Below are 56,469 nucleotides of genomic sequence, written 5' to 3'. Positions count from 1 at the left end.
CTCCTCCACCCGCTTCATCAGAAGCCGCAATTGACCCGATTCGCCCGGCGGCTCACGGTACATCTGGATGATTTCGTGGATCTCTGCGATCGAGAAGCCCAGGCGCTTTCCGCGCAGGATTTGCTTCAAAAGGTGCCGGTCGGATGGACGGAAAAGCCGCGTACGCCCGCGCCGCACGGGATGGATCAGGCCCTCGTCTTCATAAAAGCGCAAGGTCCTCGTCGATATCCCGAACTCACGGGTGAGCTCGGTGATCGTATAGTACTCGCGCATCCAACCGCATCCTGCTTCTTAAAATCAGTTCAACGGCTTGTTCTGTCCATGGTTTACGTAAAAGTCAATTGCGGCGGCATTTAATCGGTTAACAACCTCATGCTCTAAAACAATAGCAAAAGTGGCAAGGTGACAATCCAGCCCCAGCAGCAAAGGCAGCGGGCCAAACAGCGCACATCACCGGGCCCCATGCCTAGCCAGCCGCAGCAACGCTTCTAATCGTGTTCAGACCGTATCTGACTGATTTTCTGGAATTTGGCGCACCCGACAGGATTCGAACCTGTGACCTCTGCCTTCGGAGGGCAGCACTCTATCCAGCTGAGCTACGGGTGCCAAGCATCCGGCAAATCGGATGCGTGTCGCGTTTCTAGCCGAAGGCGCTTGCGGCTTCAATGGTCTATTTCATCTTTTCGGAACAAACCGCCATGCCAGGCGTTCCGCTGCTCAGGTCACCAAGGGAGGGTTGCGCCTTGGCCATCACACGAGACGAAATCATTTCGGTGCTCGGTCCCGTCGACGATACCCTGATCGCTGAAATCATGGCATCGGGGGCTACGCTTGACGAACTGATCCTGGCGTGGGGCTGGATTACCAATGAAGAGGCGCTGGTGCTCGAAGGCATCCCCCGCGCCAGTGGCCGCACCGCGGAACTGATCGATCTTCTGTCGGATGACGAAGAAGACGAGCCCCTGTAACCATCACGACAAACAGAAAAGCCGCTGCGCAGATCCTGAGCAGCGGCTGTCGATGGTCAAAGCGGGTTTGGCTTATTCAGCCGCGACGATCTTCCCGCCTTCCCACTTGTAGAGCGAGAAGCTCGGCGAGGAGAGGTCACCGCTTTCGCCATAGGTCAGCTTGCCGATGACAGTGTCAATGGCTTCGCCTGATTTCAGCGCCTTGGCGACGGCCTGGGCGTCATCCGCCGAACCGGCCTTCTCGATGCCGGCCTTGAGGACCTGCACCGCGGCATAGGCGTTGAGCGTGAATGCTTCAGCCGGGATCTTCTTCTCTTCGAGCGCCTTGATAACCTCCGCCGCAGCGGGATTCTTCGTGGCGTCCACCGCGTTGGTGAAGATCGTGCCGGCAGCGGCGTCATTGCCGATCGCCCAATATTCCGTGTTCGAAAGGCCCTCGCCGCCGATGATCGTGGCCTTCACACCCTGATCCTTCAGCTGACGCGCAAGCAGGCCGCCCTCTGGATGGTAGCCGCCGAAATAGATCACATCGGCCTTGGCTTCCTTGAGCTTGGTGACGAGCGCGCCGAAATCCTTGTCGCCGACATTGAGCGATTCATCGAGCACTTCCTTGACGCCGCCCGCATTCAGCGTCGCCTTGAAGGCATCGGCCAGGCCCTTGCCATAGGGGCCCTTGTCGTTGACGATGGCGATCTTCTTGTCCTTCATGGTCTTGAGGACATACTCGGCGGCAACCTGCGCCTGCTGGTCGTCACGGCCGCAGGTGCGGAACACGTTCCACAAATCGCGGTTGGTCAGCGTCGGCGTCGTCGCGGTCGGCGTCACCATAAGGATGCCGTTCTCGGCGAGCACGTCCGAAACGGGAACCGAGGTGCCTGACAGCACCGGACCGACCACATAATGGATACCGTCGCCGACGATCTGGTTGGCGACCGAAACGGCCTGCTTGGGCTCGCCCGCATCATCCATGAGCTTGAGAACGACCTTCTCGCCCTTGATGCCGCCGGCCTTGTTGATGGCCTCGACGGCGCTCTCGGCGCCATTCTTCACCTGGATGCCGTAAGCCGCGACCGGCCCGGTCAGCGGCGCGATCAGGCCGATGGTGATATCGGCATGGGCGAGCGGCACAAACATGATGCTCGCCGCCAGCGTAACGCTGGAGAACAACGAAAAACGCATGAATTCCTCCTTCATGACAGCCCCCCTGGGGCCATGCTTTGGATATCGCACAATCCCTAAAAGTTGCAGGCTTTTTGGTTGGGACCACGCGACGAAACAATTTATGCAGGCAGCGCCCGGAGCGCCGGGTGAGCAGCCTGTATCCGGTGAGTTAATGCAGTTCTGCGAGCCGGTTGCAAGAGGCGAACCGGCCTAAGACAGCCGGAAACGCATGAATATTCTCATTTTTCGCGCTCGAAAGCAGCAATCTTCCGGTTGCAGCATATTCAAAGCATCAATCTTCCGATTCCAGCATCTCCTTGACCGCCGTGGCCAATTGCTTGAGCGAGAAGGGCTTGGGCAGGAAGCCGAATTTAGCGTCCGCCGGCAAATTCTTTGCGAAGGCGTCCTCCGCATAGCCGGAAACGAAGATGAACTTGATGTCGGGATGGTCCTTGCGCAGTTCGCGCAGCAGCGTCGGGCCGTCCATCTCGGGCATGACCACGTCGGAGACGACGATATCGACCTTGCCGTCGAGCCCCGCCAATACCTCCAGCGCTTCCACGCCGGACGAGGCTTCATGCACCGTATAGCCCCGCGATTGCAGCGCCCTCACCCCGCCCATGCGCACCGCATCCTCGTCCTCGACGAGAAGCACGGTCGCGGAGCCCGAGAGATCGCGCGGCTTTTCGGGTTCCTTCTTCTTTTCCTTCTTGCCGTTTTCGACAGCCGTACCGTCCGCGGCAATTGCCGTCTCGATATGCCTCGGCAGGAAAATCTTGAAGGTCGTGCCCTTCCCTACCTCTGAATCGCAGTAGATGAAGCCGCCCGTCTGCTTGATGATGCCATAGACCATGGAGAGACCGAGGCCCGTCCCCTTGCCCACCTCCTTGGTGGTGAAGAACGGCTCGAATATCTTTTCGATCACATCAGGCGCGATGCCCGTGCCGGTATCCTCCACTTCCACAAGCACATAGTCGGCAACGGGCAGGTCGCGATAGTTGAAGGCCGCCGCCTCCGCCTGGTCCACATTGCGGGTGCGGATGGTGATGGCCCCGCCCTCGGGCATGGCGTCGCGCGCATTGACGGCGAGATTGACCGCCACCTGCTCGAACTGCCCGAGATCGGCCCGCACGGGCCAGAGGTCGCGGCCATGGTCGATCTTGAGCTCGATATCCTTGCCGACGAGGCGTGCGAGCAGCATCCGGAGATCGGCAAGCACGTCCGTGAGATCGAGCACCTCGGGCCGTAGCGTCTGCCGCCGCGAGAAGGCCAGGAGCTGGCGCACCAGCGAGGCCGCGCGATTGGCGTTCTGCTTGATGTTCATGATATCGGGGAAGGACGGATCGGACGCGCGGTGATTGGTGAGCAACAGGTCCGACGACATGATGATCGCCGTCAGCACATTGTTGAAATCGTGCGCGATGCCGCCGGCGAGCTGGCCCACCGCCTGCATCTTCTGGCTTTGCGCCATCTGCCCTTCCAGCGCTTTCTGCTCCGTGGTCTCCACGGCGGAAACGATGGCCGCTTCCTCCGCCGCCTCACCGCCGACATCAGAGACGGGGCTGACATAGAAGCGGATATGCCGCTGCTCGTTGCTCGGCAGCACCGTGTCGATGGGGGATATCTCTGCCTGGCCGGCGAAGGCCGCGGCAAGCGCCTTGGAGAAAGCCTCGCGGTCGCGCTCATGCACCACGCTGGCAAGCTTTATGCCGCCATCGATGGCGTCGCTGTCCACGGCGGAAGAGAAGATATCGAGAAAGCGCGCATTGGTGCGCAGCGTCTTGCCCTTGGCGTCGACGGCGGCGATAGCCATGGGGGCGGAGTTGAAGAACCGCGTGAACCGCACTTCCGCCGCCCGGAGCGCCGCCGAAGCATCCTCACCCTCGGCGCGGTTGAGCACGATGGTGCGGCTCGTTCCGCGCTTACCGTCGCGCTGGGCTTGCACCCGGTGATAAAAGCGCACCGCAAGGCTCTGCCCGTTGAGCTTGGCAAGGTCGAGATCGATCACCGTGTTGCGGCTCGAGCCAGGATCGGCCTTGACCGAATTGATCAGCGCCATGCCATTGCCCGCGACGATATCGTTCAGCGTCAGGGAGCCCGGCACGAATTTCGTCAGGTCCACGCCCAGCCATTCCGCGAGCGTGGCGTTGAGATAGACGATCCGCCCTGCGGCGTCGGCGGAGAAGAACCCTGCCGGCGCATGGTCGAGATGGTCGATGGCTTCCTGCAGATCCTGGAAGAAGCGCTCCTGCTCCGCCCGCTCGTCCGATATGTCGGCGACCTGCCATGCAAAAAGCGGCCCCTTATGGTCTGGCGTCGAGGCGATGGGCCGCGCCTTGATGCGGTACCATGTCGGCCCGAGGGCGCGCGGCCCGTCGGATGCCGGCGCCATCGCATGGGAAAGCCGCACCTCTTCCTGCGCCGGCACACCGTCACGCACCGCGTTCGACAGCCGGTAGATGGCGTCGGATGCCGCGGGCTCGCCCGAAAGGATCGTGTCGAGCGCGCGCACATCGGTGGCGTCAGTCGCGCCCGTCAGCGCGGCATAGGCCTGGTTGGCGTAAACGACACGCCCCCGGCTATCCAGAATGACTGTGCCTTCGGGCAGGGAGTCGATGAAGGCGTGGGCGAGATCGTCCCCCAGGACGCGCGGTGTGAACTGGATGAGCCCGATGGCCGCGCCGAACAGATAGAAGACGCCTACCATGGAGAGCACGCCCAGGAGGCCGAGCAGGAAGGCGTCGCCGAGTTGGTCGCGGAAGACGAAATAGAGGAAAGCCGCGCCCGTCAGAACGATGCCGAGGACCAGAAGCCGGATCGCCGCTCCGGGCCCTTTGCGCCCAGAGACGATCGGTTTTGGATAAAGATCGGTCCTTGCGTCTTGAGACATATGGCCCTCAACCCTTTTTATTCTATTTCTATCGGCCTTTCAGCCGCCGCGAAATGCCGAATATCCGATTCGTAACGGCTTGGATCATACATTCCCGGATACGGGAACCCATACGAATGAAAATCCGGCGATTGAAGCACGTGGCGCGACCATTGAGTGTAATAAGGCCGCATTCTCGCCCGATTCGCCATGTTTTCTGTTGGTTACAAGGCGATAACAAGAATAGTTCGTTTTCTGATTGTTTCCTTCGACAGCGTTCGTCGGATATCCTGACCGAGAAAATTAAAAAGCATTCCGGCAAGGCAACGGGGATATGCAGCCACGGCTGCAGTTCTTAAGGAGAAGAGTGGATGTACGAGTGGCTGAGTGGAATTGTCGGCGAGAATGCCGCCCGCGTGACGGGCTTCATCCTCCTGTTCCTGCTGATCCTTGTGGCGATCGTCGCGGTGCTGACGGTCATTCGGCGCCTGACCGGCGGCACCTTCGTCGCTGGCGGACGCGGGCGAGCGCCTCGCCTTTCGGTCATGGACGCCGCAGCGGTCGATAGTCGCCGCAGGCTCGTCCTGGTTCGGCGTGACGATGTCGAGCACCTGATCCTCATCGGCGGCCCGACCGATATCGTCGTGGAACAGAATATCCAGGCGTCCCGCGCGAAAGATCGCCCATCCACTGCGAAGACGGCGCAAGCGGAGCCAGAACCCCGCGCCGAGCGCCCTGCTCCCGCCTCTCCGGTTGCCGAAGCGCGGGAGGCCGAGCCTTCTCTCGCGTCCGAGCCGGCCCCTGTAGCGCCCGCCGTCGCAGCCCCTGCAAGCAATCCGGCGCCCGCCACAAGACAGACGCCCCCCGCGTCGGTGACGCCCTTCCCCGAAAGGCATCCGGAGCGTCCGCGTCCCACCGTTGCAGCCGTCAGGCCGACGCCACAGCAGCCGGCCCAATCGGCCCAGCCCGCGCAGCCTGTGCCCGCCGCACCCCGGCCCGCGCCGCAATTCAACCAGACGCCGCGCCCAGCGCCGGTTCCGCCCCAACCCCAGCCTCGGGCGGCCACACCGCAACCGGCGGCTCCCCAGCCCGTGCGCGCTCATCCGGCCTATCCGCTGAGCCAGGTGGCCCAGGGCGTGATCAGCGCCACCTCAGGCCTTGCCGCCGCCTCGGGAAGCAGCAGCGCGGCGAGCCTCAACATCGCCCCTGCCCGCGAAACGCCGCAGCCGCGCGCGGAGGTAGCTCCGGCGCGGACCGCTCCGTCCTTCGCAAATTTCGATCAACCCGAAGTGCGCGCGCCCGCCCGTGCCGAGGAAGCGTCCGTCACGCCCTTTCCTTCGGCTCCAGCCGCGCGGGAGGATGTCTCCGGCAAGCTCGATACGTTCAGGGACGAATTGCCCGATTCCATGTTCGATGATTTGACCTTCGATGAGATCCAGCTCGATGACGAGCCCTCGAGCGAGCTCAACATTTCCCCTGCCGGACATGAGCCGCAAGACGAATCGGTCAATCAGCTCGAGGATGAAATGGAAAAGCTGCTCGGCGAATTGTCGAGAAGCAGAAGGAACTGACGGCGGGAGATAGGGGGCGGCGATACCATGTCACGACAGGAGAGCGCAGCATGAAGACCGCCTTTATCGGCCTCGATTATATCGTTGATATCGTGGACCCGAGCGGCAAGATTGCTGCCTCGGCTGGACAGGTAAAAGAGCGCGGTGTGATCGCCAAGGCCAATGAAGCCTTGAAGATCGCCCACGACAAGGGCTGGCTCAGCATTCTCGTCAAGGTCGGCTTTTCGCGCGGATACAAGGACCAGCCGAAAAATTCACCGCTCTTCGGCCGCGCCAATGAGCTGGACGCGCTGGCGCTCGACGGTCCGGGCACCGGTTTTCATGAGGACCTTCGTTCGGATTTCGCGGATCTCATCATGGTCAAGCCAAGGGTGAGTCCCTTCTACGGCACCGGCCTCGAGGCGGCGCTGCGCGCGAACCGCATAGAACGGCTCATCGTTGCGGGCGTAAGCAGCGCCTGGGCCGTGGAAGCCGCCACGCGCGACGCGCATGACCGGGACTACGAAGTCTATATAGCCGAGGACGCCTGCGCCGCCGCGAACACGGAAGAGCACGAAGCCGCCATGAAGCGGCTCGCCCGTATCGCGAAGATTATCCACGTTGGCGATATGCGCACTCTGTGATCCGCCCGCATGAGGATTGCCCTTCCCGGCATCACATGGCAACCGCTTCTGCGGGCACTGGTATCGGTCGCACCATTTGTCCTTCTGTCGTTGATCTTGAGCCAGCCTGTCTGGCTCCAGGCCGCCTTGGTGGCGATTTCAGCGCAGATTGCCTGGGAACGCACTGGATTGGCACCCCTCGGGGTAATCCTGCACGGGGTCGCAATCGCCGCCGGCTTTCTACTGCTGTTCTTTGCGCTTCTCGTCCCGGCGCTTTTTGTGGCAGCTTGTGCGTTGATGGCGGCTGGAACGATCCGCCTTGCAGCCGAGGGCAGCAAATTCCGTTCGCTCGGCAATTTCACTTTCATCCCCGCTCTCTATCTCGCCTGCGAGATGGGAGAAAACCTGCCGCATGATCTTTACTGGCCGACTGCGCTGGCCTTTTTTCCATACATCGCCCTTGCGATCATTCCCGTTATTATCCAGGCCGGGATAGAGCATATGCGCGCGGGAAGAGCTCATCCGGACGGCCTCCGCCATCTCATACGGTTGACCCGAGACAAATCGCACGGAAATCGCAGCCCTTACCTGGAAGATATGGCCGCGGTCATTCTCGCTGTCGGCACGGCTGCATGTCTCGTCGAGTGGCAAGGCCTCGATCATGGACAATGGGTGATCTGGTCGGCGGCCAGCGTCGTGACGGGCGATACGGCAAGCTCACGGCTGAAATTGCGCGACCGCACGACGGGAGCATTGATCGGCGTTCCGGTCGGAATTCTCCTCGGCTTCGCCATGCCGCACTCCGCGATTGCGTATGGCCTCGCCTCGCTGGGAGCAATCCTGACGCTGGTGGCGTTCGAGCGCTATGTCATCGGCTTCGGCACACGCTGCGCTTTGATCGCGCTCGCCTTGCTGCTCTCCGGCCAATCGGTCGTGATAGCCAGCGAGCGCGTGCTCAATGTCATTCTGGGAGGATTTATAGGCGTACTATTCGTCCTGGCCGCTCACTTGGCCGCGCGCCGCGTGAAGCTCCCAGCCACGAAATAGGGCAATTCCCGACAGAACAGGATGCCGAAACTGAAATCGGACATCCTGTTCAATATGATGTTTGCGCATGATTCTCGAAAGGTCTGCGACCTCTCGAGAATCAAACACTAATCGTCGCGATAGACCTTTTCCCGCCGCTCGTGCCGCTCCTGCGCCTCGATGGAGAGCGTCGCGATCGGCCGGGCATCCAGGCGCTTAAGGCTGATCGGCTCGCCGGTTTCCTCGCAGAAGCCATACGTGCCGTCCTCTATGCGCTGGAGAGCGGAATCGATCTTGGCGATCAGCTTGCGCTGTCGGTCACGGGCGCGCAGTTCGATGGCGCGGTCTGTTTCCGATGACGCTCTGTCGGCAAGGTCGGGATGATTGGCGTTTTCCTGTTGCAAGGCTTCGAGCGTTTCGCGGGCCTCGCGGAGTATGTCATTTTTCCAGGCTATCAGCTTTGCGCGGAAGTAAGACTTCTGCCGCTCATTCATGAACGGCTCGTCTTCAGTGGGCCTGTAGTCAAGGTCGATCAATTCACTCATGTCTGAATCACCCCACATCTAGGAGACGCGAGCGCCTATATAGGTCCAGATGCAACAACGCACAACAAGAAACGAACAAGCGGCACCACTTTTTAGTGCATTGATTTTGCTGAAAATTGCAACGTTCCTTTATTATCGCCAGCGAGAATGCGCTTTTGCACCGCCACCCCGGCGACAATGAGGCGGCGAGAGCTGTGTTGGAAATCGTGGCGATAAGGCTCGGTTCTCTTGAAGTATGGTGCACAGGCTGGCATTCATTTGATGAAAGCGAGGCGACGATGCTGACAACCAAGCGAAGGCCGGCGAGCGTCGGCGAAATCCTGACCGAAGAGTTCATGCAGCCGATGGGCCTGACCCAGGCCGCGCTGGCGGAAGCCATGGGCGTCCAGCGCAAGCACGTCAATGAATTATGCGGCAACCGCAGGAGCATTACGGCGGCGACGGCGCTGATCCTGGCGCGTGTGTTCGGCAACAGCCCGGACTTCTGGCTCAACGTACAGCGGCGCAACGACCTTTGGGAGGTGTTGAACACTCCCAAGGAGCGCGAGCGTGTCGAGCGGGCGCGCCCGCTTAAACACGCTGCCTGAGCCGCGCGCATGACTCGCCTCTATCTCCTCCGTCATGCCCGAGCCGTTCGCGCTGTGCCCCGAATGGACGATTTCGACCGTCCGCTTGCCGAAGAAGGCGAGCGCGAAGCCCGCAAGATCGGCAAGGCCATGGAATCAGCCGGATTTATCCCTGATATGGCGATATGCTCCGCGGCGAAGCGCACGCGCGAGACGCTCGAGCATCTGCGTCCCGCCCTCACCGCCCCCTTCCCCGCCATCGATAGTCGAGAACTCTATTCAGCCGACGCTGAGGAATATCTCGAAATCATCCGCGCCGTGGAGCCGCCAACTTCATCGCTGCTGGTGATAGGTCATAATCCTTCCATCGCAGAATTGGCGCTCATGCTGTCAACGCGGGGCGACCCGCTCGCGATCGAACGGCTTTCCCAAGGATACCCCACCGCCGCCCTGGCGGTTATCGATTTTCATGCCCCCCTGGCGCAGGCAGAAGAGGGGGAAGGTACGCTCCGCGCCTTCATCACCCCGGAGGATATCGCCGATATTTAACGGTTTCCCCGGCTTTCTTATCTATATTTCGAACCGAACTGGATTTCGATGAGGGCAATTTGGCGACTCTGACCACCCTGACGGACGAGGCGAAGATTGCCTTGGACACGCTGATCGACCGCACGGGCGGCCTCGTTTCCCCATCGCTGCGCCTCGGCGTAACCGGCCTCTCCCGCGCCGGCAAGACGGTGTTCATCACCGCGCTGGTGCATAATCTCATCGCCGGCGGACGGCTGCCGCTATTCGAGTCGCAGAAGCAAGGCCGCATTGCTCGCGCGTTTCTGGAGCACCAGCCGGACGACGCGGTGCCGCGCTTCCAGTATGAGGAGCATTTGAAGGCGCTGATCGATCTCAGGGAATGGCCGGAATCGACCCGCGCCGTCTCCGAACTGCGCCTGACCATCGAATATGAGTCCGCCTCCGCCTGGAACAGGATGTTCTCCAAGGGGCGGCTTTCGGTTGATATCGTCGATTACCCCGGCGAATGGCTGCTCGATCTCCCGCTTTTAAGCAAGACCTATGCGGATTTCTCTCGCGATTCCTTTGATCTGGCCCGCCTCCCCGCCCATGCCGAACCGGCGGCGCAATGGCTTGCGGAGGCGCGCACCGCCGATCCCGAGCACCAAGCCGACGAACTGACGGCGCAGCGGCTGGCCAAAAGCTTCACCGCTTACCTTCGCGCCGGCAAGGCCGATGAGAAAGCGCTTTCCACCTTGCCGCCCGGCCGCTTCCTCATGCCTGGGGACCTCGACGGTTCGCCCGCCCTCACCTTCGCGCCCCTCCCCGACCTCCCAGGCAAATACGCCCCCGGCTCGCTGGCCGCCATGATGGAGCGGCGCTACGAGGCCTACAAGACCCATGTGGTGAAACCCTTTTTCCGGGAGCATATCGCCCGGCTCGACCGCCAGATCGTGCTGATCGACGCCATGCAGGCGATGAATGCCGGCGCGCCTGCTGTCGCCGATCTGGAACGGGCGCTGACCGAAATCCTTTCCTGCTTCCGTCCCGGCCGCACCAATTTCCTGACCGGCCTCGTCCAGCGGCGCATCGGGCGCATCCTCGTCGCCGCCACCAAGGCGGACCATCTGCACCACGAAAGCCACGACCGGCTGGAGGCCATCGTCCGCCGTCTGGTCGACCGGGCGATCAAGCGCGCCGATTTTTCCGGCGCGGAGGTGGATGTGCTCGCCATGGCCGCCGTGCGCGCCACCCGCGAGGCGACTGTAACGCAGGGCCGCGACACCCTCCCCGTCATCATCGGCACGCCGCTCAAGGGCGAGATGATCGACGGAGAAATCTTCGACGGTAAAACGGAAACCGCCATATTTCCCGGGGACTTACCGAAAAATCCGGAATCGATTTTTGAAGAAGCCGCCCACCCCGCCCATGACATTATCCGCTTCGTCCGCTTCCGCCCGCCAAGGCTGGAGCGAACCGCCGAGGGGCTGACACTGTCGCTGCCGCACATCCGGCTCGACCGTGCGCTGCAATTCCTGATCGGAGACCGCCTCGCATGACCGGGACACCGCCTCGCAGGCCCACCGCCTTCCGCCTCGACAGCCCGACCGTCTCCGTCGAAGGCGGCAAGAAGCCTGATGAAGCCGCGCCGGAGAAAAAGCCCGCGCGCAAGCCGACCGCTATCCGTGACATGGCGGTGGTGACACCCGCGTCCGTCGATGTGTTCGAAGCCGAGGGCCTCGACCCCGACGAGTTGGACGCCCTCACCCCGCCGCCGGCCTTGCCACCACGCAGGAAATTCCCCTTCGGGGGCATTCTCGCGGGCGCGCTGGGCATTCTCCTGTCGCTGGCCATCGGCGTCTGGACGGATGATCTGATCCGCGCCCTCTTCGACCGCTCCACCTGGCTCGGCTGGGTGGGCCTTGGCGTCGCCAGTGTTGCGCTATTAGCATTTCTGATCGTCATAACCCGCGAGGCGCTGGCGCTACGGCGGCTCGCCTCCGTCCAGTCGCTGCGCGACGAAGCGGCGGATGCGGCGGCGCGCAACGATGGCCGCCTCGCCCGCGATTCGGTAGCGCGGCTCACCGCCATCGCCTCCACCCTCCCCGCCACGGCGCGCGGGCGCGAAATGCTGAACACGCTCGAAGGCGACATCATCGACGGGCGCGACCTGATCCGCCTCGCCGAAACGGAAATCCTGCGCCCGCTCGACCGCGAGGCGCGCGGCCTCATCCTCGCCGCCGCCAAGCGCGTTTCCGTGGTGACGGCGGTCAGCCCCCGCGCGCTTGTGGATATCGGCTATGTGATTTTCGAAGCGGCGCGGCTCATCCGCCGCCTGTCGGACCTCTATGGCAGCCGCCCCGGCACGCTAGGCTTCCTTCGGCTCACGCGGCGCGTCATCGCCCATCTCGCGGTCACCGGCACAATCGCAGTTGGGGATAGTTTCGTGCAGCAGATCATCGGCCACGGCCTCGCTTCGCGGCTTTCCGCCAAGCTCGGCGAAGGCGTCATCAACGGCCTGATGACCGCGCGCATCGGCATTTCCGCCATGGATATCGTGCGCCCCTTCCCCTTCATCGCAGAGAAGCGGCCAGGCATTGGCGACTTCATTGGCGACCTCGCCAGGCTCACCGGCGAGCAGACGGCTAAGAAGAAGGATTGACATTCGGCCCGGCGCAAACCAAGCATTAACCAATCGCGCCGATTATTCGGCATTGAATCGCCCTTGTGCAAAAGCCCCCGAGTCCGCCCCATGAAAAATTGCGTTGCCGCTTGTCTTTTTCTGTTGCCGCTGGCAGCCGCGGTTTCTCCGGCTGCAGCCGCCGATAAGGATGAGCGTTTCTTCCGCAATGTCGAGGGCCAGTGGACCGGCCCCGGCGAAATCGTTGCGGGCAAATACAAGGGCACGAAATTCACCTGCACGCTCGCCGGCACGACGCCGGAGAACGATATCGGCATGACGCTCGACGGCTCCTGCCGCGTCGGCGTCTTCTCTCAGCCCATGAAGGCCACCGTCACCCGCAAGGGCGGCACTTACACAGGCGCGTTCAACGATGGCGCGGCGGGCAAGGGTCTTGACGTCGTTTCCGGCACAGTCAGCGGCGACCGCGTGGTCTTCGGCCTCAACCGGAAACAATTGAACGGCGCCATGCTCGCCCGTATCGCTGATGAGAACACCATGAACGTCACCGTCTCCGTGCGCGTGGAGCAGGAGCTCGTCCCCGTCATCGGCATGAGCCTGAAGCGCGTCGACGGCGCGGCGGTGAGCAGCATCGCGAAGAATTAAGATTTCAGAGCCAAGTAGAGGCTGACCCCTCTCTCGCCGTCATTCTCGGGCTTGTCCCGAGAATCTGCAACGAGAAAAAGTAAAGCAATACCATCCTGACAGGTTAGGCCACGGTAGATTCTCGGGACAAGCCAGAGAATGACGGTCAGAGGCAATTCTCATTTATTTTAATATTTTAACCACCACTCCCCCTCTATCCTTTCCACTCCCTTATCATCGCACCCGGCCCGCCATTCCGCCACCGTCCGGCCATTAGCCACCAGCCCCGGTGCGATTTCCGCCAGCGGAACCAGCACGAAAGCGCGTTCGGTCATGCGGGGATGCGGAAGGGTTAGGGTCGGCTCGTCCAGATTCTCCACGCCCTCGAATGCCAGCACGTCGATATCAATTGTGCGCGGTCCCCAGCGCTCCAAGCGCAACCGCTTCAAGCCTTTCTCGATATCGAGGCAAGCATCGAGCAGCCCGATTGGGGAAAGCGTCGTTTCGATTTCCGCACAAGCATTGTGGAACCAGTCCTGATCCGTCTTGCCCCAGGGCGGCGTGCGGTAGACGGATGAGACGGCCACCACGCGCGTATCGTTACGTTCGTCGAGCAGGCGCAGCGCCTGCCCCATCGCCGCGACGGGATCACCTATATTGCCGCCGAGGCCGAGCCATGCCCGTTTCATAGCACCCTGCCCTCACGCGCCTTCAGGACGGCGTCGGCGATCTTGAGCGCATCGCAGTTGATCGCAACATCATGCACCCGGAAAATATCCGCACCCTCGAGCCGCAAGATGGCGGAGGTCGCCGCCGTGCCCGCGTCCCGCTCCGCCATGTCGCGCCCCGTCAACGCCCCGATGAGCCGCTTGCGCGAGGTGCCGACGAGCAGCGGAAAGCCGAACCCGCGCAATTCCCCGAACCGCGCCATCAGCGCCACGCCCTCATGGGTTTCCTTGGCAAAGCCGAAACCCGGATCGAGCACGATCTGGTCGTCGCGGACCTTGGCCGCGCGGGCGATTTCGAGCGAACGGTTGAGGAAGGCGAACTGGTCGGCGATCACGTCGGGATCTCGCTCCCGCTCCCGGCCCGTATGCATGATGACGAGCCCTGCCCCGGTCTCCGCTGCCAGATTGGCGATACCCGGCTCGCGCTGCAGGCCCCAGACATCGTTGACGATATGCGCCCCCGCGGCCACCGCCAGCCGCGCGGTTTCCTCGCGATAGGTATCGACGGAGATGATGCTGTCTGTTTCGCGCGTCAGCGCCTCGATCACCGGCAGGATGCGCGCCTGTTCGATCGCCGCATCGACAGGCTCCGCTCCGGGGCGGGTCGACTCGCCGCCTATGTCGATGATGACAGCACCTTCCTCACGCATGCGGCGGGCCGTTTCCACCGCGCGCGGCAGGTCGTCATGCCTGCCACCGTCGGAGAAGGAATCCGGCGTCACATTGAGGATGCCCATGATGACGGCCTCCTCCCCCAAGATAAGACTGCGCCCATGGGCGAGCCGCCATTCCCTTCGCATGCGTCTGCTTCCTCTACCGATTCCCGCGACAATTATATTTGTCTTGACGATTGTGCGTCATGGTGAACCTATCCGCCACCCAATTGTTATAGTGGGTGATTTCATTGCCTTAGCCGCAAAGGAACCGGGTTGAAAATGATGTTCATGCGTAAGGTTCTGGTCGCCACGGCCATTCTTGCCTGTGCGGCCACTGCGGCGGATGCGGCCACCGTTTTTCGCAGCTACAGCTATTATACCGTCCAGGGCAAGACGGCGGCAGACCTTGACAGGGGCCTCGCACGCGGCGGCCCGCTTCTGAAAAGCACCGGGCAGCACCATCCGGGCGCGGCGCAGATCCGCTTCGACGCCAAGGCGCGCTATCGCATGGACAAGGGAGCGTGCCGCGTTACCGGCGTTTATGTCAACGTCTACGCCAAGGTCATGCTGCCGCGCTGGAAGCAGCGCCGCAAGGCGGAGCCGGAACTGGCGCTCGTCTGGGACACGCTTTCGCAGGATATCAAACGCCACGAGGAGAGCCATATCAGCATCGCTCACAGCCATGCGAGCGAGATCGAACGGGCGGTCCGCTCCCTCCCCTCGCGTCCCGACTGCTCGCTGCTCCGCGACGATATCAATAAGGTGACCGAGCGGCTGATGAAGGCGCATGACCTCGCGCAAAAGCGATTCGATTATGTCGAGACGCTCAATTTCGAAAAGCGGTTTGAGCGATTGCTGACATATAGGCTCGAGCGGACGCTGAAGAAGGCCGTGGATTAGTCTGTCAAAATTAACCTGAAACAGCGCTCCCCACGCCGTCATTCTCGGGCTTGTCCCGAGAATCTACCGTGGCTTAATCTGTCAGAACGGTAATTGCTTATCTTTTTCTTTATGGCAGATCCCCGGGACAAGCCCGAGGATGACGGCAGGACTACGCACTTTTTTACAGCGGTTCAGTTGATCTCTGAAAGGCCCTTGCCGCTGCCCCTCCCGCTTAGGAGGGTGCCTTGCCTACTGCACCCCGAGCTTCTTCTGCAGGCTTGTAGACGAAGTCGTATACTGGAACACCACGCGCTCGCCGGGGTTGACGATGCGCTTGGCGGCCTGGGTCATCAGCGCCGCCTCGTGAAAGCCCGAGAGGATCAGCTTCAGCTTGCCCGGATACCAGTTGATGTCGCCGATGGCGAAGATGCCGGGTTCTGACGTCTCGAATTTCTCCGTATCGACGGGGATAAGGTTTTCGTGGAGGTTGAGCCGCCAATCCGCAATAGGGCCGAGCTTCATCGTCAGACCGAAGAAGGGCAGCATGCGGGTCGCCGCAAGTTCCTTCTCCCCATCCGGCCCCTTGATCGTCACTCCGGACAATTCGCCATTCTCGCCCTTAAGCCCGGTCACCTGCCCAAGCTCGAAGCTGATGCCGCCGCTGTCGACCAGTTCGAACATCTTCTTGACACTGTCGGGCGCGGCGCGGAAATCGGCACGGCGGTGCACCAGCGTCAGGCTCTTGGCGATGGGCTGAAGGTTCAGCGCCCAGTCGAGCGCGGAATCGCCGCCGCCCACGATCATCACATCCTGGTCGCGGAAGGCGTCCATGCGGCGCACGGAATAAAAAACGCTCCTGCCCTCATAGGCTTCGATGCCAGGCACGGGTGGACGCTTCGGCTGGAACGAACCGCCGCCGGCGGCGATCACCACCACCTTGGCCTCGAAGATCTCGCCCTCGTCGGTCTCCACATGGAAACCGCCATCCGCCTGGCGCTCGACCCGCGTGACCATGCGGTTGAAATGGAATTGCGGCGAGAACGGCTTGATCTGCTCCATCAGCCGGTCGACCAGCGCCTGCCCCGAAATCTCGGGCCACGCCGGAATGTCATAGATCGGCTTTTCCGGGTACAGCTCCGCACATTGGCCGCCCGGACGGTCGAGGATATCGATGAGGTGACATTTGAGATCGTAAAGTCCCAGCTCAAAAACGGCAAAGAGCCCGACCGGCCCCGCCCCGATGATCACCACGTCCGTGCGGATAATGTCACTCATTTGGCGTCCCAACCCCTTCGTTCTTAGCTCTGCCGTTCCGGAACATGCACCACCAACCCGTCCAGTTCGTCCTTGACCTTGATCTGGCAGGAGAGCCGCGAATTGGGGCGGACGTCATAGGCAAAGTCCAGCATGTCTTCTTCCATGGGGGACGGCTCGCCGACGGTGCCGGTCCAGTCCTCATCCACATAGACATGGCAGGTCGCGCAGGCGCAGGCACCGCCGCACTCCGCATCGATGCCGGGAATGGCGTTGCGAATGGCGTTTTCCATCACGGTGGAGCCATTTTCGGCTTCCACCTGCGTGCGCGTCGCGCCGTCGAACGAAACAAAGGTGATTTTTGTCATGCTGGCCCCAAGCGGTCTTCCAGCCACGCAAATACCGCTTTGCATAGCCGAGCGCAACCGCTTGGGCGGCCAAAGCTGATTACCGGCTGATCGCGGCGATGAACTCCTGCACATCCGTCAGCGCATCGCGCAGGGCGGCGGCGGACTTCTCGTCGGACGGGTTGGCTTCCACCTTCTCGGCAAGCTCAGCCACGCGGAACGCGCCGATGGAACGCGCCGAGCTCCGCAGCGAATGGGCGAGCAACCCCCGCTCCTTGCCCGTCACCTGGCCGATCCGATTGGCCACGCCGCTCGCCTGCCGGGAAAAACGTGACAGCACTTCGGCTTCCAGCCCGCGGTCGCCGAGTGTCTGGCGCGCCAGGTGAACAAGATCGATGGCCCGGGCGCGAGACCGGCCGGCAAGACCTTCGCCGCCCGGCTGGGTAAAGGCTATCGCATGGTTCTGAAAACGGGAAACCTGAGCTTGGCTTTGATGGGCAACCGCCATTGTTATTCTCCTTGGTTTTTTTGGACGGCGCACGAGTACGCCTGAAACAAATCTGAGAGCGGTCTAATTCTTTACAAATGAACAGCCCATGAACGCTTTGTTCATGCTGTAAATCCGCTGTGGACGCAGCCGCGCTGTGCATTTCCGTTTGGCTTGAAAAGTGGCATATTCACGGCTCGCGCCTGTGCCGGGGATCAAGATTTCCACACTCTGGTTAACAGTGCGTAATCGCAAGGGACTTGAAGTTTTACAGGTCTTGGCGCCCGGCTCGATGTTTGAAGTGCGCCCGCCGCCTTATGTCGAATGATGTGAATTGCAGAACGAGACCCTAGCGGCCAAGAGCGTTAACCCTGTATTTAAACTTTTAAGCAGTTGCGAATTCAGCTGTTTCATTCCGGTAAATCAGCCGGTACGATGCAGGGTGGCGTAGATAGAGTTTGATGCAGCATCCGCGCCGATGCGCATCAGCGTGAGTACGAGGTAAGTGACGGTGATGGCCCCAAAGACCAAGGCGGAGAAGATCGACCTCGACGTCGAGGAAGCGCTGGAAAAAGCTCTCGATTTCGATTTCGACGATGACCTGGGAATCGATATGAACCTCGGCTCGCTCGATGAAAATTTCTCGCTGTCCGATCTCGAGGAGCAGATCTCGCGCGCGGCTGCCGAGCTCGCGAATGAGAAGAAGGACGCGCCTGCCACCGCGCCCCGGGTAATCCGCGCCACTGAGGGCAACCCAGCCGCCGAGTCGGCGAAGCAGCCCGCGCGTACCGCGCCCGCCGATGTCGCGGCCCCTCCTCCGCCACCGGCCCCGCCCCGCGTTGCAGCAGCTCCCGCAGTTGAATTGCCTGCCGCCCGGGCGCCCAAGGCTGAGCCGATGGGCGAGCCGCCCGCTTTCCTGACCAAATCCGCCGAAAACCAGCCCAAGGCGCCGTCGCTCACGCCCGCCAATGACGATCTGCGGCGCGAAGGCGCATTGCCGCGCGGATTGGCGCAGCGTCCGTCGAACCGCATCTTCTGGACGACCACGGCCCTGAGCGCGCTCTGGACGGCTGGAGGTCTGGCAGTCGGCCATTCGTTAAGCCCGGCAGGTCTTACCTCGACAGGAGCACTGAGCAATTTCTTCACCTCCCCCGCCGGCCTCGCCGTCGCGACGGGCATCGCCGTTCCGGTGCTGATGTTCTGGGGCTTTGCCCACATGCTGCGCCGCGCGCAGGAGATGCAGTTCGCCGCGCGCACCATGACCGAAGCGGCCTTGCGCCTTGCTGAGCCGGAATCGGTGGCCGGAGAGCGCGTGGTGACGCTGGGACAGGCCGTGCGCCGTGAAGTGGCAGCGATGAGCGAAGGCATCGAGCGCACCCTCGCCCGCGCCGTCGAGCTGGAAACCCTCGTTCAGACTGAGGTCAACGAGCTCGAACGCGCCTATACCGACAATGAAATCCGCATCCGCACGCTGGTCAGCGAACTCGGCAATGAGCGCGAGGCCGTGCTGACCCATGCCGAGCGGGTCCGCTCCTCCATCTCCGGCGCCCATGAGCACCTGAAGGACGAACTGTCAGCCACTGCCAACGCCATACGCGACAGTGTGGCGGGCGCGACTTCGCAGCTGACGGAGCAATTGACGCGTTCCGGCGACAATCTGGTGGAGCGCCTCAACGACAGCGGCAATTCCATCACGGTCGCCATCGACACACGCGCCAATGACGTTTCGTCCCGCATCGCCGCCTCCGGTGAAGCGCTGACCAATGTGCTCGATACCCGCATCGCCACCCTTGGCGAGCAGACCGAGACTGTGGTGTCCACGCTCGCGGATGTGCTCGACCGGCGCACCAGCAGCATCGCCTCGCTGCTGGGCGACACCACGCAGAACATGGTGAGCGAGTTCGACGCCCGCCTCACGACTCTCGACAGCACGCTGTCCGAGCGCGGACGCTCCCTGCTCAACGAGTTCGAGACCCGCGCCCAGTCGCTCGACGCCAGCACCGAAAAGCTCAACGCGGCGCTGGAGGCACGCGCCCGCCAGATCAACGAGAACCTCATCGCCCGCACCCGCGAGATCGCCGAAACCTTCTCCGAAGGACGCACGACGATCAGCGAAGTCATGGACGAGACCAAGACGCGGATTTCGAGCGACCTCTCCGGCATCGCCGAATCGGTGTCGGGCCTGCTCAATGAGAAGGCCCTGAACTTCGCCGGTCAGCTCGCCGAGGGCCGCAACGCGCTCGCAGCCTCGCTTGCCGGCGAGACGGACCGCGTCTCCGCCATCATCCGCGATCATACCGACACGCTCGCCACCCACACCAACCGCATCCAGGATGCGGTGGTTGGAAGCGCGGCCATGCTCGACGGTGTTACCGAGCGCCATGCCTCTCTGCTCGAAGAGCGCACCGCCGCGGTCCGCGCCGCGATTGCCGAGAACAGCGCGCTGCTCGATCAGACCTTTGAAAAGCATGGCAGCCTGCTCGACAATCGCGTCGTGGGCCTGCGTGCCGCGCTGGCGGAAAACGACGCCGTTCTGCAGAACGCTTTCGAAACATATGCCCTCTCCATCGACCAGCGCACCCATGGCGTCCGCGACCTCCTTGGCGAGAGCCAGCAGGCGCTGGTTCAGGCGCTCGATGAACGTGCCCGCGGCATTCGCGAAATCCTCAGCGGCAGCCAGGATGAAATTGCCCGTACCATCGACGAGAAGACCCTCAACGTGCATGGTGTCCTCGTCTCCGGTCAGGACGGGCTCGCCCGCGCGCTGGAGGAACGCACCGCCGAAATCCATGCGACTCTGGGCCAGAGCCGCGAGATGCTGGATGCAAGCTTCGGCGAGCACGCCCGCGTCATCGACGAGCGCACGGCAAGCTTCGGCTCCGTGCTGGCACAGAACCAGGCCGTTATTGCCGACACGCTCGGCGGCCATGAACGCCTGCTTGAAGACCGCGCCGCGGAAATTCGCGCCACCCTGGCGCAGACCACCGAGACGCTCGGCGAAACGCTCATGGACCAGAATGCGATCCTCGAGCAGCGCACGGCCATGCTGCAGCAGACCATCGGCGAAAGTAGCGCGACCATCGGCCGGGTTTTCGACGAGCAGACCGGCGTCATCGACGAACGCACCTCGACCATGCAGAAGGCGCTTACCATCGGCGTCGACAATGTGCGCAAGTCGCTCGAGCAGAGCGCGCAGGTGGTTGCCGGCGCGCTGCGCGAGAAGATTGTCGAAGCTGCCGGCACGCTTTCCGCAGAAGCGGCGAAGGCCGGCGAGGCGCTCGACGGCTATGGCGAGTTCTTCAGCAGCCATCTCATCGAGAATCTGAGCGCGACCGAAGCGCGCCTCAACGAACGCGCCGACGCCATCGCCATGAATCTGGGCGAAATCGGCTCGCGCGTCGCCACCGAGCTCGGCTCCATCGAGGCCCGCATCAACCATGTGACGGAAAGCACCTCCGCCACGCTGGAGGAGCGCACCCGCGAACTCAACGCCGTGCTCGCCGCCCGCTCGCAGGAGATCACCCGCATTCTCGCCGATACGGCGGAACCGCTGGTCGAGCGCCTTGCCGATAGCGGTCGCGGCCTTGCCACCCAGCTCGAGGAAGCCACCCACGCGGCGACCGACCGGCTACGCACGGAAAACGCTGCGCTCGTCAGCGCGCTAGCCAGCCGCACGGCGGAAACCATCTCGGCCATCCAGGAGGCCAAGAGCGGCCTTGCGGACAATGTCGGCGAACTCATCGACCGTCTGGCCACTTCCAACGCCAAGCTGGGCGATCTCATCGACAGCGCCACGCGCAATCTGGGCGATATCGACACCCGCCTTATCGACACCACCTCGTCCTTCGCGGAAAACACCAACCGCGCGGCGCAGACCTTCGCCTCTGCGGGCCGCCTCATCGACGGCAATCTCAATACGCTGAACGGCCTCTCCAACGAGACGCTGAAGCAGATCAGCAGCATTGCCGAGCGCTTCGATGAGCATGGCCGTATGCTGGGCGCCGCCAACGCGATGATCGGCTCGGCGCAGGACAATCTGGCCGCCACACTGGAAGAACGCGCCCATGCGCTGCAGGAACTGGCCTCAGGCCTCACCGAGCGCTCGGAAGGCATCGAACATGTCATGCGCTCGTTCGAAAAGCTGGTCTCGAGCGCTTTCGAGCGTGCCGAGGGCCGCACCCGCATGTCGGCGGAACAGCTGCGCGCCACCATCTCCGACGTGGTGGAGCAGGCGTCGCAGAAATTCGCCAACGCCACCGACGAAATCCGCCGCACGGCCGCAGAAATCCGTGCCGAGCTCGACGAGACGCGCGGCGAGTTGAAGCGCGGCGTGCTGGACATGCCTGCTCAAGCCAAGGAATCCACCACGGCCATGCGCAAGGCAGTGTCCGAGCAGATCAATGCACTGCGTGAACTGGCCGAGATCGTCAACAAGTCCGGCCGCCTCATCGATGTCGGCGAAAGCAAGGCCGACCGGCCCGTCTCGCGCCCGGCTCCCCGCCCGGCACCAGCGCCCGCTCCGGCCCCTCGCGTGGCTGAACGGAGCTTCGGCCTGGAAGACCAGATCGTGCTCAGCACCAGCCGCGAGCGTGACCGCGAACGCGCAGCGCCCGCTCCGGCACCCTCCGCCTCACGTAGCGGCACGAGCAGCAGCGGCAGCTGGGTTTCCGACCTCCTGGCCCGCGCCTCGCGTGAGGAAGAGTCCGAGCAGGTCCGCGCCCCCGCCTCCAGCGCATCGCGCTCCCCGGCTCATGTGGTCGAATCGCTGAACTCGCTCTCGGTCGACATCGCCCGCGCCATCGATCATGAGGCGTCGGTCGAACTCTGGGACCGCTACCGCCGCGGCGAGCGCAACGTCTTCACCCGCCGCCTCTACACGATGAAGGGCCAGCAGACCTTCGATGAGATCAAGCGCAAGTACCAGTCGGATGGCGAGTTCCGCCGTGCAGTGGATCGCTACATGGACGACTTCCAGCGCCTGATCGAAGACGTCGCCCGCAACGACCGAGACAATATGGTGACGCAGACCTACCTGACCTCCGACACCGGCAAGGTCTACACCATGCTCGCCCACGCCAGCGGCCGCCTGCGGTGATGCGGTAATAGATAGCTGAAACGCAAAAACGCGGCTCACGGGCCGCGTTTTTGTTTGGGTTGGAGCGGTTCGTGTTTTGATGGAATCGGCTGAATACCGTTTGGGGCCGTTGTTGTATTGAGATGTCGAGGAATGGATCCCAGTGACAAGCACTGGGATGACGGATTTCATTGCTGTTAGAAGCTAAACCTCAACCTCGCCGCTTGGCTAAAGCATATCCGGTAGTGGAAAGAACATCTCCACCCGTCATCCCAGTGCTTGTCACTGGGATCCATTCCTCGACGGTGACATACCGCAACGATAGGAGAATAAGTCAACCGTTTCCATCTAAAGATGAAATGCTCTAGCCCGCAGAGATAAGCTCAAACTGCAACTGCAACCCCAACCGCCAAATCCTCGCCCACATCCTTGATGCCCAATCGTGAAATGGCGGAATTAACGGAGTTCTATTGGTCGTCACTGTTTGAAAGAGAATGGGCGTTTTGCCGGCACTACGGCATCGAAACGCCTTTTCCAGACAGTCCGCTATCGGTCATCACGTCCCTCGTCACGCGCTTACCATATTCGCGCACCGAGCTTTCAATCTAGCATGACCGCTTCCAGCGGCCCGGCAACCGTCAAATCACCGACAGCGTCCAGTTGACGATTTCGCCTGACACCTTGTCGAAGGCGGCATTGAGCGCTTGCACATAGGCGGCATTGCCGGTTCCGTTGACCGGCACGGAGGCGGTGAAGACGCGGGTGGCGCGGACTTCGCCATTTTTGTCGTTCATCACCTTGGCCCCGATCTCGACGATCGCCATCGGCGTTCCCTTGAAGGCATCGACGCCGAAGGTGCGGATATCGGTGATGATCTGGTAATCGATGGCGAGGCCGTCGCCGGGACGCCCGACGCCGCCCAGAAGGCCGGTATTGTCGAACGCCTGCACCAGGCGCGACTGCACGATGTTCGGCAGCCGGTCGCCCCATTGCGCGCCCTTCAGATATTCGATCTCGTCGGGCGAGGTGTTGACGACGATGTTCTGGCCGTCCAGCGCCTTGAGCGCCGCCGGGTTCTGGATCAGAATTTGCACATTCTTGCGGCTCTTCGCCGCCACCACGGGCCGGGAAGCGTTAAGATTGAACGTGTCGAGCGGGACCGTGCCGCAGGAAGCGACAGTCACGGCCAGCAACATCACGCCGGCGAAACGCCCGGTTTGTCGAAACATCCTCACGTGCAACCTGCCCCTTTCACGCTCACTTCATCTCACGGCATCGCAACGGGATCAACGCCGGTTACGCGCGTCATATTGAGGGACATTGCCCTGTCCACCGAAAATCAGCCGCTGCGGGTCGCGCTCGAGATCGGTGATTGCCTGTTCTATGCGCTGGACGGAGCGGCGGCTGTCGGTGACGAGCGCCTGCACATCGCGCAAGCCCTGCCCCGAAAACCGCTGCAGATTGTCGGCAATGGGACCGAGCCGCGTATTGAGCGTATCGGATGTGCGCTGGATGGACTGGAGCGTCGCCCTGGTCTGCGCCACGACGCTGTCCTTGCCATTGTCGGAAACAAGCGCATCGACTTTCTGCATGACGCTGTCAGCCCGCGCCGAAGCCTTGTTGAGCCGGGCCATCATCTCCCGGGCATCCTTGACGATCTGCTGCACGTCGCCGGTACTGTCTGCCAGATCGTCGAGCATCTTGGAATTCTTGGCGAGCGCGTCGGTAAAGGTCTTGGTGTTCTCCACCGTTTGCGTCAGAGGCTGGCGCACATCCTTGATGAAGCTTTCCAGTCCGTCGAGCACATTGTTGGTCTTGGCGGCAATATCCTGCGCCGTTTCCAGAAGATTGGTTACGGCGGAGGGATCGCCATTGATCAGCGCCACCTGGCCGCCCTTTTCCGCCTCTTCCAGGAGGTTTGGCTCGTTGCGGCTGCCACCCTTCAATTCCACATAAGCCTGCCCCGCGAGGCTCAATATGCCAAGCTGCGCCCTCGTCGAGCGGGTGACCGGCGTCGTGCGATTGACTTCCGTCGCCACGATCACATTGTTCGGGTTGGTGGGATCGAGCGTGAGCCTGCGCACGTCACCCACCTTGATGCCGTTGAACATGACCGGGCTGCCGATGGAAAGCCCGCTGACCGAGCCCGGAATGCGGATTTCGAGCGGAGCGGTATCGCGGTTCTCTCCATAGCGGGCCACCCAATAGACGAAGGCGAACGCTGCCAGGCACACCAGCAGCGTGAAAATCCCCACCAGAACGTAATTGGCCTTGGTTTCCATATCTTATCCAGTGGCTTTCATTTTATCTGCCGTGGGCTTCCGCCCGCCGCCGCGTCTGCGCGGACGGATCGATCTGGCGCGCGCGCTTGCCGCGAAAATACGCCTTCACCCATGCATCATCAACCTTCAGCATATCCTCTATGGTGCCATCGACCAGGACCCGCTTCTTGCCCAGCACCGCGATGCGGTCGCAGACGGAGAAGAGGCTGTCGAGGTCGTGTGTCACCATGAAGACCGTCAGCCCCATCGTATCACGCAAATTGGCGATCAGTTCGTCGAATTCCGCCGCGCCGATTGGGTCCAGCCCGGATGTCGGCTCATCGAGGAAGACGATATCCGGATCGAGCGCCAGCGCCCTCGCCAGCGCCGCGCGCTTGATCATGCCGCCTGACAGTTCGGACGGAAGCTTCTCCGCCGCATTCTGCGGCAAGCCGACCAGATCGATCTTCAGCCGCGCCAGCTCGTCCATCAGCCGCGGCGAAAGGTCGAGATATTCGCGCATCGGCACCTGGATATTCTCCAGCACGTTCAGGGCGGAGAACAATGCGCCGTGCTGGAACAGCACGCCCATGCGCATGTCGATCTCCATCTTTTCGATGTCGGTAACCGCGTCGATATCATAGCCGAAGATGCGTATTTCGCCCGAGGATTTCCGGTTGAGGCCCAGAATCGTGCGCATCAGCACCGATTTGCCCGCACCAGATGGCCCGATGAAGCCGAGGATTTCACCGGGATAGACATCGAGCGAAAGCTTGTCGAGCACGGTCTGGCTGCCGAACGAGACGGTAACGTCGCGCACGGAAATCACCGGCTCGGCGGCGTAATCCGCTTCCTCCCGCTCGGTTGTCATCGCTTGCGCCATCCGTCCCGCCTAAAAGTTGATTGCCGCATAGAACATCGCGAACAGCCCGTCCACGACGATGACGACAAAGATCGATTTCACGACGGAGGCGGTCACGCGCCGCCCGAGCGATTCAGCGCTGCCCTTCACTTTCATGCCCTCCACCGAGGCCATGATGCCGATGATCATCGCCATGAAGGGCGCCTTGATGAGGCCGGCCAGGATGGTGGAAAAATCGACAGCATCGCGCAGGCGCTCCAGAAAGGCGGCGGGCGGGATATGCGAATAGGTCGCCACCACGAAACCCGCGCCGACGAGCGCCGCCAGATCCGCGACAATGGTCAAAAGCGGCAAGGCTATGACCAGCGCCACCAGCCGGGGAAAGACGAGGACGCCGACGGGATTGAGCCCGATGACGGTGAGTGCGTCCGTCTCCTCGCGCATTTTCATCGACCCGATCTCGGCGGTGATGGCGCTGCCCGAGCGCCCCGCCACCATGATCGCGGTCAGGAGCACGCCGAGTTCGCGCAGCACCAGAATGCCGACCAGATCGATGACGAAGATTTCCGCGCCGAAATAGCGCAATTGAAACGCGCCCTGCTGGGCTATGATGCCGCCGACGATCGTCGACATCAGCACCACGACCGGCACCGCCCCAACGCCCATGCGGTCGAGCTGGGTGACGATAGGCGCGAAGCTGATGCCATTGCCGCGCCCCAGCTTCATCTGGGAGCCGCGAATGGTCGCGCCCAGAATATGCATCGCCATCAGGAAATCGTCCCAGGCGGACCAGGTGAGCTTGCCCAGCGCGGCGAGAATGCGGATGACGAAGAATGGCGGCTTCGGCGGTCTGTCCTGGCCTTCGCGGCCAACCGCCTCGCCGACCGCATCCAGCAACGGCCGCCATGCCTCGCGCCGTCCGTGCAGTTTCACTTGAATGTCGCGCGCCCGCAATGCGTGGCTCAGCCGCTCGATCAGCCATGCGCCTGCGGTGTCCAGACCGACGACGTGAGCCAAATCTATGGTTGCGCTCGAAACGTCCCGTTCGTCCTGCAGCTTTCGCATCGCGGCATCGACCAGATGGACGCTGTGCGACGTCCAGCGCCCGCTGAGCGCAATCGTCGCGCCGGCGGCGGAATGCGTCACCTCGATCCTGGGTGTCGTATCGGGAGCGGCGCTTGTTTCGTCCGCGGCATCGGTCAACATATTCTTGTTCTTATAGAGTCTTTCGATTCTGATCGAGACTTTTAGCACATCGCAGCCAAACGGATTTCGTTTGCACTCATAAATACGGCCAGGGTAATGCCATTTAAGCTCCTGCTCATCAAAATAATTTTACTTGGCGCCTGTTGTCATGTTTTATTGATCGTCGCGTTGCATGGATGGCGACGCTGATTCACTTTTTAAGGAAACACCCGTGAACCATCATACAGATAACCAGAGACTTTTCATTCCGGCCCTCGGCGGCATTTATTCGTCGCTGCACACCTTCGCCGAAACCTTGCTGCGCGTCATCGGCGGCGGCGCGTTGGTGACCCATGGCTATGGCAAGATCATGAATCCGTTCGGCGCAAGCGGCATGGTGGAGAGCCTCGGCTTCTACCCCGGCGCCTTCTGGTCGCCGCTGCTCTCCGCCACGGAGTTCTTCGGCGGCATCCTCATCGCCATCGGCCTTCTGACCCGCCCAGCCGCCTTCGCCGCGACGATCGTGCTCCTCGTCACCATCTGGTTCCATTGGGGCGTGCAGGGCCAGGGCTTTTCCGGCGCCGAGAAATCCATCCTCTGGACGGCCATCCTGTTCTTCTTCGTCATCCGCGGCGCAAACCGGCAGTCGGTGGACGGGCTGATCGGGAAGCAGTTTTAAAAGTGAAATAGGGAATAGTGAGGTAGTGAGTAGCGGGACAAAATCCCTACCTCACGACCTCACTACCCACTATCTCACTTGTTTCCGCCACCGGCGTCAGGACGCTCTCGAAAATATCGGCGCAGTGTTCCCAGGTGAAATCCTTGAGCGCGGTATCGGGATCGACCCGCCCCATTTCCAGCGCCGCGAGACAGGCTTCGCGCAAATCTTCCGACAGCACCCCTGCCCCGGTCGCGCCGATCACGTCCTTCGAGCCGGGCACCGGATAGGCCGCCACCGGCAGGCCGCTGGCTATCGCCTCCAGCAGCACCAGCCCGAAAGTGTCGGTGCGGCTGGGAAATACGAACACATCCGACCCCGCATAATAGCGGGCGAGTTCCTTGCCCTCCTTCTTGCCGACATAGACGGCATCAGGAAAGCGCTGCTTCAGTTCCTCAAGCACCGGCCCATCACCCACCACCAGCTTCGTGCCCGGCAAGTCGAGCGAGAGGAAGGCCGGCAGGTTCTTTTCCGGCGCGACACGCCCGACGCAGAGAAAGACTGGATGCGGCAAACCTAGATCGACCCGCGCGCGCGGCTTGAACAAGGTGCGATCCACACCCCGCGTCCAGATCTTGAGATGCGTGAAGCCCCGCGCGGCAAGCTCGTCCCGGATCGAAGGCGTCGGCACCAGCGTGCATGCAGCCGCATTATGGAAGCGGCGCAGGAAGCCATAAGTCAGCGACAGCGGCACCACCGGAAAACGCTCGGAAAGATATTCCGGAAAACGGGTGTGAAAGCTCGTGGTGAAATGCCAGCCATTCCTGAGGCAGGCGCGCCGGGCCATGATCCCAAGCGGCCCTTCGGTCGCAATATGCACATAGGCCGGCTGGAGCTTGGCGAGCGCGGCCCGCACAGCGGCAGGATGCGTCAGCGCCAGCCGGATTTCCGGATAAGTCGGGCAAGGAACCGAGCGGTAATCTGCTGGCGAGAGGATCGTCACCGCATAGCCGCGCGCCGTCATCAGGTCGCGCATATGGGTGAGCGTCCGGACGACGCCGTTCACCTGCGGATGCCAGGCGTCGGTGACGATGACGAGACGCTTCATCAAGCCACGTTTGCCGGCCTTGGCAGGGACCGCGCCGCCGGACGGCGATCCTGGAGATCGATGACCGGCGCGAACCCGGCCTTCTCGCCGATGAGATGCGTCCACGAAATGAGCTCCATCGTCCCGTCGAAATGTTCGGCCACCGCCGTGCAGCTTTCCACCCAATCGCCGGTGTTGATATATTCGACGCCGCCGATGGTCTCGATCGTCGCGTGGTGGATATGGCCGCAGATGACGCCATCCACACCCGTGCGCCGCGCCTCTTCCGAGACGATATCCTGAAACGCGCCGATGAAATTGACCGCCTTCTTGACGCGGAACTTCGCCCATTGCGAGAACGACCAATAGCGCAGGCCAAGGAGGCGACGTACCTTGTTCATGACGGTGTTGAAGGCGATGGCCGCATCATAGGCCCAGTCGCCGAGATAGGCGATGAAGCGCGCATTGCGCACCACCACATCGAACTGGTCGCCATGGATGACCAGGAATTTGCGTCCATCCGCGGTTTCGTGGATCGTGCGGTCCATCACCTCGATGCCACCGAAATGCGTGCCCTGAAAATCGCGCAGGAATTCGTCGTGATTGCCGGCGATATAGGTGATGCTGGCGCCCTTGCGGCTCTTGCGCAGCAGCTTCTGCACCACGTCATTATGCTCCTGCGGCCAATGCCAATTGCGCCGCAAGCGCCATCCATCGACAATGTCGCCGACGAGATAGATGGTCTCCGCGTCGTGAAAGCGCAGGAAATCAAGCAGAAATTCCGCCTTCGCGCCCTTCGACCCCAGATGCACATCCGAGATGAACAAGGTGCGGTATTTCTTCGCTTCGTCATCCGCCTGCTTGCCCATCTCCAACTCCGTCCGTCTTGTGATGGCTCAATATTTGGCATGACTAAAAGCCGATTCATGTCACAGGCGTATGACGGCGCGTTTTGGGCCCCTCGCCCGCCTTGCTTTCCAGCGCGATTGAAAGTACCGCAAACCTATCGAGGAGGGGCTCGAAATTCAATGCGCAGGAGTTATGCGTGATACTCTCAGGGTTCGTTGCTTTTTCCACCGCTCTTGCAATCGCCGCGATCATTCCGGGGCCGCAAATTGTCGCCATCGTCGCCCAGTCGGTTCGTTTTGGCTATAAACCGGCCGCCTGGCTGACCGCAGGCATGGTGATCGGCGACCTCCTTTATCTGGCGATGGCGCTGGCGGGGCTTGCCTACGTCGCAGAGGTCTTCACCGGTTTGCTCATCGTCATTAAATGGGCTGGCGTCGCCTATCTCTGTTTCCTCGCCGTGCAGTTCTGGCAGGCCAGGCCGGAAGTGGAAGAAGCCGGGCCGGCAATCGCGCAGCGCAATGGAAGCAGCCTGCTATCCGGAATTCTCATCACGGTCGGCAACCCAAAATCGGTTCTCTTCTACGTGTCGATCCTGCCCACGGTCATCGACATCGCCGCTCTGCAATGGTCCGATGCCTTCACGCTCATGGCGCTGAGCGCCGTGATTCTGACGGTTACGCAATATCCTTTTGCGCTGGTCGGCGCCCGCGCCCGGCGCAGCTTCCAGTCTCCGAAAGCGCTGAAAATCCTGAATCGCGGCGCAGCCCTGTGCATCGGCGGCGCGGCAGCTGCGATTGCTGCGCGGCAATAAGGCGAGATCAAGCCCCCCGGCTTCTCTTATCCAAGGCATAGGAAACGGCGAAAACACCCAGCCCCAGCACGGACAGGGCAGCGCCGACATAGCCGGTGGCGGCGTAACCATATCCATGCGCGATCACCAGGCCACCCAGCCAGGCGCCGAGCGCATTGGCGATGTTGAAGGCCGAATGCATGGAGGCGGCGGCGAGCGTCTGGCCATCCCGCGCCACATCCATGAGCCGGGTCTGGATGGCCGGGCCCGCCGCGAAGGTGCAGCCCACGAGGAAGACAGCGAGCGACAGCAGAATGGGGCTCGACGCGGTCAGGCCGAAGAAGGTCATCACGACGACATTGAACAGCAGCATGCCGAAGATCGTGCCCATCAGCGAGCGGTCGGCAAAGCGCGTGCCGACGAGATTGCCGGCATTCATGCCCAGACCGAACAGCGCCATGATGACAGGAACCATCGCCACCGGCATGGCCGCCACTTCCGTCGCCGTGGCCGCGATATAGCTGAAGATCGCAAACATCCCGCCAAAACCGCTCGCCGCAACCGCCAGGGTCAAAAGCACCTGCGGATGGGTAAAGGCGGCGAGCTCCCGCAGAACCCCGGCGCGCCCTTGGCTGGTGTCACGCGGCAGATAGAGGAACAGCAGTACGATGGTGACGATGCCGATCGCGCCCACCGTGAAGAACATGACGCGCCAGTCGAGGATCTGACCGAACAGCGCCATTGCCGGCGTGCCGACAAGGGTCGCGACGGTAAGGCCCAGCATCACATAGCCAACGGCCCTCGCGCGCCTGTCCATCGGCACCAGCGAAGCGGCCACCAGCGCGGCAACGCCGAAATAGGCCCCATGCGGCAAGCCGGTAACGAAGCGCAGGATGATGAAGGTGGAGAAGGACGGAGCGATGGCGCTGAGCAGGTTTCCGGCCGCAAACAGCCCCATCAGGACCAGCAACAATGTCCGGCGCGAGCGCCCCGCTCCGATCATGGCGATGATGGGCGCGCCAATCACAACGCCCAGCGCATAGGCGCTGATGGCATGGCCCGCTTCCGGCAGGGTGACGCCGAAACCGCGCGCCACATCGGGCAGAAGCCCCATGATCGCGAATTCACCGGTTCCGATTCCAAAACCGCCGCAAGCCAGCGCCAGAATGACGAGCGTGAGCTGGAAGGCGTTAAGCTGCGATGACGACTGAACCTCTTGGTTCACGGAGACTGAACTGCTCACGGATAATGCCTGATTCAAAGCGGCGCGGCCCGGTGGGACCGGACCGCGCGCGGATAAGGATGGAGCGGGAATCCCGCCTTTGGACGGCTCCATTTACACCTATTCGCCGCCTTGCGTAATGGGCTTCCCCATTGGCCCGCTCCTAAAACGCCCTAGAATAAAGCCAATTGCTTCGAGAGTGGCGCAAGATGAATGCTTCGGTTCGCTGGAAATTCACGCGCCTGATGGTGATTATCGCTGCCGCCCTCATGCTCTGGCCTTTTCCGGCCGTTGCCGCAAAGCGCTTCGAAGTACCGATATCTGCGCATGTCCTGCCGGACGGCAATGCACGGCGACCGGCGCTGGATCGTCATCCTGCCGAAGCCCGGACAGCGCGCTCCGGGACGCCTGATCATCAACCCGGACGAACGCGACATTGCCGGTTTTCATCCCGTGGCGCTGGAACGTGTCGGGCGTCCCGGCGGCAGGAATTCACGACTGGTCGACGGGCGTATTCCCAACTGCCCCGAGGAGCCGCTGGAGCGGCAGATGCATTGCCCGGCCATGCATATCGACACCGGAGCCAGCCGCGGCGTCCAGCCATTCTATGACTATGAAATCCTCTATAACGCCGCCCGGGAAGCCATCGCCGTCAAGCGGCGCAACGACTAGGCAAGTTGGACTGTATCCTGCCGGCAGCTTCGATTTCGTCCACCAAAAAACAGCCCCCAATACCAGACATGCGGCAAAACGAACGCATGGGTTTATTTGCAAAGCGCGCTCTTTGGCCTATGAAGCCTGTAACAAGGAGTGCATTGCCATGGATTTGGGACTCAAGGGCCGCAAGGCCATCGTCTGCGCATCGAGCAGAGGACTGGGCAAGGCTTGCGCCGAGGCGCTTGCGGAAGCCGGGTGCGATCTTGTCATCAATGGCCGCGATGTGTCTGTGCTCGAGGCCACGGCTCAGGAACTGCGCCGCTTTGGCGTATCGGTGACGGCGGTGGTGGCCGATGTCTCGACGCCCGAAGGCCAGAGGGCCTTGCTCGCCGCCTGCCCCGAGCCCGATATCCTCGTCAACAACAATGGCGGCCCGCCGCACCGCGATTTCCGCGAGCTCGACCGCCAGGCGATTCTTGACGGCGTGACGCAGAACATGGTCACCCCGCTGGAACTCATCAAGGCGGTGATCGATGGCATGGTCGCGCGCCGGTTCGGCCGCATCGTCAACATCACCTCCACTTCGGTCTACAAGCCCATCCCCGGCCTTGATCTTTCCTCCGGCGCCCGGGCGGGACTCACATCCTTCCTCGCCGGCGTCGCCCGCACGGTCGCCAAGGACAATGTGACGATCAACAATATCCTCCCCGGCGCCTTCGATACGGATCGCCTGCGCAGCGGCATCCGCTTCGGAGCCGAAAAGGCAGGCATAGCCCCGGACGAAGCCGCGCAAATGCGCATGAACGAGATTCCCGCCCACCGCTTCGGGCAGCCCGGGGAATTCGGGCAGGCCTGCGCCTTTCTCTGTTCCGCCCAGGCCGGTTATATAACCGGCCAGAATCTGATCATCGACGGCGGCGCCTATCCCAGCGCCTTTTGACCGGAAGCGAATAAAATGAGCAAACCCGTTAAACCCGCCCTTTCCGATTTCGATGAAGCGGCGCTGTTCTTCCACCGCTATCCCAAGCCCGGCAAGCTGGAAATCCAGCCGACCAAGCCGCTCGGCAACCAGCGCGACCTCGCGCTCGCCTATTCCCCCGGCGTCGCCGCGCCCTGCCTCGCCATCCATGCCGACCCTGCCACCGCCGCCGAATATACGGCGCGCAGCAATCTCGTCGCGGTTATTTCCAATGGCACCGCCGTGCTGGGCCTCGGCAATATCGGTCCCCTCGCCTCCAAGCCTGTGATGGAAGGCAAGGCGGTTCTGTTCAAGAAATTCGCCGATATCGACGTGTTCGACATCGAGATCGACGCAACGACCATCGACCAGATGGTCGCGGTGGTGGCCGCGCTGGAACCCACCTTCGGCGGCATCAATCTGGAGGACATCAAGGCTCCGGAATGTTTCGAGGTGGAAGAGCAGTTGCGCGCCCGCATGGCGATTCCCGTCTTCCATGACGACCAGCACGGCACAGCCATCATCGTCGCCGCTGCGATCCTCAACGGGCTGGAGCTTGCCGGCAAGGACATCGCCTCCGCCAAGATCGTCGCGTCAGGCGCGGGCGCGGCGGCTCTTGCCTGCCTCAATCTGCTCGTCAAGCTCGGCGCGAAGCGCGAAAACATCTGGGTCTGCGATATCGAAGGCGTGGTCTATGAAGGCCGCACTGCACTGATGGACCGCTGGAAAGCCGTCTATGCCCAGAAAACAGACGCCCGCATGCTCGCCGATGTCATCGGCGGCGCAGACGTGTTCCTCGGCCTCTCCGCCGCCGGCGTTCTCAAGCCGGAACTCCTGCAGCAGATGGCCCCGCAGCCGCTCATCATGGCGCTCGCCAACCCGACGCCGGAGATCATGCCGGAAATGGCGCGCCGCGCCCGCCCTGACGCGATGATCTGCACCGGACGCTCCGATTATCCGAACCAGGTCAACAACGTCCTCTGCTTCCCCTATATTTTCCGCGGCGCGCTCGATGTCGGCGCGACCGCCATCAACGAAGAGATGAAGCTCGCCGCTGTCCGCGCGATTGCAGCGCTCGCCCGCGAGGAGCCGTCTGACGTGGTTGCCCGCGCCTATTCCGGCGAGACGCCGATCTTCGGCCCCGACCATCTCATCCCGTCGCCCTTCGATCCGCGCCTGATCCTGCGCATCGCCCCAGCCGTCGCCCTGGCCGCGATGGAAACGGGTGTTGCCGTCAGGCCAATCGAGGATATGGAGGCCTATTTCGACCGGCTGAACCGCTTCGTCTTCCGCTCGGGTCTCGTCATGAAGCCCGTTTTCACAGCTGCCCGCAGCGCGGAAAAGAAGCGCGTCATCTATGCAGACGGTGAAGACGAGCGTGTGCTGCGCGCCGCCCAGGTTGTCATCGAGGAAGGCATTGCCATCCCAACGCTGATTGGCCGCCCGCAAGTGGTGGAAACCCGGCTCAAGCGCTACGGCCTCAAGATCCGCGCCGGCGAGGATTTCCAGCTGATCAACCCCGAGGACGATCCGCGCTACCGCGATTATGTCGATCTGTTCCTGACATTCACCGGCAGGCAGGGCGTGACGCCGGAGACGGCGCGCACCATCGTTCGCACCAATTCTACCGCCATCGCGGCGCTGGCCGTCATGCGCGACGAGGCGGATGCAATGATCTGCGGCCTTGAAGGCCGTTTCGAGCGCCATCTGCGTCTTGTGAAGCAGATCATCGGCAAGGCGCCGGGCCTGCGTAACTTCTCCGCCCTTAGCCTGCTCATCTCCCAGCGCGGCACGCTCTTCCTGACCGACACATATGTCAGCGTCGATCCTTGCGCGGAGGAGATCGCTGAGATGACGGTGCTCGCCGCCAATGAAATCCGCCGCTTCGGCATCGAGCCCAAGGCCGCCCTGCTTTCGCACTCCAATTTCGGCTCGAAGGATTCCGAAAGCGCCGAAAAGATGCGCTGCGCCACAGCCATCCTTGGCGAGCTTCACCCGGATCTCGAAGTGGACGGGGAAATGCATGGCGACGCCGCCCTGTCGCAAGCCCTGCGCGAGCGCGCCTTCCCGGCCTCAAGGCTGACCGGAGAAGCCAATCTACTGGTCTTCCCGAACCTCGACGCCGCCAACATCACGCTGACGGTGGTGAAAAGCGTGACCGACGCCCTCCACGTCGGCCCGATCCTCCTCGGCGCTGCCCGCCCCGCCCATATCCTGACGCCCTCAGTCACCTCGCGCGGCATCGTCAACATGACCGCGCTGGCGGTTGTGGAAGCGTCTCAGAAGCTGGAAGGCTGAACCCGCTTTACATCTACCTCACCGGCCATCCCGGTGAGGTAGCGCAACGATCGGCGATACATCTAACTGCACATTATATTTAACTATTATTACCTAAAAATACTTATGTTAACCAAATATTAACCATTTGTATTTACCTTTTATTCGGGAGCACGAATTCGGGGCGAGCAACCGGGGAAAATTACAAACATCCAGCCTCGCTATTTCGGAAGAGCATAAGGCCTTGCCACGGGCGGAGAGCCTGAGCGGGCATAAAGGCGGTGAAGTACAACCGCCGGGTTTACCGAAACAGGGTGTGATGGATGTGATGACCAGATTTTTTCTCCTGATTGCCGTGGCGAGCCTGACGATCGCCTCCCTTGCCGCATCGGTGCGCGAGGGTGAGGCGGCCTCCGCCGTATGCGTAAAACTGCAGCGGCAATTGGCTTTCCTTTCCAGCAGCCGCGGCCGGAGTTCCTACGTCCCGGACATCAGGCAGTTGCAGGATGAGTTGAAACGAGCCCGCGCATGGGCGCGCTATGATGGCTGCGTGCGGGGATTGTTCAGCCAGCCCAACTATTCGCCGGAATGCATGGGCCGGAACGCGGAAGTGTCGCGGCTGCAGGCCGAGATTGCGCAGGCGAAACAGGCGGCGAGATATGGCACCTCCTCCTCCGGCTCGCCGGCGGAACGCAGGCGCATCATGGCCGCGCTCGAAGCCTATGATTGCACGAGCTCGAGACGCTCCCAAAGAACCTTCACCCGGACGCTCAATCAACGGCGCCAAATCCAGGAAGAAACCTATTTTCCCGATACCGCCTATGCGCCGACGAAACGCACCCGCAGCAAGGCCGCTCTTCGCCTCAAAAAAGAACGCGAACAGGAGCGCGCCCGCGAGCGTCAGCAGGCGCGCGTGAGGGAAAGTGCCGGGGACAGGGAGCGCGAGCGCGAACCCGTCAAGCCGAGCATGGAAAAGGTGGCGGCGACCAATGAAGGCGCGGAGCCGCTGAAGGCCTATAATGTCAAGGGCGGCCTCCGCACCCTGTGCGTCCGCACTTGTGATGGTTATTATTTCCCCATCTCGTTTTCCACCAACAAGAAATTCTTTCCCCGGGACGAAAGCGCCTGCTCCGCCATGTGCCCCGGAACCGAGGTGAAGCTCTATTATCACAACGTCAAGGACGCGGATTCCGAGGACATGGTCTCCGCCGAGAACGATACGCCTTATACGGACCTGCCGACGGCCTTCAATTACCGCAAGCTGGCGGCGACGCCCAGTTGCAGCTGCCAGGCGGCGACGCGCCAGAGCCAGCCCGTCGAGGGAACCCAGGACCTTCTGAGCAAGAGCGCGCCCAGCGAAGACAGCCGCAAGGACGATGCAGCTGCGGCCAAGATGTCACCCTTCATCGGCATCCCACGCCCGCGTCCCGACCCCGCGGCCGATCCAGAAACGGTGCTCAACACCGAGGGCGGCCTTAACCGGGAGGACCTGATCAGGCTCACGGAAAAGGATCCCGGCGCAATATCCAGCGCGAGCGGGGCAAGGGTCAGGGTCGTCGGGCCAACGTTCTTTCCCGACCAGCAAGAGGCAAAAGGTCTGCGAGCTCCGGGCCGGAGTGAAGCCCGGTGAGCGCGAGGCGCAGCGGCATGAACAGGGCCTTACCCTTGCGTCCGGTCTTATCCTTCACCGCGCCGGTCCAGACCTTCCAGGTCTCGCGATCCCACGGCTCGGGCGGCAGGAGATCGAACGCTTCCCGCACGAAATCGCGATCTTCAAGCGAAAGGTCCGGCGCGGTCTCCGGACCGTCATGAACGATCCGCCACCACTGCGCGGCGTCGCTCACCCGGTCGAGATTGCCGCGCACGGCAAGCCAGAAGGCCTCCGCCTTGTCGCCCTCGATCCCCAGCGCCGCAAGCCGCGCCGCCACGTCCTCGAACGAAAGCGTATGGATGAGCGCGCGGTTGAGCGTGTCGAGTTCGGCAGGATCGAATTTGGCGGATGATTTGGAGGTCGCAGCCGGGTCGAAATGCCCAGCCAGCGCAGCCATATCCGGAGCTGCCACGACATTCTCTGACGTGCCGATCAGCACGGCCAGCGAGGCGATCGCCATCGGCTCATAGCCCGCCTCGCGCAGCGAGCCGACCGAAAGCGCACCCGAGCGCTTGGAAAGCCCCTCGCCCGAGATGGTCGTCAGGAGGTTGTGGTGCCCGAATTCAGGCGGCTCCGCGCCCAATGCGCGGAACAGCGCGATCTGCGCGCCCGTGTTGGTGACGTGGTCATCGCCTCGTATGATATGCGTGATGCCCATGTCGATATCGTCGGCGACGGACGGCAGCGTATAGAGATAGGTCCCGTCCTCGCGCACCAGCACCGGGTCGGACATCGAGGCAAGATCGACGGTCTGCGGTCCGCGCACCAGATCGTCCCAATGCACCTCCGTGCGCTCTGGTGAAAACGGGTCGGTCTTGAAATTCGGCAGCAGGAAGCGCCAATGCGGCTTGCGGCCCTCCGCCTCCAAGGCCGCCCGCTCTGCATCGGTCAGCTTCAGCGCCTCGCGGCCATAGACCGGCGGCAGCCGGCGCGTCAGGCGAAGCTTGCGCCGGCGTTCCAGCTCTTCCGCCGTCTCATAGCAGGGATAAAGCAGCCTCGCCTTTTTGAGCTTCTCCACCGCGGCGTCGTAAATGGCGAAGCGCTTCGACTGATATTCCACGCGGGCGGGTGCGATGCCGAGCCATTCGAGATCGCGCGCTATAGCCTGCGCATATTCGGTCTTGGAGCGCTCGACATCCGTATCGTCGAAACGAAGGATGAACCGGCCATCGTTTTTCAGCGCGAACAGCCAGTTGAACAGCGCCGTGCGCGTATTGCCGATATGGATGTAACCCGTCGGCGACGGGGCGAAACGAACGGTGATGGACATATTATACCTTAATTATGCACGGTCCCGGAACCGGTTGGTTATCGGATAACGCCGGTCACGGCCGAAATTCTTCTTCGTGATCTTCACGCCCGGCGCCGATTGCCGCCGCTTGTATTCGGCAAGGAAGAGTAGATGTTCGATGCGGCGCACCAGATCGGGATCATAGCCCCGGGCAGCAATTTCCGCCACGCCCATCTCGTTCTCCACAAGGCATTCCAGAATGTCGTCGAGCACGGGATAGGGCGGCAGCGAATCCTGGTCCGTCTGGTTCTCGCGCAATTCCGCCGATGGCGCCTTGTCGATGATATTCTGCGGAATAACAACGCCGGAAGGCCCGAGCGCCGTTGGTGGCACATGGTGGTTGCGCCAGTTGGCAAGCGCATAGACCTGCATCTTGTAGAGATCCTTGATCGGGTTGAAGCCGCCATTCATGTCGCCATAAAGCGTGGCGTAGCCCACCGACATCTCGGATTTGTTGCCCGTCGTCACCACCATCGAGCCGAACTTGTTGGAGATCGCCATGAGGATGGTGCCGCGCGCGCGGCTCTGGAGATTCTCCTCGGTCGTATCCTCTTTTGTGCCCTCGAACAAAGGCTCCAGCGCCTGCATGAAGCCCTCCACCGGGGCATGGATCGGCACGGTATCGTAGCGGGTGCCGAGCGCGCGGGCGCAATCTTCCGCGTCCTTAAGCGATTCCTTCGACGTATAGCGGTAGGGCAGCATCACCGCATGGACCCGCTCCTCGCCCAGCGCATCGACGGCAAGCGCGGCGCATATCGCCGAGTCGATACCGCCCGAAAGGCCGAGCACGACATTCTTGAAGCCGTTCTTGTTCACATAGTCGCGCAGGCCCAGCATGCAGGCGAGATAGTCGGCTTCCTCCTTTTCGGGGATCTTCGACATCGGCCCGTCGACGCAAACCCAGCCGCCGTACTTCTGTTCGTTTTGCGTGCCTGCGGCATCGCGGTCTCGCTTCCAGGTGGTGACAGCCAGTTGCGCCTCGAACTCCGACATCTGAAAGGCGAGCGACTTGTCGGCATTGATGCCGAAGGAAGCGCCGTCGAAGACCAGCTCGTCCTGCCCGCCCACCTGATTGGCGAAGACGAGCGGCAACCCGGTTTCGATCACCTGCCTTATCGCCACCTGATGGCGCACATCCACCTTGCCGCGATAATAGGGCGAGCCATTGGGCACGAGCAGGATTTCCGCCCCGCTTTCGCTCAGCGTCTCGCAAACGCCGAGATCGCCCCAGATATCCTCGCAGATGGGAATACCAAGCCGCACGCCGCGGAAATTGACCGGCCCCGGCAAGGCCCCGGACTGGAACACACGCTTCTCGTCGAACTCGCCGTAATTAGGCAGGTCAACCTTGAAACGCTCGGCGATCACCTCGCCGCCATCGAGCACCATCACCGAATTGTGGAGGCCGCTCTCCCGCCGCAAGGGCGTTCCGATAATGACGCCCGGTCCGCCATCCGCCGTGTCAGCTGCGAACTCTCGCACCGCCCTCTCGCAGGCAGCAGTGAAAGCCGAACGCAGCACCAGATCCTCAGGCGGATAGCCGGAGATGAAAAGCTCGGTGAAGAGCACGATATCCGCCTTTTGCCGCGCCGCATCGGCGCGTATCTCCCGCGCCTTGTCGAGATTGCCATTTATGTCGCCGAGCACGGGATTGAACTGGGCCACGGCGATGCGCAGGATATCGGGTGCGGATGTCTTCTGGGTCATGGGCAAGCTTTACCGTGCGGGTTGGAGAGTCGCAATCTTGAGCTTTGAGCATGATCCCGAAAAGTTGCAGACTTCCAGGTAAGATCATGTGGCATGCTCTAGAGATATATAGCCGTGAAAAGCGCGTAGCCCCACACCCCCGCCGCCAGAATGATGGAAATCAACACCGCCAGCGAACCGCAATCCTTGGCGATCTGGATATCCCGATGGAATTCGCGTGAAAGCGCGTTGCACGCCGCCTCGATGCCCGTATTCAACACCTCGATCATGAGCAGGAACAGGATCGCGCCGACCATGAGCATGAACATCAGCGCATCGGGCGCGATATAGAACGCGACCGGAATCGATATGGCCAACAGTGCCAGCTCCTGCTGCACCGCCTTTTCATGGCGCGCCAGATATCTGAGCGCCCGCATCGAATTGATGAATGCAAGCCAGATGCGATGCATGTCTATCCCCCGGCAATGTCGGGGGACAAGCTAAGCGATTCTTGGCGCGATATAATGACGGAGCGTTTCAGGCAAAAGCCTTGCTTCCTTCCCTGCGCAAATTGATGATTTGCGCGGTGAGGCCAACGATAAGAATAATGAGGAGACTCGCTTGCGCGCCCAAGAGAACCGGCGAACGCAAGTCGGTCACGAAGGGGTGGCCATCAGGAACCCGGCGCAGGGTTTCGCTAACGGTCGGCACCATCAGCAGAAAGGCCGTGACGCTGAGAAAGATTGTTTCCAGATATCTGCCCGCCCGGCCGAGGATGGAGATATTGCCAACCCCATATCCCGCGAGCAGCAGCAGGATCGTTACCGCGCCGATGCCATAGCTCACCGGCTGATGCGCGACGAGGAACACTGTTGCCGCCCCAACCAGCATCGAGACAAAGTAAGCCGCTCCGGGTATTGACCGGGGCACGATCCGTCCATGGCGGGCGAACATATAGATGCCCAGCGGAATGGCAGGCAGGCTGCCGAGCGTATGCACCCAGCCAATCGGTGAAATTCCAAACATCCCTGATTTCCTTTATTATTCTTCCAACTAGTAGATAGCCTAGAAAGGCAAACAACGCCCATTCCAACCCGCACGGATCAGTGCGGAGCGAGGCGCGCCAGCATGGCGTCCGTCACGACGCTGAATATCTTCGGATCGCCATAGGCCCGCGCCGAAAGCATCGCCCCATGAACCGTTGCCATGAACGCTTCGGCTTCCGCACGAGGGGGAGATGATAGCTGTAGCTCCCCTTGCTGCGCCCCGCGCTCCATGATGGATGTCAGCCAGTCCGAGAGGGTGTGGAAATGCGCACGAACCTCGACGCCGATTTCTTCGGGCAGAACAGGAAGCTGGCTTGCCAACAGCGCACAGACGCAAAGCGGGGCGCTGGCATCCGCGATACACGCCTGCCAATATCCGATGTAGGACCGAAGCTGCGCGAGCGGATCGGATACGTGGAGCTCCAGTTGAGCCAACCCCGCCTTCGCTTCTTCGCGGTAGCGCGCCACCAGCGTTCGCACCAGATCAGCCTTGGTGGGGAAATGATGGTGGATACTCGCCTTGCGGATCCCGACGACGTCAGCAATGTCGGCATAGCTGAAACCATTATAGCCGCCCGCAACAATCAGCGAACGCGCGCAAGCCAGGATGTCGTCGGCGGTGGTGGATAAATTGCTCATGGCCCAAACCTACCTACTAGTAGGCATCATGTCAATTCCTGAACTCCGGATAATTTCCGCTATCGTCGCTCCCGCTGCGGCAGACCGTCATCGATGCTGTAGTAGTCGCCCTTGTCGGCGGTGAAGATGTGCATTTCGCCATGAAGGCCGCTCGGCTTGTCGAACGCGCCCGCCATGACGGAAACATTATCAAGCTCGTCATGTTTCCAGAACAGCACCGATCCGCAAACCCGGCAGAAGCCCCGTCGCGCTTTCTCGCTCGATTGATACCAGTTGATATTCTCCGCGCCGTCTATGCGCATGTCATCATCGGCCACATTGGTGGCGGCGAAATAATGCCCCGACTGTTTGCGGCATTGCGTGCAGTGGCAATAGAGGATGCCGCGCAGCGGGCCGTTCGTTTCGAAACGCACCGCTCCGCAAAGGCACGATCCCGTCTGGCGTTCGCTTGCCGGCATTTCCTTCCTCCCCAATTAATGCAACAGGGCGGAAGCCTAACTCCCGCCCTGCCCTGCAGATCGACGAAATCCGAAGAAATCTCAGCCGTTTACGACCAGCTTCTGCGGCTGCGTGTCGCGCTCTTTCTTGAGCAGCTCCGCCACGAGGAACGCCAGTTCCAGCGCCTGGTCGGCATTGAGGCGCGGGTCGCAATGCGTGTGGTAGCGGTCGGAGAGATCCTCCGCCGAGATCGCCCGTGCGCCGCCGGTGCATTCGGTGACATTCTTGCCCGTCATCTCGATGTGGATGCCGCCGGGGTAGCTTCCCTCGCCGCGATGGACGGCGAAGAAGGTCTCCACCTCCTTGAGAATCCGGTCGAAGGGCCGGGTCTTGTAGCCATTGGCGGTGATCGTATTGCCATGCATCGGATCGCACGACCACACCACCTTGCGCCCTTCCCTCTGGACGGCGCGGATGAGCTTCGGCAGATGGTCTCCGACCTTGTCATAGCCGAAGCGCGCGATCAGCGTCAGCCGTCCCGCCTGGTTCTCGGGATTGAGCGTGTCGATCAACCTGATGAGATCATCCGGGTCCAGAGACGGGCCGCATTTCAGGCCGAGCGGGTTCTTGATGCCGCGGCAATACTCAACATGCGCATGATCCGCCTGACGGGTGCGGTCGCCGATCCAGATCATGTGGCCGGACGTGCCGTACCAATCGCCGGAGGTGGAATCGACGCGCGTCAACGCCTCTTCATAACCGAGCAGCAGCGCCTCATGGCTGGTGTAGAAATCCGTCTCGCGCAAGGCAGCATTGCTTTCCGACGTGATGCCGATGGAGCGCATGAAATCCATCGTCTCGGAAATGCGCTTGGCCAGCGCCTCGTAACGCTCGCCCTGCGGGCTGTTCCCGACGAAGCCGAGCATCCACTGATGCACGTTTTCGAGATTGGCATAGCCGCCCTGCGCAAAAGCGCGCAAGAGGTTGAGCGTCGCCGCCGACTGGCGATAGGCCATGTCCTGACGGTTTGGATCGGGAATACGCGAGGCCGGATCGAAATCGATGCCGTTGACGATGTCGCCGCGATAGGCCGGCAGTTCGACGCCGTCCTTCACCTCGACATCCGACGAGCGCGGCTTGGCGAACTGCCCGGCAATGCGCCCGACCTTGACCACCGGCTGCGACGCGCCGAAGGTCAGCACCACAGCCATCTGCAGGAACACGCGGAAGAAGTCGCGGATATTGTCCGCGCCATGCTCGGCAAAGCTCTCGGCGCAATCCCCGCCCTGCAGCAGGAATGCACGGCCTTCGGCGACTTCACCCAATTGACGGGTAAGCTTGCGCGCCTCGCCTGCAAAAACGAGCGGCGGATAAGAACGAAGACGAGACTCCACATCGGCCAGCGCCTGCGCGTCCGGATAGGACGGCACCTGCTTGATCGGCTTGGTCCTCCAGGATTGCGGTGTCCAGTTCTTCGTCATTATAGCACCTGTTTATGGAATGGATTCACGCCTCCGTACCGCCGGGTACGGAGGCTGCGTTCATATAAAGGAAAATTAACGGATATTCTAGGCCGGATGGCGGTTTACAGCCAGCGGAATCGCTCCAGGCTACACCTCCAGGATTGCCATGCTGAAGACCTGCCCGCCACTGCTCCTCTGGACAGGCGTCTTCGGCGTAAGGTTGCCGTTGGTCTGATTGATTTCATATATATAAATGAAACCGTCGCTCGATGGAGCATAAAGATACTGGCCGCCCGGTTCGACGGCGAGCGCGAAGACCTGTCCCCCAGAAGGTACAGAACCAGCTGGCGCCGGTGTCAGAGAGCCATCGGAGCCGATCTTGTAGGACATGATCGAGAACGGTACCCCATACACAGAAACGAACAGATATTTTCCATCGGGGCTCACCACTTCAGCGGTTCCGGATTCCGCTAATTGCCCAACGGTCCCCAACGAGGTGAGTTGACCCGCATTTGCTTGGACTCCGGTAATCGCAGTGTCGCAGACATAGGCGAAATCGCCATTCGGGGTGCCCGCCAAGACGATCGGTTTGTCGCTGTTCGACAATACGGCGCTTATAAAATTAATGCCGCCAGAGGCGCTCGTGCCAAATGACACAATCTCCGTCGGACCTGGAGTTCCATAAAGCGCGTAGATGTAAGGTACAGGGCTTGACGGCGGCACTCCGGCTCCAGGTGCCGCAACCACTTCAAGCGCATAAAGATTGTTCGTGGTAGAAAAATTCGAGGCCGGATCGCCGAGATCCGTTATGGCATTCGGCGAAGCTGACGGGGAGAAACCGTATGCACTTATATCGGATTCGGTAAAGCCGGCATTGGTGACGTATATGAAATAATCACTCGATCCGCCCCACCAAAGGGCAGCCACATCTGCCGCCGACCCAGCCGAGGCTCCATTGGAATAGTGGTCAACTTTCATCGTCAGATTGCCATTGGCATCGACATGATAAACGCTTATCTCTGTCGCCTCCCCCACTGTCCCACCTGAACCAACAAGAAATAAAAAGTCATCCCCTCCTGGGAACTGCGATGCATTGGTGTAGGCCATGTATGCTGCACGCGCGCATTGGACCGAATTGCCCAGCGAAGACAACGTGCCATCCGATTGTATGGAGTAGCGATAGATGGTTCCGCTATTCTCCAATACATAAACATATTTTGCCATTTCCAAATTCCTCAACGAAAAGCGCTATCCTGATAGCCGCCCACATTGGCGGCATGAGCATCCTATCAAGCCTCACGGCAATCGTCGATTGCAAAAAAATAATAATCTATCAATGATTGAATATAGCCGACTAGCCTCTCGACTGGCTGCCCCCTTTATACAACGGGATTGATTACCTTCCTTAAGCCCGTTTGCCGTTCACGATCCGGTAAGTCGGCTGGTACATCGTGACGAACTCTTCTGCCGCCGTCGGATGCACCGCCATGGTGCGGTCGAAATCGTCCTTCGTAGCACCCGATTTCAGCGCGATGGCGATGAGCTGCGCCATTTCGCCGGCATCGGGGCCAAGGATATGCGCGCCCAGCACCTTGCGGCTGAGGCCATCCACCACCAGCTTCGTCAGCATCTTTTCCTGCCGCCCTGAGAGCGTGTTCTTCATCGGACGGAAATGCGCGCGGTAGATTTCCACCTGCGCATATTTCTCCGCCGCCTCCTCTTCCGACAGGCCGACCGTCCCGATCTCCGGCTGCGAGAAGACTGCCGTGGCGATGAGCTCATGGTCGGGCTTGGTCGGATTGTCCTTGAAAGCGGTTTCGAGGAAGCACATCGCCTCGTGGATCGCCACCGGCGTCAGTTGCACCCGGTTGGTCACGTCGCCCACCGCCCAGATATGGGGAACATTGGTACGCGAATAATCATCGACCCGCACAGCGCCGACGACATCCGTCTCGACCCCCGCCGCTTCCAGCCCCAGCCCTTCCGTGTTTGGAATGCGGCCGAGCGCCAGCATCACCTGGTCGGCGAGCAGGATTTCACCGCCCGAGAGAATCACGTCCAGCCGCCCATCGGTGCGCCGCGATACACGCTCGAACACCTCGCCGCAGAGAATGCGGATACCCTTCGCCTCCATCGCCTCATGCAGCAGACGGCGCAGATCGCCATCGAAGCGCTGCAGGAGCTCGCGGCCCCGGTAGACAAGCGTCGTCTCGACGCCAAGCCCATGAAAGATATTGGCGAACTCGACCGCGATATAGCCGCCGCCGGCGATGACTATCGACCTCGGCAGTTCGTCCAGATGGAACGCCTCGTTGGAGTTGATGCAAAGCTCGTGCCCCGGCAGCGCGGCATGCGGGTTGGGCCGCGCGCCGGTGGCGATGAGAATCTGCTCCGCCGTCACCCTCTTGCGGGAAGAGACGATCTCGACCGTGTGCTCATCCACCAGGATCGCGCGGCTGTCGAATATCTCGACCTTCGAATTCATCAGGCCAGCACGGTAAATCCCCTCCAGCCGGGCGATTTCCTTATCCTTGTTGGCGATCAGCGTTGGCCAGTCGAAGGACGACTCACCCACACGCCAGCCATAGCCGGCGGCATCCTCGAAATCCTCGCTGAATTGGGATGCGTAGACGAACAGCTTCTTGGGCACGCAGCCTCTGATAACGCAGGTGCCGCCCATGCGGTATTCCTCCGCGAGCCCCACGCGCTTTCCCATGGCGCCCGCCAGTCGCCCGGCGCGCACCCCACCGGACCCGCCGCCGATGACAAAGAGATCATAATCGTAAGCTGCCATGAAAACTCCGCGAGACTCGTGAACTGGATTCGGGAGCAGACATATAGGTTTGAAACCAAATAAAAAAGCCCGGCCTGGGACCGGGCTTTCAATGTCGCGTGAGAACGCGGCCTATTGCTGCGGCTGCGGCTGTGCGCCTTCCTCCTTGGAGAGCGCCTCGCCAACCGACTGGGCGAGATCGCGCGCGATGCCGTTCTGCCAGATATTGGCCGCCCGAAGCACTTCGCGCGTGACGATCGGCCCTTCGGCGATCAGCTTCTTGCCCGCCTGCGATTCATAGAAGGCGGAGATAGCCTTCAAATCTTCCTCGGAGAAAGATTTGGCATAGGCCCGAGCGGCTTCCGTTTCCAGATCCGCCCGGCGCGCGGCAAGCGCCAGCGCCTTTTCGTCGACGGTCTTGGTGATGATTTCTTCCAGGTTCGGATCCTTCTGGATGAGTTCCGCCTTCAGAGCCTGCGCGGCGCGCGGCAGGATACCATCGAACTGCTCGGTCGCGTCGATGGCGGCAATCGCCTGGCGCGCCGCAGCAAGATGGGATTCCGAGATTTCCTGCGCGGAAGCCGCGTTGACGCCCGCGATCATCGCAAATGCCGCGAGCGGCGCAACCAAACGGCGAAAACCAGTTGCCTGGGTCATATGGTCATTACTCCGTTGTCTCTCCAGCACAGCCCCGAAAAGTTGTAGACTTTTCGGACAAGGCTATGCGTCTCAAAAACTCCAGCATAGCCCCGAAAAGTTGCAGACTTTTCGGACAAGGCCATGCGCTTAAACTACAGTCATTGTGCGGATGCCGTCAGCGCCGGCGATGATCGCGGCGCTCGCCAGCCCCAGGAAAAGCCCATGCTCCACCACGCCCGGAACGGCAAACAAAGCACAGGACAAAGCGTTTGAATCGGGAATGCGGCCAAAAGATGCATCCAGGATATAGTGTCCCCCATCGGTAACGAAGGGCTCCCTATCCTTTAACCGCAACGCCACCGATCCGGCAAGGCCGAGTTCGGCGGCAGCGCGGATAATGGCAATTTTCGTAGCCTCAAGACCGAAGGGATTGACCTCGATGGGGAGCGGGAACCGTCCGAGCGTCTCCACCACTTTGGTTTCGTCGGCGATCACGATCATCTTTTCAGCCGCGGCGGCGACTATTTTCTCTCGCAGCAGCGCACCGCCCCCGCCCTTGATCAGGGCAAGCGAGCCATCCACCTCGTCCGCGCCGTCGATGGTAAGGTCAAGTTCCGGCGTCTCGTCCAGCGTCGTCAGCGGCACGCCGAGTTCGCGGCAGAGCTTGGCGGTGCGTTCGGAGGTGGGGACGCCGATGACGTTCAATCCTCCGGCGACCTTGTCGGCCAGGAGCCGCACGAATTCCTCTGCCGTGGAACCGGTGCCGATGCCGAGCCGCATCCCATCGCGCACAAAGGTGAGCGCAACGGCAGCCGCCTCGATCTTCAGCTTGCGCGCGTCCATTGATCTCCCCTTCCCCGCCAGTCGCTGATTTGCGATTTGCATCTATCACGCGAATTGAAATGCACAAAGCCTTGTTTTGCGGCTTGATCGGCCCTTTTTCCACGCCAAACCTTGAGCCGAGGGGAATGATCCGGTACGAACATTCGATCCCCAACATGGATTTAGCGATGACAAAGCCTATTGTCGTGTTCGACCTCGATGGAACGCTGGTCGACACAGCGCCCGATCTCCTCGACAGCCTCAACCATTGCCTGAGCCAGTCAGGGCTGGACCGGGTCGATCCGCTGGCCTTGCGGCGCTTCGTCGGCCAGGGCGCGCGCGTGATGATCGAGCGGGCCTTCGAGGCGCAGCAAAAGCAGCTCTCGCCCGAGCAACTCGACTGGCTGGTCGCTTTGTTCCTGGAACATTACAGCGGACACATGCCCGGCGAGTCGCAATTCTTCGCCGGGGCCACCGCCATGATGGATCGGCTGGTCGCATCGGGCTTTACGCTGGCCGTATGCACCAACAAGTTCGAAGCCCTCGCCCGCAAGCTCCTGGGCGAGCTCGGCGCAACCGATCGCTTCGCCACGATCTGCGGCGGGGATACATTCGCCTTTCGCAAACCCGATCCCCGCCATCTCGTGGAAACCATCCTGCGCGCCGGCGGCGACCCGGCTCGCGCCGTCATGGTGGGTGATAGCCGGGCGGACATCGACGCCGCCAAAGCGGCCGGCATTCCCGTCATCGCGGTCGATTTCGGCTACACCGACTTGCCCGTTTCAACCTTCGAGCCAAGCCGGATCATCTCGCATTTCGATGCGTTGACCCTCGACATGGCCAATGATTTGATCATGGCGATTGCCGATTAACGGATCGTGATCAATATCGAGGGACGAAGCCCGCAATAAGCTTGCCGCATGCGGGGCGGGCCAGTACAATTGTGAGCTGTCAATGCGTTAGACGTCAATCCTTCTACGGGAGATGTTTCTATGCATAAGCTTGCTGCGATTGGCCTGCTTTCCGTCGTCCTCGCCGGCTGCCAGACCCAGCCCCCTTCGCCGGCCTCGGCCCCCGCTCCAACCGGAAATTTCGACGCTGCCTTTGCTCAGGCGGTACCGCTATGCGAGAGATTCTTCCTCCCCAATGCGCAGGCACGCAAGCCGGGCGTCAATCTCGACAAGGAACTCGCCCGGACAGACGCGAGGATCAAGGCTATATCCACCGGTTTCAAATCCGCCGAAGGCCGCCGCTTCCTACAGGAAAAAATTCGCACCGAGAAGGATGACGTGGCCAAGGCATGTGCGGAAAAACTGCTTGGTTAGAAACTGGCGCTTGCCATACTGGAAAACGCCACGGAAAGCGCCTAAGCTGCAGCAATGCAGATCAAATCAGCTCACGCAATTTCCCTTTTGATGGCAGCAGGCATTGCCGCCCCCGGCGTGTCTCTTGCCCAGGAAAATCAGACCCTGCCCGGCGTTACGCCGCCGAAGCCGATCGTGACTGCGCCCCCTCCCGAGCCGGACCGCATGACGGATTCGTCAAAGCCCAACACGTTTCGCATCGGCAATACAGATGTGACGATATCGGGCGATATCACGGTGGATGTGGGGACGATGAAGTCGTCGCGGCGGTAATATTCCGCGTCTCCCCTTCATTGACACAACGTCAGGGTGTTGTTACAAATAACAACATGGGGGCGATACTGATTGAACGAACGCGCGAGAAGGTCAATGAAACGACCTTTTATGAAATTGTCATCTGGCGCTTACCACATCCCGTACCCGGCAGCACACATCATTACAAATACAGAATCGCCCTCGTTGTGGATGATAAATGTGTGCTTCGATATGATAATTGAGCGAGGGAAAGGCGACCATCGGCATATTGCGAACCGGGAGGAAGCCTTCGAATTCAAGTCGCTGAAAGCGCTGCTCTCTACCTTTCGCAGTGATATGGAAAGGATACTCGGATGACGACATTGGTTGTGCGTATTGCTACCATGGATGATGTCATAGCTCGCGTTCTTGAGGCGGAACAGCGTGTACTCGCCAGCGACGAAACATTCCAAGCCGTGCCGTCATACAATTTCCGCTCTTACGAGGATATGTACCGCACTCTGTCCCCCTCCCGCCTCGCCATCATCAAGGCGCTGGCCGGACAGGGCCCCCTCTCGATCCGGGAAGTGGCGCGGCGGGTCAATCGCGATGTGCAGGCGGTGCACCGCGACGTGACGATGCTCATCAATTCAGGCGTTATCGACCGGACGGAAAATGGGGTCGAATTCCCCTATACCCGCCTACATTTCGAATATGACGTGGAAGCGGCGGCGTAGAGCCGAAAACAAAAAGCAAATAGCGCTATAGCGGTTCATGTTTTGATGGAATCGCTTGAATTTCTTTTTGGGATCGTTGTGTCGTGGAGAGGGAGAGGAATGGATCCCAGTGACAAGCACTGGGATGACGGGTTGCTTGGCTGTTGGCCCAAATCTCCAACCTCTCCGCTTGGCAGAGCATGTCCTATGGTAGACGAAACATCTCCACCCGTCATCCCAGTGCTTGTCACTGGGATCCATTCCTCGACGGCGGCGTGACCGCAACGATAAGAGAATAAACCACCTGTTTCCATTTAAAGGTGATATGCTCTAACAGATAGTTTTATCCCATCTGCCGCTCGCTATTCCCTATTCGCTTCCTCAAGGGGAAAGCAGCGCTTCGCACTGAAAGCGAGCGCTGCAGGAAGGATCAGCCGTTCACCGCGTCCTTGAGGCCCTTGCCGGCCGAGAACTTCGGCACGTTGCGGGCGGGGATCGCTACTTCCTTGCCGGTCGAGGGGTTGCGGCCCGTCGAGGCGGCGCGGTGCGAAACGGAGAAAACGCCGAAGCCCGGAAGACGCACATCGCCGCCGTCTTTCAGCGCAGCGGTAACCGACTCCAGGACGGCATCGACAGCCGAAGCTGCATCGGTCTTCGTCAGGCCGGCCTTTTCCGCAACCGCGGCAACCAATTCGTTCTTGTTCATAGGGGCATTTCCTTTCTTTTATTTGCCGGGTCTTGCGACTCGACCGGCATGGGCGGGAGTTTATTCGAATCATCCCCCACGCCAAGCCATGCAAGCCCAAAAAGCCCGGAATTCCGGGGTTAAACACAGAAATGCCGGGCTTTTTGCCCGGCATTTCCGTAAATTCACGCTCGAATTTGCCTCAATGCGCGACCGAGGCCACTGCATCGTCGTCCGCGGCCGCGGGAAGCGGCGCTTCGGACACTTCCGTTTCCGACCATTCGATCGGCTCCGGCATGCGCACCAGCGCATGACGCAGCGCTTCCCCCACCCGCGAAATCGGAATGATCTCGAGGCTGTTCTTCACATTGTCAGGAATCTCCGCGAGATCCTTGGCGTTCTCTTCTGGGATCAGAACCTTGGTGATGCCGGCTCGCAGGGCCGCGAGCAGCTTCTCCTTCAGTCCGCCGATCGGCAGCACCCTGCCCCGGAGCGTGATTTCACCGGTCATCGCCACATCCTTGCGCACGGGAATGCCCGTAAGGATGGAGACGATGGCGGTCGCCATCGCCACGCCCGCCGAGGGGCCGTCCTTCGGCGTCGCGCCTTCCGGCACGTGGACGTGGATGTCGCGCTTGTCGAACAGCGGCGGCTCGATGCCGAAATCGATAGCCCGCGAGCGGACATAGGATGCCGCCGCCGAGATCGATTCCTTCATCACGTCGCGAAGGTTGCCAGTCACCGTCATACGGCCCTTGCCGGGCATCATGACGCCTTCGATGGTCAGGATTTCACCACCCACTTCCGTCCACGCAAGTCCGGTGACGACGCCAAGCTGGTCCTCACCCTCGATCTGGCCATAGCGGAAGCGCTCGACGCCCAGATAATCGGCGAGATTTTCTTGCGTGATATTCACCGACTTCTTCTTGGCCTTGAGGATTTCGGTGACCGCCTTGCGCGCCAGCTTCATCAGCTCGCGCTCGAGGCTGCGCACGCCCGCTTCCCGCGTATAAAGGCGGATGATGGAGCGGATCGCCTCGTCGCTGACCGAAAATTCCTTCGGTTGCAGTGCATGGTCGCGGATCGCCTTCGGCAGCAGGTGCCGCTTGCTGATCTCCAGCTTCTCGTCCTCGGTGTAGCCGGCGATGCGGATGATCTCCATGCGGTCCATCAGCGGGCCGGGGATGTTCAGGCTGTTCGCCGTCGTCACGAACATCACGTTCGAGAGGTCGTATTCCACCTCCAGATAGTGGTCCATGAAGGTCGAGTTCTGCTCTGGATCCAGCACCTCCAGCAGAGCCGATGACGGATCGCCGCGGAAATCCTGCCCCATCTTGTCGATCTCGTCGAGAAGGAACAGCGGATTGGACTTCTTCGCCTTCTTCATCGACTGGATGACCTTGCCGGGCATCGAGCCGATATAGGTGCGGCGGTGGCCGCGGATTTCCGCCTCGTCACGCACGCCGCCCAGCGACATGCGGACATATTCGCGACCCGTCGCCTTGGCGATGGAGCGGGCGAGCGAGGTCTTGCCGACGCCCGGAGGTCCGACGAGGCAGATGATCGGGCCCTTGATCTTGGCCGAGCGTGTCTGCACCGCGAGATACTCGACGATGCGTTCCTTGACCTTGTCGAGGCCGAAATGCTCCTCATCGAGCACTTCCTGCGCAAAGTTCAGATCCTGCTTGACCTTCGACTTCTTGCCCCAGGGGATCGAGAGCAGCCAGTCGAGATAATTGCGCACGACGGTGGCCTCCGCCGACATCGGGCTCATGCTGCGCAGCTTCTTGAGCTCCGCCTGCGCCTTCTCGCGCGCTTCCTTGGTGAGCTTGGTCTTGTTGATGCGTTCTTCCAGCTCGGCAGCCTCGTCGCGGCCATCCTCGCCGTCGCCAAGCTCCTTCTGGATCGCCTTCATCTGCTCATTGAGATAATATTCGCGCTGCGTCTTCTCCATCTGCCGCTTGACACGGCTGCGGATGCGCTTTTCCACCTGCAGCACGGAGATTTCGGCTTCCATGAAGGAAAGCGCCTTCTCCAGCCGCTCGCGGATGGAAAGAAGCGCCAGCATCTCCTGCTTCTCGGGGATCTTGATCGCCAGATGCGAGGCGACCGTATCGGCCAGCTTGGAATAATCCTCGATCTGGCTTGCAGCGCCCACGACCTCCGGGGAGATCTTCTTGTTGAGCTTCACATAATTCTCGAAATCGGCGACCACCGAGCGGGAGAGCGCCTCGATCTCGACTTCATCCTCTTCCGGTTCGCCAAGCACCTCGGCATAGGCTTCGTGATAATCCTCACGATCCGTGAAATGGCTTATCTTGGCCCGCGCGGTTCCCTCGACCAGCACCTTGACCGTGCCATCAGGCAGCTTCAGGAGCTGCAACACATTGGCGATGGTGCCGACATCATAGATTGCGTCGGAGGCCGGATCGTCATCGGCGGCGTTCTTCTGCGTCGCAAGCAGGATCTGCTTGTCCACGCCCATCACTTCCTCGAGCGCGCGGATCGATTTTTCCCGTCCCACGAAAAGCGGAACGATCATATGCGGGAAGACCACGATATCGCGCAGCGGCAGAACGGCATAAAGCCCATCGTTGCCACTCGCCGGAGTCTTCTTTTCAATACCCGTCATCATCAGTCCTTTCTGAAGCATGACCCAGAAAAGTCGCAGACTTTTCGCAAGTGGTCATGCGGCCAAAACTTGGAGGCCGTTTGGCCGATTGCCGTGTTTGTGCTCCCTGGAACATTCATTGGCAAGTCACAAACATGCATTAGAATTCCTAGTTGGCGACCTTGGGATTCCAATTCAAGTGCCGAAGGTGGATTAGCACGGATTCGTGTCAAAATGGCTCGCGCCTCCTTCCCCCTTGCGGGGAAGGTGCCTGCGTTAGCGGGCGGATGGGGGTGGTGACGTTTGCGCATCTGCTGGAGACAATGGCGCAAACGTCACCACCCCCACCCGACCCTTCGGGCCACCCTCCCCGCAAGGGGGAGGGAGAGGCACATGCGGTCACGAAAAAGGGCCGCTTGCGCAGCCCTTCCCATTGCCCTCGGTCACACATGATCCCGCCTCAAGCCGAGGCGTTGCCCTTTTCCTCGTGCCGTTCCGAGTAGATGTAAAGCGGACGGGCATTGCCATCCACCACATCGCCGGAGATCACCACTTCCTGCACGCCATCGAGCGTCGGCAGGTCGAACATGGTGTCGAGCAGGATCTTCTCCATGATGGAGCGCAGGCCGCGCGCGCCGGTCTTGCGTTCCACCGCCTTGTTGGCGATAGCGCGCAGGGCGTCCTCATGGAAGGTCAGCTCGATATTCTCCATCTCGAACAGCCGCTGATACTGCTTGACCAGCGCGTTCTTCGGCTCGGACAGGATCTGCACCAGCGCGTCTATGTCGAGGTCTTCCAGCGTCGCGATGACGGGCAGACGTCCGACGAATTCGGGGATGAGGCCGAATTTCAGCAGGTCCTCCGGCTCGAGCTCACGGAAGATCGCGCCAATGCGGCGGTCATCGGGAGCTTTGACGGTCGCGCCGAAGCCAATGGACGTCTTCTCCCCGCGTGCCGAGATGATCCGGTCGAGGCCCGCGAAAGCGCCGCCGCAGATGAAGAGGATGTTGGTCGTGTCCACCTGCAGGAATTCCTGCTGCGGATGCTTTCGCCCGCCCTGCGGCGGAACCGAAGCGACCGTACCTTCCATGATCTTCAGCAGCGCCTGCTGGACGCCCTCGCCCGACACGTCGCGCGTGATCGAGGGATTGTCCGACTTGCGGCTGATCTTGTCGACCTCGTCGATATAGACGATGCCGCGCTGTGCCCGTTCGACATTGTAGTCGGCGGACTGGAGCAGCTTGAGGATGATGTTCTCCACATCCTCGCCCACATAGCCCGCTTCCGTCAGCGTCGTCGCATCGGCCATGGTGAACGGCACGTCGATGATGCGCGCGAGCGTCTGGGCGAGATAGGTCTTGCCGCAGCCGGTCGGCCCGACGAGAAGGATGTTGGACTTCGCCAACTCCACCTCGTTGTTCTTCGACTGATGCGCCAGCCGCTTGTAATGGTTGTGCACGGCGACCGACAGAACCCGCTTCGCATGGGTCTGGCCGATGACGTAATCGTCGAGAACGGCCATGATCTCCTGCGGCGTGGGCACGCCCTCGCGGGACTTCACCATCGAGGATTTGTTTTCCTCGCGGATGATGTCCATGCAAAGCTCGACGCACTCATCGCAGATGAAGACGGTCGGACCGGCAATCAGCTTGCGGACTTCATGCTGGCTCTTTCCGCAAAACGAGCAATAGAGCGTATTCTTCGAATCGCCACCATTGTTGCTGACTTTGCTCATCGCAGTTTCCTTTCAAAATCGGCCGCACCGTTATAAACGATGCCGCCGTAAACCCGTTGCCCCTATTGGTGTCCCGACCGAAAAACACCGATCATCCGGGCAACCCTCTTAAAATCAACCTGCCGCGGAACCTTTGCCACCAAACGAACATGAACCCGAATGCGACAGCGTTTCCAGCATTTCTCCAAGCTAGGCCGATGAAACCCAATATTCGCTTAACGTAACGACTGTCGCGCCATGCACAAGCCCGAAGGACAGCAATTTTGTGACATTAAAGCCGCACCTCCGGCACAGAACAAGGCACCGGAGGGTTGTCGGCTTCGGTCAGTGGGCTCGAAAGGGCTTATTTCGCCACGCCTTCGATGACTTCCCGCGATTCGATGACCTTGTCGATGAGGCCGAAATCCCGCGCTTCCTCGGCCGTCATGAAATGGTCGCGGTCCAGCGTACGCTCAATCGTGTCATAATCACGACCGGTGTGCTTCACATAAATCTCATTGAGCCGGCGCTTCAGCTTGATGATGTCCTGCGCATGGCGCTCGATGTCGGACGCCTGGCCCTGGAAACCACCCGAGGGCTGGTGCAGCATGATGCGCGCGTTGGGCAATGCATAGCGCATCCCCGTCGCACCGGCCGTCAGCAGCAGCGAGCCCATGGAAGCCGCCTGCCCCATGCAGAGCGTGGAGACGGGCGGGCGGATGAACTGCATCGTGTCGTAGATCGACATGCCCGATGTCACCACGCCGCCGGGCGAGTTGATGTAGAGGTTGATCTCTTTCTTCGGGTTCTCCGCCTCGAGGAACAGAAGCTGCGCGCAGACCAGCGACGCCATGCCGTCCTCGATCGGCCCGGTGATGAAGATGATGCGTTCCTTGAGCAACCTCGAAAAGATGTCATAGGCCCGCTCGCCGCGATTGGTCTGCTCGACGACCATCGGCACAAGGTTCATGGCTGTTTCGATCGGGTCTCTCATAAGGGCCTCTAAATGTCTGGAGATTGCCTGTGGATATCGCAGTCCGGAACTGGCTGCAAATCGGATTCGTGATCGTCACATACATAAGGTGACGCAGGCCGGTTCCGCAAGATGCAGAAACCATCCTTGTCCGCCTGTTGTCGTTAAGATGTCTGGCATTAGATTGGATGTGAACTGAAACTGGAATCTGCAAGACGGACCGTCCGTGCGCCTCGAAATGCAAAAATTCGACGTAGGCAGGCTGCGCCTGCGAACCCTTGCTGTCTTGCGCATCCTCAATGCGCGCGGCGTCGCCATCGTGCTGCTCGCCTGCATCGTCGGCGTCTTCGCCGGGGCGGGAGTGATGCTGATCGGCTGGATCGTGAGCCAGTTGCACAGCCTCCTTTACG

53 protein-coding genes, 1 tRNA gene and 1 pseudogene (2 of these 55 running past the window's edge) are annotated in these 56,469 nt (G+C 61.2%); 23 read left to right on the top strand and 32 right to left on the bottom strand.

Features of this window, described 5'->3' with window-relative positions:
• On the bottom strand, positions 1-273 hold the 5' portion of the coding sequence (locus IEX53_RS04920; protein WP_188822046.1) for a MerR family transcriptional regulator. It extends 114 nt beyond the left edge of the window; 273 of the gene's 387 nt are visible here — the first part of the coding sequence; it begins with the start codon at positions 271-273; its stop codon lies beyond the left edge, outside the window.
• A gap of 256 nt (positions 274-529) precedes the next feature.
• Positions 530-606: transfer RNA gene (locus tag IEX53_RS04915), tRNA-Arg, on the bottom strand.
• Between the two features lie 137 nt (positions 607-743).
• Here IEX53_RS04915 and IEX53_RS04910 point away from each other — a divergent pair.
• Positions 744-968, top strand: a complete 225-nt coding sequence (locus IEX53_RS04910; protein WP_188822044.1) for a hypothetical protein — start codon at positions 744-746, stop codon at positions 966-968.
• Between the two features lie 72 nt (positions 969-1,040).
• On the opposite strand, the gene IEX53_RS04905 is transcribed toward IEX53_RS04910, so the two are convergent.
• Both IEX53_RS04905 and cckA read right to left on the bottom strand, forming a co-directional pair.
• Positions 1,041-2,147, bottom strand: a complete 1,107-nt coding sequence (locus IEX53_RS04905; RefSeq protein ID WP_188822042.1) for a branched-chain amino acid ABC transporter substrate-binding protein — start codon at positions 2,145-2,147, stop codon at positions 1,041-1,043.
• Between the two features lie 274 nt (positions 2,148-2,421).
• Positions 2,422-5,019: a cell cycle histidine kinase CckA gene (gene cckA / locus IEX53_RS04900; RefSeq protein ID WP_188822040.1), complete on the bottom strand. Its 2,598-nt coding sequence runs from the start codon at positions 5,017-5,019 to the stop codon at positions 2,422-2,424.
• A gap of 350 nt (positions 5,020-5,369) precedes the next feature.
• Here cckA and IEX53_RS24155 point away from each other — a divergent pair, with 350 nt between their 5' ends.
• Genes IEX53_RS24155 through IEX53_RS04885 form a run of 3 tightly spaced genes read left to right on the top strand, consistent with a single transcriptional unit; the run spans position 5,370 to position 8,218 of the window.
• Positions 5,370-6,569: a flagellar biosynthetic protein FliO gene (locus IEX53_RS24155; RefSeq protein ID WP_188822038.1), complete on the top strand. Its 1,200-nt coding sequence runs from the start codon at positions 5,370-5,372 to the stop codon at positions 6,567-6,569.
• A 50-nt stretch (positions 6,570-6,619) separates the two neighbouring features.
• A complete protein-coding gene (locus IEX53_RS04890) occupies positions 6,620-7,192 on the top strand; it encodes a cysteine hydrolase family protein (RefSeq protein ID WP_188822036.1) in 573 nt (190 codons plus the stop codon).
• 9 nt (positions 7,193-7,201) lie between these two features.
• A complete protein-coding gene (locus IEX53_RS04885) occupies positions 7,202-8,218 on the top strand; it encodes an FUSC family protein (protein ID WP_188822034.1) in 1,017 nt (338 codons plus the stop codon).
• 107 nt (positions 8,219-8,325) lie between these two features.
• On the opposite strand, the gene dksA is transcribed toward IEX53_RS04885, so the two are convergent.
• The gene (gene dksA, locus IEX53_RS04880) at positions 8,326-8,742 is read right to left on the bottom strand and encodes an RNA polymerase-binding protein DksA (RefSeq protein WP_188822032.1); all 417 of its coding nucleotides are present in this window, start codon (positions 8,740-8,742) and stop codon (positions 8,326-8,328) included.
• Positions 8,743-9,020: 278 nt separating this feature from the next.
• On the opposite strand from dksA, the gene IEX53_RS04875 reads away from it, so the two are divergent.
• The 5 genes from IEX53_RS04875 to IEX53_RS04855 all read left to right on the top strand — a co-directional run bounded on the left by IEX53_RS04875 (position 9,021) and on the right by IEX53_RS04855 (position 13,101).
• On the top strand, positions 9,021-9,329 hold the full coding sequence (locus IEX53_RS04875) for a HigA family addiction module antitoxin (protein WP_188822030.1): 309 nt from the start codon (positions 9,021-9,023) through the stop codon (positions 9,327-9,329).
• A 9-nt stretch (positions 9,330-9,338) separates the two neighbouring features.
• The gene (locus IEX53_RS04870; protein ID WP_188822028.1) at positions 9,339-9,857 is read left to right on the top strand and encodes a SixA phosphatase family protein; all 519 of its coding nucleotides are present in this window, start codon (positions 9,339-9,341) and stop codon (positions 9,855-9,857) included.
• 59 nt (positions 9,858-9,916) lie between these two features.
• A complete protein-coding gene (locus IEX53_RS04865) occupies positions 9,917-11,374 on the top strand; it encodes a YcjX family GTP-binding protein (RefSeq protein WP_188822026.1) in 1,458 nt (485 codons plus the stop codon).
• The gene (locus IEX53_RS04860) at positions 11,371-12,477 is read left to right on the top strand and encodes a YcjF family protein (protein WP_188822025.1); all 1,107 of its coding nucleotides are present in this window, start codon (positions 11,371-11,373) and stop codon (positions 12,475-12,477) included. The genes IEX53_RS04865 and IEX53_RS04860 overlap by 4 nt, the downstream gene beginning before the upstream one ends.
• A gap of 90 nt (positions 12,478-12,567) precedes the next feature.
• The gene (locus IEX53_RS04855) at positions 12,568-13,101 is read left to right on the top strand and encodes a hypothetical protein (RefSeq protein WP_188822023.1); all 534 of its coding nucleotides are present in this window, start codon (positions 12,568-12,570) and stop codon (positions 13,099-13,101) included.
• Between the two features lie 167 nt (positions 13,102-13,268).
• Here IEX53_RS04855 and folK read toward each other — a convergent pair whose 3' ends face one another.
• Together folK and folP are read right to left on the bottom strand one after the other, a co-directional pair.
• Positions 13,269-13,769 (bottom strand): 2-amino-4-hydroxy-6-hydroxymethyldihydropteridine diphosphokinase, encoded by a 501-nt coding sequence (gene folK, locus IEX53_RS04850; protein WP_188822021.1) that lies wholly within the window; start codon positions 13,767-13,769, stop codon positions 13,269-13,271.
• The gene (gene folP, locus IEX53_RS04845) at positions 13,766-14,608 is read right to left on the bottom strand and encodes a dihydropteroate synthase (protein ID WP_188822019.1); all 843 of its coding nucleotides are present in this window, start codon (positions 14,606-14,608) and stop codon (positions 13,766-13,768) included. Before folP ends, folK begins: the two co-directional genes overlap by 4 nt.
• A 135-nt stretch (positions 14,609-14,743) precedes the next feature.
• Between folP and IEX53_RS04840 the strand changes: the two genes are divergently transcribed.
• Positions 14,744-15,364, top strand: coding sequence for a DUF922 domain-containing Zn-dependent protease (locus tag IEX53_RS04840; RefSeq protein WP_188822017.1), 621 nt, complete (start codon positions 14,744-14,746; stop codon positions 15,362-15,364).
• 231 nt (positions 15,365-15,595) lie between these two features.
• Here the strand turns inward: IEX53_RS04840 and IEX53_RS04835 are convergent, their stop codons facing one another.
• From IEX53_RS04835 to IEX53_RS04825, 3 genes are all read right to left on the bottom strand, one after another.
• Entirely contained in the window at positions 15,596-16,621 is a 1,026-nt protein-coding gene (locus IEX53_RS04835) for an NAD(P)/FAD-dependent oxidoreductase (protein WP_188822016.1), read from the bottom strand.
• 23 nt (positions 16,622-16,644) lie between these two features.
• Entirely contained in the window at positions 16,645-16,968 is a 324-nt protein-coding gene (locus tag IEX53_RS04830) for a 2Fe-2S iron-sulfur cluster-binding protein (RefSeq protein ID WP_188822014.1), read from the bottom strand.
• 79 nt (positions 16,969-17,047) lie between these two features.
• Entirely contained in the window at positions 17,048-17,455 is a 408-nt protein-coding gene (locus IEX53_RS04825; protein ID WP_188822012.1) for an Hpt domain-containing protein, read from the bottom strand.
• Between the two features lie 493 nt (positions 17,456-17,948).
• Between IEX53_RS04825 and IEX53_RS04820 the strand changes: the two genes are divergently transcribed.
• Complete coding sequence (locus tag IEX53_RS04820) at positions 17,949-22,529, top strand: apolipoprotein A-IV repeat region-like domain-containing protein (protein ID WP_188822010.1); 4,581 nt, start codon at positions 17,949-17,951, stop codon at positions 22,527-22,529.
• A gap of 617 nt (positions 22,530-23,146) precedes the next feature.
• Here IEX53_RS04820 and IEX53_RS04815 read toward each other — a convergent pair.
• The 4 genes from IEX53_RS04815 to IEX53_RS04800 are packed head-to-tail and all read right to left on the bottom strand — an operon-like array spanning position 23,147 to position 26,837.
• Positions 23,147-23,737 (bottom strand): ABC-type transport auxiliary lipoprotein family protein, encoded by a 591-nt coding sequence (locus tag IEX53_RS04815; RefSeq protein WP_188822008.1) that lies wholly within the window; start codon positions 23,735-23,737, stop codon positions 23,147-23,149.
• Positions 23,738-23,794: 57 nt separating this feature from the next.
• A complete protein-coding gene (locus IEX53_RS04810; protein ID WP_188822006.1) occupies positions 23,795-24,790 on the bottom strand; it encodes an MlaD family protein in 996 nt (331 codons plus the stop codon).
• 22 nt (positions 24,791-24,812) lie between these two features.
• Positions 24,813-25,652: an ABC transporter ATP-binding protein gene (locus tag IEX53_RS04805; RefSeq protein ID WP_188822004.1), complete on the bottom strand. Its 840-nt coding sequence runs from the start codon at positions 25,650-25,652 to the stop codon at positions 24,813-24,815.
• A gap of 9 nt (positions 25,653-25,661) precedes the next feature.
• Positions 25,662-26,837 carry an ABC transporter permease gene (locus IEX53_RS04800; protein ID WP_188822003.1) on the bottom strand — a complete coding sequence of 392 codons (1,176 nt, stop codon included), beginning with the start codon at positions 26,835-26,837 and terminating at the stop codon, positions 25,662-25,664.
• Positions 26,838-27,048: 211 nt separating this feature from the next.
• On the opposite strand from IEX53_RS04800, the gene IEX53_RS04795 reads away from it, so the two are divergent.
• Positions 27,049-27,495: a DoxX family protein gene (locus IEX53_RS04795; protein ID WP_236016042.1), complete on the top strand. Its 447-nt coding sequence runs from the start codon at positions 27,049-27,051 to the stop codon at positions 27,493-27,495.
• Between the two features lie 46 nt (positions 27,496-27,541).
• Here IEX53_RS04795 and IEX53_RS04790 read toward each other — a convergent pair whose 3' ends face one another.
• Entirely contained in the window at positions 27,542-28,582 is a 1,041-nt protein-coding gene (locus tag IEX53_RS04790) for a glycosyltransferase family 4 protein (RefSeq protein WP_188822436.1), read from the bottom strand.
• The gene (locus tag IEX53_RS04785) at positions 28,582-29,430 is read right to left on the bottom strand and encodes a UDP-2,3-diacylglucosamine diphosphatase (protein ID WP_188821999.1); all 849 of its coding nucleotides are present in this window, start codon (positions 29,428-29,430) and stop codon (positions 28,582-28,584) included. Before IEX53_RS04785 ends, IEX53_RS04790 begins: the two co-directional genes overlap by 1 nt.
• Before the next feature lie 176 nt (positions 29,431-29,606).
• On the opposite strand from IEX53_RS04785, the gene IEX53_RS04780 reads away from it, so the two are divergent.
• Positions 29,607-30,221, top strand: coding sequence for a LysE family translocator (locus IEX53_RS04780; RefSeq protein ID WP_188821998.1), 615 nt, complete (start codon positions 29,607-29,609; stop codon positions 30,219-30,221).
• A gap of 7 nt (positions 30,222-30,228) precedes the next feature.
• On the opposite strand, the gene IEX53_RS04775 is transcribed toward IEX53_RS04780, so the two are convergent.
• On the bottom strand, positions 30,229-31,425 hold the full coding sequence (locus IEX53_RS04775) for an MFS transporter (RefSeq protein WP_236016041.1): 1,197 nt from the start codon (positions 31,423-31,425) through the stop codon (positions 30,229-30,231).
• A 324-nt stretch (positions 31,426-31,749) separates the two neighbouring features.
• On the opposite strand from IEX53_RS04775, the gene IEX53_RS04770 reads away from it, so the two are divergent.
• The 4 genes from IEX53_RS04770 to IEX53_RS04755 all read left to right on the top strand — a co-directional run bounded on the left by IEX53_RS04770 (position 31,750) and on the right by IEX53_RS04755 (position 36,944).
• Positions 31,750-32,094 (top strand): hypothetical protein, encoded by a 345-nt coding sequence (locus tag IEX53_RS04770; protein WP_188821994.1) that lies wholly within the window; start codon positions 31,750-31,752, stop codon positions 32,092-32,094.
• 148 nt (positions 32,095-32,242) lie between these two features.
• Positions 32,243-33,019: an SDR family oxidoreductase gene (locus IEX53_RS04765; RefSeq protein ID WP_188821992.1), complete on the top strand. Its 777-nt coding sequence runs from the start codon at positions 32,243-32,245 to the stop codon at positions 33,017-33,019.
• 15 nt (positions 33,020-33,034) lie between these two features.
• Complete coding sequence (locus IEX53_RS04760; RefSeq protein ID WP_188821991.1) at positions 33,035-35,335, top strand: NADP-dependent malic enzyme; 2,301 nt, start codon at positions 33,035-33,037, stop codon at positions 35,333-35,335.
• A gap of 307 nt (positions 35,336-35,642) precedes the next feature.
• Positions 35,643-36,944 carry a DUF2865 domain-containing protein gene (locus IEX53_RS04755; protein ID WP_188821989.1) on the top strand — a complete coding sequence of 434 codons (1,302 nt, stop codon included), beginning with the start codon at positions 35,643-35,645 and terminating at the stop codon, positions 36,942-36,944.
• On the opposite strand, the gene gltX is transcribed toward IEX53_RS04755, so the two are convergent.
• From gltX to rpiA, 11 genes are all read right to left on the bottom strand, one after another.
• Positions 36,862-38,235: a glutamate--tRNA ligase gene (gene gltX / locus IEX53_RS04750; RefSeq protein WP_188821987.1), complete on the bottom strand. Its 1,374-nt coding sequence runs from the start codon at positions 38,233-38,235 to the stop codon at positions 36,862-36,864. The genes IEX53_RS04755 and gltX overlap by 83 nt on opposite strands.
• Positions 38,236-38,247: 12 nt before the next feature.
• Positions 38,248-39,963, bottom strand: a complete 1,716-nt coding sequence (locus IEX53_RS04745; protein ID WP_188821985.1) for an NAD+ synthase — start codon at positions 39,961-39,963, stop codon at positions 38,248-38,250.
• Between the two features lie 98 nt (positions 39,964-40,061).
• Positions 40,062-40,412, bottom strand: coding sequence for a diacylglycerol kinase (locus tag IEX53_RS04740; RefSeq protein WP_188821983.1), 351 nt, complete (start codon positions 40,410-40,412; stop codon positions 40,062-40,064).
• 67 nt (positions 40,413-40,479) lie between these two features.
• Positions 40,480-40,968: a hypothetical protein gene (locus IEX53_RS04735; RefSeq protein ID WP_188821981.1), complete on the bottom strand. Its 489-nt coding sequence runs from the start codon at positions 40,966-40,968 to the stop codon at positions 40,480-40,482.
• A gap of 77 nt (positions 40,969-41,045) precedes the next feature.
• Positions 41,046-41,627: a TetR/AcrR family transcriptional regulator gene (locus IEX53_RS04730; RefSeq protein ID WP_188821979.1), complete on the bottom strand. Its 582-nt coding sequence runs from the start codon at positions 41,625-41,627 to the stop codon at positions 41,046-41,048.
• 59 nt (positions 41,628-41,686) lie between these two features.
• Entirely contained in the window at positions 41,687-42,085 is a 399-nt protein-coding gene (locus IEX53_RS04725; RefSeq protein WP_188821977.1) for a GFA family protein, read from the bottom strand.
• A gap of 81 nt (positions 42,086-42,166) precedes the next feature.
• A complete protein-coding gene (locus tag IEX53_RS04720) occupies positions 42,167-43,546 on the bottom strand; it encodes a class II 3-deoxy-7-phosphoheptulonate synthase (protein ID WP_188821975.1) in 1,380 nt (459 codons plus the stop codon).
• Positions 43,547-43,675: 129 nt separating this feature from the next.
• Positions 43,676-44,752, bottom strand: coding sequence for a beta-propeller fold lactonase family protein (locus tag IEX53_RS04715; RefSeq protein ID WP_188821973.1), 1,077 nt, complete (start codon positions 44,750-44,752; stop codon positions 43,676-43,678).
• Positions 44,753-44,933: 181 nt separating this feature from the next.
• Positions 44,934-46,322, bottom strand: coding sequence for a glutathione-disulfide reductase (gene gor, locus IEX53_RS04710; RefSeq protein WP_188821972.1), 1,389 nt, complete (start codon positions 46,320-46,322; stop codon positions 44,934-44,936).
• A 111-nt stretch (positions 46,323-46,433) separates the two neighbouring features.
• On the bottom strand, positions 46,434-46,958 hold the full coding sequence (locus tag IEX53_RS04705) for a DUF2059 domain-containing protein (protein ID WP_188821970.1): 525 nt from the start codon (positions 46,956-46,958) through the stop codon (positions 46,434-46,436).
• A 129-nt stretch (positions 46,959-47,087) separates the two neighbouring features.
• Complete coding sequence (gene rpiA / locus IEX53_RS04700) at positions 47,088-47,783, bottom strand: ribose-5-phosphate isomerase RpiA (protein ID WP_188821968.1); 696 nt, start codon at positions 47,781-47,783, stop codon at positions 47,088-47,090.
• Between the two features lie 155 nt (positions 47,784-47,938).
• Here rpiA and IEX53_RS04695 point away from each other — a divergent pair, with 155 nt between their 5' ends.
• The 5 genes and pseudogenes from IEX53_RS04695 (at position 47,939) to IEX53_RS04680 (ending at position 50,097) form a co-directional block, all read left to right on the top strand.
• Positions 47,939-48,634, top strand: a complete 696-nt coding sequence (locus tag IEX53_RS04695) for an HAD family hydrolase (protein WP_373288582.1) — start codon at positions 47,939-47,941, stop codon at positions 48,632-48,634.
• 120 nt (positions 48,635-48,754) lie between these two features.
• Entirely contained in the window at positions 48,755-49,087 is a 333-nt protein-coding gene (locus tag IEX53_RS04690; protein WP_188821964.1) for a hypothetical protein, read from the top strand.
• 54 nt (positions 49,088-49,141) lie between these two features.
• A complete protein-coding gene (locus IEX53_RS04685; protein WP_236016040.1) occupies positions 49,142-49,399 on the top strand; it encodes a hypothetical protein in 258 nt (85 codons plus the stop codon).
• A 56-nt stretch (positions 49,400-49,455) separates the two neighbouring features.
• Positions 49,456-49,738: pseudogene (locus tag IEX53_RS23785) on the top strand (toxin-antitoxin system TumE family protein).
• Positions 49,735-50,097, top strand: a complete 363-nt coding sequence (locus IEX53_RS04680; protein WP_188821962.1) for an HVO_A0114 family putative DNA-binding protein — start codon at positions 49,735-49,737, stop codon at positions 50,095-50,097. Before IEX53_RS23785 ends, IEX53_RS04680 begins: the two are co-directional and overlap by 4 nt.
• 409 nt (positions 50,098-50,506) lie before the next feature.
• On the opposite strand, the gene IEX53_RS04675 is transcribed toward IEX53_RS04680, so the two are convergent.
• The 4 genes from IEX53_RS04675 to clpP form a co-directional block, all read right to left on the bottom strand.
• Complete coding sequence (locus tag IEX53_RS04675; protein ID WP_188821960.1) at positions 50,507-50,782, bottom strand: HU family DNA-binding protein; 276 nt, start codon at positions 50,780-50,782, stop codon at positions 50,507-50,509.
• Positions 50,783-50,963: 181 nt separating this feature from the next.
• On the bottom strand, positions 50,964-53,393 hold the full coding sequence (lon, locus tag IEX53_RS04670) for an endopeptidase La (RefSeq protein ID WP_188822432.1): 2,430 nt from the start codon (positions 53,391-53,393) through the stop codon (positions 50,964-50,966).
• Between the two features lie 439 nt (positions 53,394-53,832).
• Positions 53,833-55,107 carry an ATP-dependent Clp protease ATP-binding subunit ClpX gene (gene clpX / locus IEX53_RS04665; RefSeq protein ID WP_188821958.1) on the bottom strand — a complete coding sequence of 425 codons (1,275 nt, stop codon included), beginning with the start codon at positions 55,105-55,107 and terminating at the stop codon, positions 53,833-53,835.
• A gap of 343 nt (positions 55,108-55,450) precedes the next feature.
• On the bottom strand, positions 55,451-56,080 hold the full coding sequence (clpP, locus tag IEX53_RS04660; protein ID WP_188821956.1) for an ATP-dependent Clp endopeptidase proteolytic subunit ClpP: 630 nt from the start codon (positions 56,078-56,080) through the stop codon (positions 55,451-55,453).
• Between the two features lie 217 nt (positions 56,081-56,297).
• Here clpP and IEX53_RS04655 point away from each other — a divergent pair, with 217 nt between their 5' ends.
• On the top strand, positions 56,298-56,469 hold the beginning of the coding sequence (locus tag IEX53_RS04655; RefSeq protein WP_188821954.1) for a chloride channel protein. 1,604 nt of this gene lie beyond the right edge of the window; only the first 172 of its 1,776 coding nucleotides appear in the window; it begins with the start codon at positions 56,298-56,300; the stop codon falls past the right edge of the window.

It is taken from the genome of Paramesorhizobium endophyticum, from assembly GCF_014640615.1.
GTDB classification, from domain to species: Bacteria; Pseudomonadota; Alphaproteobacteria; order Rhizobiales; family Rhizobiaceae; genus Paramesorhizobium; species Paramesorhizobium endophyticum.
Note: the sequence above shows the minus strand (reverse complement) of the source record. Positions and strands in the feature narration are given on the sequence as shown.

Coding starts and splice junctions, on each gene's coding strand:
- clpX (WP_188821958.1), bottom strand. CDS start 55,107: ATGAGCAAAGTCAGCAACAATGGTGGCGATTCGAAGAATACGCTCTAT.
- IEX53_RS04790 (WP_188822436.1), bottom strand. CDS start 28,582: ATGAAGCGTCTCGTCATCGTCACCGACGCCTGGCATCCGCAGGTGAAC.
- IEX53_RS04885 (WP_188822034.1), top strand. CDS start 7,202: ATGAGGATTGCCCTTCCCGGCATCACATGGCAACCGCTTCTGCGGGCA.
- IEX53_RS04820 (WP_188822010.1), top strand. CDS start 17,949: ATGGCCCCAAAGACCAAGGCGGAGAAGATCGACCTCGACGTCGAGGAA.
- IEX53_RS04685 (WP_236016040.1), top strand. CDS start 49,142: ATGCAGATCAAATCAGCTCACGCAATTTCCCTTTTGATGGCAGCAGGC.
- IEX53_RS04760 (WP_188821991.1), top strand. CDS start 33,035: ATGAGCAAACCCGTTAAACCCGCCCTTTCCGATTTCGATGAAGCGGCG.
- IEX53_RS04875 (WP_188822030.1), top strand. CDS start 9,021: ATGCTGACAACCAAGCGAAGGCCGGCGAGCGTCGGCGAAATCCTGACC.
- IEX53_RS04815 (WP_188822008.1), bottom strand. CDS start 23,737: ATGTTTCGACAAACCGGGCGTTTCGCCGGCGTGATGTTGCTGGCCGTG.
- IEX53_RS04690 (WP_188821964.1), top strand. CDS start 48,755: ATGCATAAGCTTGCTGCGATTGGCCTGCTTTCCGTCGTCCTCGCCGGC.
- IEX53_RS04770 (WP_188821994.1), top strand. CDS start 31,750: ATGTCCTGCCGGACGGCAATGCACGGCGACCGGCGCTGGATCGTCATC.
- IEX53_RS04805 (WP_188822004.1), bottom strand. CDS start 25,652: ATGGCGCAAGCGATGACAACCGAGCGGGAGGAAGCGGATTACGCCGCC.
- clpP (WP_188821956.1), bottom strand. CDS start 56,080: ATGAGAGACCCGATCGAAACAGCCATGAACCTTGTGCCGATGGTCGTC.
- IEX53_RS04705 (WP_188821970.1), bottom strand. CDS start 46,958: ATGACCCAGGCAACTGGTTTTCGCCGTTTGGTTGCGCCGCTCGCGGCA.
- IEX53_RS04725 (WP_188821977.1), bottom strand. CDS start 42,085: ATGCCGGCAAGCGAACGCCAGACGGGATCGTGCCTTTGCGGAGCGGTG.
- folK (WP_188822021.1), bottom strand. CDS start 13,769: ATGAAACGGGCATGGCTCGGCCTCGGCGGCAATATAGGTGATCCCGTC.
- IEX53_RS04735 (WP_188821981.1), bottom strand. CDS start 40,968: ATGTTTGGAATTTCACCGATTGGCTGGGTGCATACGCTCGGCAGCCTG.
- cckA (WP_188822040.1), bottom strand. CDS start 5,019: ATGTCTCAAGACGCAAGGACCGATCTTTATCCAAAACCGATCGTCTCT.
- lon (WP_188822432.1), bottom strand. CDS start 53,393: ATGACGGGTATTGAAAAGAAGACTCCGGCGAGTGGCAACGATGGGCTT.
- IEX53_RS04715 (WP_188821973.1), bottom strand. CDS start 44,752: ATGGCAAAATATGTTTATGTATTGGAGAATAGCGGAACCATCTATCGC.
- IEX53_RS04870 (WP_188822028.1), top strand. CDS start 9,339: ATGACTCGCCTCTATCTCCTCCGTCATGCCCGAGCCGTTCGCGCTGTG.
- IEX53_RS04825 (WP_188822012.1), bottom strand. CDS start 17,455: ATGGCGGTTGCCCATCAAAGCCAAGCTCAGGTTTCCCGTTTTCAGAAC.
- IEX53_RS04745 (WP_188821985.1), bottom strand. CDS start 39,963: ATGACCCAGAAGACATCCGCACCCGATATCCTGCGCATCGCCGTGGCC.
- IEX53_RS04890 (WP_188822036.1), top strand. CDS start 6,620: ATGAAGACCGCCTTTATCGGCCTCGATTATATCGTTGATATCGTGGAC.
- IEX53_RS04730 (WP_188821979.1), bottom strand. CDS start 41,627: ATGAGCAATTTATCCACCACCGCCGACGACATCCTGGCTTGCGCGCGT.
- gor (WP_188821972.1), bottom strand. CDS start 46,322: ATGGCAGCTTACGATTATGATCTCTTTGTCATCGGCGGCGGGTCCGGT.
- IEX53_RS24155 (WP_188822038.1), top strand. CDS start 5,370: ATGTACGAGTGGCTGAGTGGAATTGTCGGCGAGAATGCCGCCCGCGTG.
- IEX53_RS04835 (WP_188822016.1), bottom strand. CDS start 16,621: ATGAGTGACATTATCCGCACGGACGTGGTGATCATCGGGGCGGGGCCG.
- IEX53_RS04675 (WP_188821960.1), bottom strand. CDS start 50,782: ATGAACAAGAACGAATTGGTTGCCGCGGTTGCGGAAAAGGCCGGCCTG.
- IEX53_RS04680 (WP_188821962.1), top strand. CDS start 49,735: ATGACGACATTGGTTGTGCGTATTGCTACCATGGATGATGTCATAGCT.
- IEX53_RS04755 (WP_188821989.1), top strand. CDS start 35,643: ATGACCAGATTTTTTCTCCTGATTGCCGTGGCGAGCCTGACGATCGCC.
- IEX53_RS04840 (WP_188822017.1), top strand. CDS start 14,744: ATGATGTTCATGCGTAAGGTTCTGGTCGCCACGGCCATTCTTGCCTGT.
- IEX53_RS04720 (WP_188821975.1), bottom strand. CDS start 43,546: ATGACGAAGAACTGGACACCGCAATCCTGGAGGACCAAGCCGATCAAG.
- IEX53_RS04810 (WP_188822006.1), bottom strand. CDS start 24,790: ATGGAAACCAAGGCCAATTACGTTCTGGTGGGGATTTTCACGCTGCTG.
- rpiA (WP_188821968.1), bottom strand. CDS start 47,783: ATGGACGCGCGCAAGCTGAAGATCGAGGCGGCTGCCGTTGCGCTCACC.
- IEX53_RS04800 (WP_188822003.1), bottom strand. CDS start 26,837: ATGTTGACCGATGCCGCGGACGAAACAAGCGCCGCTCCCGATACGACA.
- IEX53_RS04855 (WP_188822023.1), top strand. CDS start 12,568: ATGAAAAATTGCGTTGCCGCTTGTCTTTTTCTGTTGCCGCTGGCAGCC.
- IEX53_RS04860 (WP_188822025.1), top strand. CDS start 11,371: ATGACCGGGACACCGCCTCGCAGGCCCACCGCCTTCCGCCTCGACAGC.
- IEX53_RS04765 (WP_188821992.1), top strand. CDS start 32,243: ATGGATTTGGGACTCAAGGGCCGCAAGGCCATCGTCTGCGCATCGAGC.
- IEX53_RS04830 (WP_188822014.1), bottom strand. CDS start 16,968: ATGACAAAAATCACCTTTGTTTCGTTCGACGGCGCGACGCGCACGCAG.
- IEX53_RS04695 (WP_373288582.1), top strand. CDS start 47,939: ATGGATTTAGCGATGACAAAGCCTATTGTCGTGTTCGACCTCGATGGA.
- IEX53_RS04905 (WP_188822042.1), bottom strand. CDS start 2,147: ATGCGTTTTTCGTTGTTCTCCAGCGTTACGCTGGCGGCGAGCATCATG.
- IEX53_RS04785 (WP_188821999.1), bottom strand. CDS start 29,430: ATGGGCAAGCAGGCGGATGACGAAGCGAAGAAATACCGCACCTTGTTC.
- gltX (WP_188821987.1), bottom strand. CDS start 38,235: ATGTCCATCACCGTTCGTTTCGCCCCGTCGCCGACGGGTTACATCCAT.
- folP (WP_188822019.1), bottom strand. CDS start 14,608: ATGCGAAGGGAATGGCGGCTCGCCCATGGGCGCAGTCTTATCTTGGGG.
- IEX53_RS04740 (WP_188821983.1), bottom strand. CDS start 40,412: ATGCATCGCATCTGGCTTGCATTCATCAATTCGATGCGGGCGCTCAGA.
- dksA (WP_188822032.1), bottom strand. CDS start 8,742: ATGAGTGAATTGATCGACCTTGACTACAGGCCCACTGAAGACGAGCCG.